The sequence below is a fragment of the Amycolatopsis sp. NPDC057786 genome (assembly GCF_042797905.1).
Classification (GTDB): Bacteria; Actinomycetota; Actinomycetes; order Mycobacteriales; family Pseudonocardiaceae; genus Amycolatopsis.
This window is the reverse complement of record NZ_JBHVKW010000064.1, coordinates 1-51,048: the sequence shown is the minus strand read 5'-3', so window position 1 is coordinate 51,048 and position 51,048 is coordinate 1. Positions and strand designations below refer to the sequence as shown.

Genomic DNA, 51,048 nt, shown 5'->3' with positions numbered 1-51,048 from the left:
GCGAAAGCCACTTTCGCAACCTTCAACGTTGCGAAAGTGGCTTTCGCAACGTGCCGAACCGCGGCTCAGGCGTCCTGCGCGGCCAACGCCGGCCCGAGCACGAACTCCGGATCCACCTGCGCGGTGAGGTCTTCCCCGGTCCGCCCGCTGCCCCACGCCCGCGCGTTGCGGAGGTGGAACTCGACGCCCTGCCGCTGGTAGCGCGCCCAGTCCCGCTGCTCGCCGTCGACGGTCGCGAGCATCGAGCCCAGCGTCGCGAGGTTGTGCGCCTCGAGTTCGCCGATCGGGCGCGCGCGGCCGCGTTCGGCGGCGCGCACGTGCCGCGAGTTCTCCATCCAGCCCAGCAGGGCGTCGCCGACCTCTTCGCGCAGGAACTCGATGTCCTCGTCTTCGGTGACCTTGTTGCCCACGACGACCAGCCGCACGCCGAAGTCCCGCGCGTAGTCGGCGTACTGCCGGTACACGCCGACACTGCGTACGGTCGGCTCGCACACCAGGAACGTCACGTCGAACCGCGTGAACAGCCCGGACGCGAACGCGTCGGCGCCGGCGGTCATGTCCATGACCACGTATTCGCCCGCGTCGTCGATCATGTGGTTCAGCAGCAGCTCCGCCGCGCCGACCTTCGAGTGGTAGCAGGCGACCCCGAGGTCGTCCTCGTCGAACTGCCCGGTGACGCCGAGCCGCACACCGCCGAACTCGCGGAAGCAGGCCTCGAAGATCGGGTTGTCCTCGAACGGCCGGACCAGCCGCGACCCGCGCCCCGGCGGGGTCGTCTTGATCATCGAGGCCGGGTCGGCGATCCGCGGGTTGTCGCCGCGCAGGTACTCCTTGATCAGGCCCATGTTGTCGCCCAGCGTCGGCCACGCGATGGCCTCTTCCTCGCTCGCGCCGAGCGCGACGGCGAGGTGCTGGTTGATGTCCGCGTCGATCGCCAGAACCGGTTTCCCGCCGCCGGCCAGGTACGCGGTGAACAGCGACGCCAGCGTGGTCTTCCCGCTGCCGCCCTTCCCGACGAACGCGATCTTCACGCCACGGCCCTTCCTGTCGTTTTGAAAAGGGTATCGGTTTTCATTTCGGTCCGTAACGTACACCCGACCGGCCCGCACCCGAACGGGCGATCAACGGCGCCGGATCGGGATAGGGTTGGGTGGTGCCTCCACTCGTGATCAGGACACACGCGGCAGGAGGGGACTTCGGTCACCTCCGGGCCGAGTTCTCGCTGCCGGAGTCGTTCGGGCCCGACGTGCTCGCCGAGGCGGAGGCGGCGGTCGTCGACCCGCTCGATTCGGCGGGGGAACGCGAGGACGCCACCGGCCTGCCCTTCGTCACCATCGACCCGCCCGGCGCCAAGGACCTCGACCAGGCGGTACTGGTCGAACGCGTCGACGGCGGCGGGTTCCGGGTCCACTACGCGATCGCCGACCTGGCCGCGTTCATCCCGCCGGGTGGCGCGCTCGACAAGGAGGCGCGCCGCCGCGGGCAGACGCTCTACCTGCCCGACGGGAACGTCCCGCTTCATCCGCCGGTGTTGTCCGAGGGCGCGGCGAGCCTGCTGCCGGGGGAGACCCGGCCCGCCGTGCTGTGGACCATCGACGTCGACGCGAGCGGCGAGCCGACGGCGACCAACGTCCGCCGGGCGCTCGTCCGGTCCACCGAACAGTTCGACTACGAGACCGTCCAGGCGGCGATCGACGCGGGCGACCCGCATCCTTCGGTCGCCGCCCTGCCGGAACTGGGCCGTCTGCGCCGCGAACTCGCGATCCGGCGCGGCGCGGTCGAACTGCAGTTGCCGGAGCAGGAGATCAGCGGCGATCCCGACGGCGGCTGGGCGCTGATCCAGCGGCCGCGCAACGACGTCGACGCGTGGAACGCCGAGATCTCGCTGCTCACCGGCATGGCCGCGGCGAAGATCATGATCGGCGCCGGGATCGGGGTCCTGCGCACGCTGCCCCAGCCCGACGCCGAAGCGATCGAATGGCTGCGCCGGTCCGCGCAGGCGCTGAACATCGACTGGCCCGAGGGCAAGAGCGTGTCGGAGTTCCTGGCCGCGCTCGATCCCGGTCAGCCCGCGTCCATGGCGCTTTTCGCCGACACCACCAGGCTTCTGCGCGGCGCCGGGTACACCGCCTTCGACGGCGAACTGCCCGCCTTGACCACGCACGCCGGGATCGGCGGCGCGTACGCCCACGTCACCGCGCCGATCCGGCGGCTGGTCGACCGGTTCGCCACCGAGATCTGTCTCGCCGTGAGCGCCGGCCGCGAGGTGCCCGAGTGGGTCCGCGCGGCGCTTTCCGAGGTGCCGGAGCAGATGACCGCGTCCGACACGCTGGCGGCGAAGGTCGAGCGTGCCTGCATCGACCAGGTCGAGGCCTGGGTCATGGCCGAGCACATCGGCGAGGAGTTCGACGCGATCGTGCTGCGGGCCGACGACTCCAAGTCGGAGATCCTGATCGAGAATCCGCCGGTGATGGGCAAATGCGCGGGCGAGAAGCCGCCCGAAGGCGAGCGGATCCGGGTCCGGCTCACCGCGGTGGACGTCGACAAGCGGAAACTGTCCTTCGAGCGGGCATGATCGACGATCTCGGCGAAGTGGTCCCGCTGCGCGAACCGGCGTCGCGAGTGGTGTCGCTCGTGCCGTCGCTGACCGAGGCCGTCGAGGTGAGCGCGCCGGGAAGGCTCGCGGGCGCCACGGACTACTGCACCCATCCGGTCGATCTGGACGTCCCGAGGGTGGGCGGCTCGAAGTACCCGAACGTGGACAAGGTGCTCGAACTCGAGCCGGATCTGGTGCTGGCCAACTCCGAGGAGAACCGGCCGGAGGACGTGGAACGCTTACGTGCCAACGGGATCCCGGTCTGGGTGATGGAGGCGTCGGCGACCGTGCCCGGCGCGCTCGCCTCGATCCGGCGGATCTTGACGCAGGCCTACGACCTCACCGAGCCGGAGTGGCTGGTCGAGGCCGAAGAGATCTGGCGGGAGACGCTGCCGGAGCGGTTCCGCGCGGTCGTGCCGGTCTGGCGGAAGCCGTGGATCGTGCTCGGCAGGGACACCTTCGGCGGCGACGTCCTGCATCGCGTCGGGATCGGCAACGTCTACGCGGACCACGAAGAGCGCTACCCGCGCCCGAAGCTCGACGAGCTCCAAGCGCGCTTCGCGGCCGGAGAGGCGAACCTGCTCGTGCTGCCTGACGAGCCGTACGAGTTCACCGCGGACGACGGTCCCGAAGCGTTCCCCGGCGCGAAGCCCGTCCTGGTCTCCGGGCGCTACCTGACCTGGTACGGCCCTTCGCTCGTCGAAGCCCACTCCCACCTCACGCATTTAGTCCTCTGAATGCGGTAGAGCGCATCCAGAGGACTAAATGCGGGCAGGTCAGAGGGTGAGGCCGGTGAGGACGGTGACGCGTTCTTCGGTGAAGTCGGCCATCGCCGACGCTGGGCCCTCGCGGCCGACGCCGGAGTCCTTCACACCGCCGTAGGGCATCTGATCGGCGCGGAAGCTCGGCACGTCGCCGACGAGCACACCGCCGACACGCAGCTTCGCGGACACGTCGAACGCCGTCGGCAGGTCGCGGGTGAACACGCCCGCCTGAAGGCCGAAGCGCGAGTCGTTGATCCGGCGCATCCCGTCCTCCACCGAGTCCACACGCGTGATCGACACGACCGGCCCGAAGACCTCGTCGGCCATCACCGACGCGTCCTCCGGCACGTTCGCGAGCACGGTCGGCTCGACGGTCGCGCCGTCGCGCTTCCCGCCGGTCAGCAGTTCCCCGCCGGCGTCGACGGCCGCGGCGATCCACGACTCCACCCGGGAAGCGGCGTCGGTGTTGATCAGCGGCCCGACGTCCACGCCGTCCGTCCGCGGGTTGCCGGTCCCGAGCGCGCGCACCTGCTCCAGCACCTTCGCCTGGAGTTCGTCGTAAACGTCGGCGTGCGCGTAGACGCGCTGCACCGAGATGCACGACTGGCCCGCCTGGTACATCGCGAACGTCGCGATCCGCTGCGCCGCGAAGTCCAGGTCCGTCCAATCAGGACAGACGAGCACCGCCGCGTTGCCGCCGAGTTCGAGCGCGACGTGCTTGCGCGGCACGCTGTCCCGGATACCCCAGCCCACCGGCACGGAACCGGTGAACGACACGACCGGCAGGCGCGGATCGGTCACCAGCCGAGCCGATTCCTCGTTGCTGACCGGGAGGATCGACCAGCTTCCGGCGGGTAGATCGGTCTCGGCGAGGATCTCGCCGAGCAGCAACGCGGTCAGCGGAGTCGCGGGCGCGGGCTTGAGCACGATCGGCGCGCCGACCGCGATCGCCGGTGCCACCTTGTGCGCCACCAGGTTCAGCGGGAAGTTGAACGGCGTGATGCCCAGCACCGGGCCCTTCGGCACCCGGCGCACCAGCGCGAGCCGTCCGGTGCCGCCCGGGTCGGTGTCGAGACGCTGCAGGTCACCGGAGAACCGGCGGGCCTCCTCGGCGGCCCAGCGGAACGTCGACGCCGCGCGCCCGACCTCGCCGCGCGCCCACTTCAGCGGCTTGCCCGACTCGGCGGTGATCAGCTGTGCGAGCTCTTCGGACCGCTCACCCAAAACTCGGGACACGTGGTCCAACGCGCCCGCCCGGACATGCGCGGGCAGTGTCGCGAACTCGTCCTGGACGTCGTGCGCGGCCTGGACCGCGGTCTCGATGTCCGAAGTGGACGGAACGTGGTGCGAGCCGGCCTCGCTTCCGTCGAAGGAGTGACGGACGACGACGGTCTCGCCGCTGGTGACCGGCTTTCCGGCTACCCAGAAAGGAAAGGTGCTCACTTGACGGCCTCCGTGCGGACAGCGTGCTCCAGGACCGACAGGCCCTCTTCGAGCAGTTCGGTGGACAGGGACAGCGGCGGCAGCAGGCGGACGACGTTGCCGTAGGTTCCGCAGGTGAGGACGACGACGCCCGCCTGGTGGCAGGCCTGCGCGACCCGCTTGGTCAGGTCGGCGTCGGGTTCGGTGGTGCCGGGCTTGACGAACTCGGCGGCCAGCATCGCGCCGCGGCCACGGACGTCACCGATCACGCCGGTCTCCTCGGCCAGCGCCCGCAGGCGCGGCAGCACCGCGTTCTCGATGCGCTTCGCCGACGCCGCGAGGTTCTCCTGGCGCATGACCTCGATCGAGCCGAGGGCCGCGGCGCACGCGATCGGGTTGCCGCCGTAGGTGCCGCCGAGCCCGCCCGGCGGGACGGCGTCGAGCAGTTCCGCGCGGCCGGTGACGGCGGCGAGCGGCAGGCCACCCGCGATGCCCTTGGCGGTGGCGATCAGGTCGGGCACGACGTCTTCGTGCGTGGACGCGAACCACTCGCCGGTGCGGCAGAAGCCGGTCTGCACCTCGTCGGCGACGAACACGACACCGTTCTCGGTGCACCAGCGGGAAAGCGCGGGCAGGAACCCGGGAGCGGGCTCGATGAAGCCGCCCTCACCCTGCACCGGCTCCAGTACGACGGCCGCGACCTGGTCGCCGCCGATCTGCTTCTCGATGCGGTCGATGGCGATCCGCGCCGCCTCGGGGCCGGACAGGCCGTCGCGGTACGGGTACGAGCCGGGCACGCGGTAGACCTCAGGAGCGAACGGGCCGAAACCGTGCTTGTAGGGGATGGATTTGGCGGTCAACGCCATCGTCAGGTTGGTGCGGCCGTGGTAGGCGTGGTCGAAGACGACGACGGCCTGACGTCCGGTCGCGGCGCGGGCGATCTTCACCGCGTTCTCGACGGCCTCGGCGCCTGAATTGAACAGCACCGAACGCTTCTCGTGGGTGCCCGGCGTCAGCTTGTCGAGTGCTTCGCACACCTCGACGTACCCCTCGTACGGCGTGACCATGAAACACGTGTGCGTGAACCGGCCCACCTGCTCCCGGACGCGGTCCACGACGGCGGGGGCGGCGTGGCCGACGTTGGTCACCGCGATGCCGGAACCGAAGTCGATCAGGACGTTGCCGTCGGCGTCGGTGAGCAGGCCGCCCTCGGCGGAGGTGACGTAGACCGGCAGCACCGAACTCACGCCCGCGGCGACGACGGCGGCGCGTCGCTCCTGCAGGGCGCGCGAGGCGGGGCCGGGGATCTCGGTGCGCAGCCTGCGCTGGGTTTCGGTGGTGACGGTCACGGCCAGACTCCTGCGGACGCGAGGGACGGGGTCGCTCTCCAGAATGGGAGCCCGCCTGGTTCGCGTCAGCTCGACATCTTGTCGATATCGAGGCGTAGAGTTGGACAACATGGCACTGACCCTCGCCGCCCTCGTGGCCGAACGTCCGCTCGGCCTGCGGGTGCGCGCGGCCGAGGCGGGGCTCGACCGGGCGATCGGCTGGGTCCACCCCACCGAACTGACCGATCCGCAGGCCTTCCTCGAAGGCGGCGAACTGCTGCTGACCACCGGCCTCGCCCTTGATGAAACCACGTCGCCCGGGTACATCAGGCGGCTCGTCGACGCCGGCGTGGCGGGGCTCGGTTTCGGAGTCGGCCTCAGCCACGAGAGCATTCCGCGGTCCCTTGTGGACACCGCGGAAGAGGTCGGGCTGCCGGTGCTCGAAGTGCCGAGGAAGACACCGTTCATCGCCATCACTCGGGCGGTCTCCCGTGCGGTCGCCGCCGACGAGTACGCCTCGCTCGTGCGCACCGGCAAGGGGCAGCAGGAACTGACCAGGACGGCCGTCGGCAAGGGCGGGCCCGGCGGTGTGGTGCGCAAGCTGGCGAAACTGGTCGACGGCTGGGTGCTTCTGCTCGACTCTTCAGGCGCGGTCACCGAAGCTTCGCCTTCCGCGCGGCCCTTCGCCGACGAACTCCAGGACGACTTCGCGCGGCTGCGCGCGGGCACACTGGTGACGGTGGCGGGGGAGTACGAGGTCGTCCTGCAGACGCTCGACACCCGTGCCCGGGGTGTGCTCGCCGTCGGCACCCGGGAGCCGCTCGATGCCGCGGGGCAGCACATCGTCAACACCGCGGTGTCGTTGCTTTCCCTTGCCCTGGAACAGAATCGTGAACACGTAGGCGCCTTGCGGCGGCTGAGGTCAGGGCTGTGCGACCTGCTGGCCGCGGGGCACGCGGAACTCGCCACGCGGACGATGCTGTCGCTCTGGGGAGGTGTTCCGGAAGCGCCGTGGTCCGTGCTGGCGGTCGCCGGTTCCGCGGGTGCGCGCCGCTCGCTCGTCGACGCGCTCGACGCGGAAGTGGCCGGAGACAAGGTGTTCTTCGGCGAGTCGGGGGCGTTCGTGGTCGCGCTCGGCGACGTGGAGACCGTCGCCGAGCAGGCTTCCCGGATCGGCGGATTGCATGCCGGGCTGTCCGATCCGGTGTCCACAGTGGAGTACCCGGCCGGGCTCAGGCAGGCGAAACAGGCGGCGGAAGCGGCGAAGGCCGAGCGTTCCCCGCTGGTCCGGTTCACCGAACACGCCGGGCGCGGCTTCCTGGAGATGGTCGATTCCCAAGCGGCGCAAGCGTTTTCGGACAGTCTGCTGGCGCCGCTGCGGCACCATGACGAAACCGGCCGCGGCGCACTGGTCGCGTCGCTGACCTGCTGGCTCGAACACCACGGTCACTGGGATCTGGCGTCCGCGCGGCTCGGCGTCCACCGGCACACCTTGCGCAACCGCATGCGCAAGGTCGCCGAGCTGACCGGCCGTGATCTCGATTCCCCCGGTGTGCGCGCCGAATTCTGGCTGGCGCTGCAGGTCGCCGGGGGCTGAAGGACGCTTTCCCCGCATGCGACGCGGTGAAGGGCGCTTGCCTCGCATCAGACGCGGGTATGGCGTCCTTCAGCCGTCAGCGCTCGGACTTGACCAGGGCGATCGGCGAGTCGCCGCAGCGTCGCAGGTGGGTGCCGGTTTCCGTCATGGTCGGCTCCGCGCCGGCGGACCACCACGCCGGGACGTCGACGTCGCGCACCAAAGAACCGGTCGCCTGGCGCGCGTTGTTCGACACGATCACCCGGCCCTGCGCGTTGACCAGCGCCGCGCGGCCGCCGAGCGCGCGCAGTTTCAGCTGCAGCAGGCGCTCGACCTCGCGCACGTAGATGTCCGCGCCGACGACCCCCGCGAACGCCCCATCACGCTGGACGGGAACCGTGAACGTCAGCGTGTACTCGTCGGTGCAGAGGTAGTCGACGTACGGGCCGTTGATATGGCGGCGGCCGGTGTCACGCGGGACGGTGAACCACGATTGCCGGGTGTAGTCCAGGAAGTTCTCGCTGTCCGGATCGAGGCTGATCACCAGTTGCACCGGTTCGGCGTCACCGGTTTCGGTCCACCATTCGAAGGCGAATTCCTGATCGGTCAGCGCGTTCGGCGCACTGATGAACCCGGCGCCGACGACCAGGCCGCCGAGGACGTCGAAGACCTGCGGCCGGAGGCGGGGCAGGTCTTCGGCGGTGGCATCGGTGGAGGCGGCCAGGAGCCCCTCGGCGCCTGCCAGTAGTGGCTTCAGCCTGCCGAAGACGTCCTCGACCAGGGCGGATACCTGTTCGACGACCTCGGAACCGGCGGACGGTGTGTCGTTCACGATGCTCACCTCGGATGCGCGGATGCCGCAGCTTAAGGGGCCAGAAGGTCTAAATGCACGTCCGCCAGCCGGTCTATCGCTTCGAGGATGTGCTCCTCGGTGAGCTTCCTGGCCAGCTCGCCGTCTCCCTGCGCGATGGCGGCGGCGATCGCGCGGTGTTCGGCGTAGGCGTTCTCGCGAGTGCCGTGCGGCTCGAGCGGCAACCACAGCAAACCGCCTCGTTCGCTCTGCAACTGCACTTCTTCCCTGGTCAGCCGCGGCGATTGGGCGGCCGCGGCGACTTCGAGATGGAACTGGCGCTCGGCCCGCGACGCCTCCGCGCCGGTGGCCGTGCGGATGTCCTCGGTCGCCAGTTCGAGCCGCTCGATGTCTTCGGGCGAACTCCGCTCGGCGGCGAGTTTGGCCGCGGCGCCCGCGATGGCGAGGTAGTGATCGCCGACGTCGCGAAGCTCGGACAGCGAAACCGTGCGAAGGCGCTCTCGCCACGAAGCGGCCGAAGGGTTGGCAGGCGTCTTCACAAAGCTTCCGCCGCCTCGGCCGCGTCGCGTCTCGACAAGGCCCTGCTGTCGCAAGGCGACGAGCGCTTCGCGGACCGTCACGGTGGAGACGCCGAACTGGGCGGCCAGCTCGGCTTCGCTCGGCAGCTGCTCCGAGTCGGCCAGCAGCCCGAGAGTGATGGCGTCGACCAGCCGCGCGGTGACCGCTTCCGCCCGGCCGATCTGGTCGAGCGGAGCGAACATCGCTGATCGCGCGCTGTGCGACATCCCCTTACGCATGGTGGCCCTTCGCCCGTACCGCTACCCGATGGAGGCAATCTTGCCCCATCGTCTTGTCATTTAACATCTGGACTTATATGTTTTAGCTCCCTCGCCGCCCCAAAAAGGAGCAAGGGACCTTTGCTATCGCCTCACGCCCCCAGGCCCAGTAGCCAGGAGCTCTCGTGCAGCAGTTGAAGCACTTCATCGGCGGTGAGTACACCGGATCCGCGTCTGGCCAGGTCGCCGACGTCGTCGATCCCGTCACCGGCCGCCCGTATCGCACCGCCGCCGTCGCCGGCCCCGAAGACGTCGACCGCGCGCTCAAGGCCGCGGCCGCCGCCTTCGAAACCTGGCGAGAGACCACGCCCGCGCAGCGCCAGCTCGCGCTGCTGAAGATCGCGGACGCCGTCGAAGCCCGCGCGGAAGAGATCGTGCTCGTCGAATCGGCGGACACCGGCAAGCCGGTCGCGCTCACCGCGGCCGAAGAACTGCCGATGATCGTCGACCAGTTGCGGTTCTTCGCGGGGGCCGCGCGTGTCCTCGAAGGACGGTCGGCGGGCGAGTACATGGAAGGGCATACCTCTTTCGTCCGCCGAGAGCCGATCGGCGTGTGCGCGCAGGTTACGCCGTGGAACTATCCGCTTCTCATGGCGGTCTGGAAGATCGCGCCCGCCCTCGCCGCAGGGAACACCGTGGTGCTCAAACCGGCCGACACGACGCCGGCGTCGACCCTGCTCTTCGCCGAGATCTGCGCCGAATTCCTGCCGCCCGGCGTGCTCAACGTGATCTGCGGCGACCGCGACACCGGGCGCGCGCTCGTCGAGCACGACATCCCCGCGATGGTGTCCATCACCGGCTCCGTGCGGGCTGGGATCGAGGTCGCCGCTTCGGCCGCGAAGGACGTGAAGCGCGTACACCTGGAGCTCGGCGGTAAAGCGCCTGTAGTGGTCTTCGCGGACGCCGACATCGACGCGGCCGCTGAGGGCATCGCCGCCGCCGGGTACTTCAACGCGGGCCAGGACTGTACGGCGGCTACGCGGGTACTGGTCGCCGACGAGGTCCACGACACCTTCGTCGCCGCACTCACCCGGCAGGCGCGCGCGACCACCACCGGCAAGCCCGACGACACGTCGGTCAGCTACGGACCGCTCAACAACGCCGCGCAACTCGACCGGGTCGCCGGGTTCGTCGACCGGCTGCCCGAACACGCGGTAGTCCACTGTGGAGGTAAGCGGCAGGGGGACGAGGGTTACTTCTACGAACCGACGGTGATCTCCGGCGTCCGGCAGGACGACGAGATCAGCCAGACGGAGATCTTCGGCCCGATCATCACCGTCCAGCGCTTCGAGACCGAAGCCGAAGCGCTCGCCGCGGCCAACGGCGTCGAGTACGCGCTCGCGTCGTCGGTGTGGACCACCGACCACCAGCGGGCGATGCGGTTGGCCCGAAAGCTCGACTTCGGCTGCGTGTGGATCAACACGCATATCCCGCTGGTCGCCGAAATGCCGCACGGCGGCTTCAAGAAGTCGGGCTATGGCAAGGACCTCTCGCTCTACGGCCTCGAGGACTACACCCGCGTCAAGCACGTGATGAGCGCGCTGTGACGACCACCGAAAGGCACGCCATGCCGCATCAAGCGCCCGCGACCGCCGCGGGGGAGCAAGGGACCTTTGCTATCACTTCCGCAGGTGGAGGCGACATTCCGGCCATCCGGCTGCGCGGCCTGCGCAAGGAGTTCGGCCAGGTTCACGCGGTCGACGGCGTCGACCTCGACATCCCGCCCGGCGAGTTCTTCTCGATGCTCGGCCCGTCCGGCTCCGGCAAGACGACCGTGCTCCGCATGATCGCCGGCTTCGAACTCCCGACGGCGGGCACGATCGAACTGCACGGCCGCGACGTCAGCCGCCTCGCCCCGTTCGACCGCGACGTCAACACCGTCTTCCAGGACTACGCGCTCTTCCCGCACATGACCGTGCAGCAGAACGTCGAGTACGGCCTCCGGGTGAAGCGGGTCCCCCGCGCGGAGCGACGTCAGCGCGCGAAGGACGCTCTCGACACCGTCCGGCTCGGCGAGTTCGGCGAGCGCAAACCCGACCAGCTCTCCGGCGGCCAGCGTCAGCGCGTCGCGCTCGCCAGGGCACTGGTCAACCGGCCGAAGGTGCTCCTGCTCGACGAACCACTCGGCGCCCTCGACCTGAAACTGCGCCACACCATGCAGGCCGAGCTGAAACAGATCCAGCGCGACGTCGGCATCACCTTCATCTTCGTCACCCACGACCAGGACGAGGCGTTGACGATGAGCGACCGCATCGCGGTGTTCAACGCCGGCCGGATCGAACAGGTCGGCTCACCGGTCGAGGTCTACGAACGGCCCGCGTCGGCGTTCGTCGCCGGCTTCGTCGGCACCTCGAACCTGCTCAGCGGCGGCGGCGCCGAGAACATCATCGGCAAACCCGGTGTGTTCAGCATCCGCCCCGAAAAGATCCGCATCGACGCCGATCTCTCGAAATCCGCCGAGGTCGGTGAAACCAGCGCCACCGGCACCGTCACCAACACCGTCTACGCCGGCGCGACCGTGCGCTACGAGGTGACCCTCGACGCCGGCGGCCAGCTCTCCGTGGTCCGGCAGAACACCGCCGAACCCGCGGACTTCGAGGGCGGCCGTGTCCGCCTGAGCTGGCGGCACGAACACAGCTTCCGCGTCCCCGAAGCCGGTTAGCCCTCCCCAGCACCGAAAGGTTTGTTCAATGAAGAACAGGAAACTCGCGCTCGCCGGCCTGCTCGGCGCCGGCCTGCTCGTGGCCGCCTGCGGAACCTCCGGATCCGGTTCGACCGCGGCCGCGCCCGGCGGGCAGGGCTTCACCCCGCCGAAGCTCGACGCGCTCGCGCAGCTCGGCCAGCCGGAAGGCCAGGTCAACGTGCTGGCCTGGCCCGGCTACGCGGAGAACGGCTCCAACGATCCGGCCGTCGACTGGGTCACCGGTTTCGAGAAGGAGACCGGCTGCAAGGTCAACGTCAAGGCGTTCGGCACCTCCGACGAGGCCGTGAGCCTGATGAAGACCGGACAGTACGACGTCATCTCCGCCTCCGGTGACGCTTCGCTGCGGCTCATCGCGTCCGGAGACGTCGAACCGGTGAACACCGCGCTCGTGCCCAACTACGCCGACGTCTTCGACTTCCTCAAGAACCGCCCGTGGAACAGCGTGAACAACGTGTCCTACGGCGTGCCGCACGGCTGGGGCGCGAACCTGCTCACCTGGCGCACCGACAAGGTGACCCCGGCGCCGACGTCCTGGTCGGTCATGTTCGACGCGAACAGCCCGTACAAGGGCAAGATCACCGCCTACGACTCGCCGATCTACATCGCCGACGCGGCGCTGTACCTGCAGACGCACAAACCCGAACTCGGCATCAAGAACCCGTACGCCTTGGACGACAAGCAGTTCCAGGCCGCCGTCGACCTGCTCAAGCAGCAGCGCCCGATGGTGGCGGAGTACTGGTCGGACTACCTGAAGGAGAGCCAGGCGCTCAAGAGCGGCGACGCCGTCGTCGGCACCGCCTGGCAGGTGACGGTGAACCTGACCAAGAGCGAGGGCGCGCCGGTCGAGTCCGTGCTGCCGTCCGAGGGCGCGACCGGCTGGTCGGACACCTGGATGGTGGGAGCGAAGTCGCCGCACAAGACGTGCTCCTACAAGTGGCTGAACCACATCGTCAGCCCGAAGGCCAACGCGCAGGTCGCCGAGTACTTCGGCGAATCGCCGTCGAACCCCAAGGCGTGCGCCGAAACCAAGAACAAGGCGCACTGCGAGACCTTCCACGCCGGCGACGCCGCGTACGCCTCGAAGATCCAGTACTGGACGACGCCGATCGCGCAGTGCCTCGACGGCCGCACCGACGTGAAGTGCAAGGACTACGGCGAGTGGACCCGCGCCTGGACCGAGATCAAGGGCTGACCTCACGAACTCCGGGAGCGGACGGTGGTGCCCCCCAACGCCGTCCGCTCCCGGTCCCATTCCTAGGTGGAAAAATGACGACCACCCTCGATTCACCGAGGCGGAAGACCTCCGCCTTCCTGTACCGCAAACCCCGGCTGCGACTGGGAATCCTGCTGTCCGCGCCGATGCTGTGGCTCGGCCTCGCCTACCTCGGCGCACTGGCCGCGTTGTTCGTGACCGCGTTCTGGAGCACCGACGTCTTCACCGGCCAGGTCGTGACCGAGTGGTCGCTGAACAACTTCGTCACCCTCTTCAGCGACGCGGTGTACCGCACGATCACCTTCCGGACGGTCGGGATCGCCGCGCTCGTCACGGTGGTCACCGCGATCATCGCCTTCCCGATGGCGTTCTACATGGCCAAATTCGCCTCGCCGAGGGCGCGGCGGCTCCTGGTGATCGCGGTCATGACGCCGCTGTGGGCGAGCTACCTGGTGAAGGCCTACGCGTGGCGGACCATGTTGTCCGGCAACGGGGTCCTGCACTGGCTGCTGAACCCGTTCGGCCTCGACAGCCCCGGCTACGGCGTGCTCGCGACCGTGATCACCCTGGCGTATCTCTGGCTGCCGTACATGATCCTGCCGATCTACGCGGGCCTGGAACGGCTGCCGAACTCCCTGGTGGACGCTTCGGGCGACCTCGGCGCCCGGCCGTTCCGGACGTTCCGCTCGGTGGTGCTGCCGGTGACGTTCCCGGCCGTCGTCGCCGGCTCGATCTTCACGTTCTCGTTGTCGCTGGGCGACTACATCGCGGTGAAGATCGTCGGCGGCACGTCGCAGATGCTCGGCAACGTCGTCTACGACAACATCGGCGCGGCCAACAACCTGCCGTTCGCGGCGACCGTCGCGACCGTACCCGTGGTGATCATGCTCGCCTACCTCGCCGCCGTGCGCCGCACGGGCGCGCTGGACAACCTGTAGGAGCGCGCGATGCGGCTTTCCCGGACGACCAAATATCTTCTGCTCGCGGCGCTGGTGCTCGGCCTCGCGGTGATCTACTTCCCGTTGCTCGTGGTGCTGCTCAATTCCTTCAACGCGGACACCACTTTCAGCTGGCCGCCGTCCAGCTTCACCCTCGAATGGTGGGGCCGGGCCGCGGAGAACGAAGGCGCGCTGAACGCACTGTGGACGAGTGTCCGAGCAGGACTCGCCGCGACCGCGATCGCCTTGGTACTCGGCACGATGGCGGCCTTCGCACTGCAGAAGTACCGCTTCTTCGGCCGCGACCAGGTGTCGCTGCTGATCATCCTGCCGATCGCGCTGCCCGGTATCGTCACCGGTATCGCGCTGAACAACGCCTTCCGCACCATCCTCGGCATCGATCTGGGCCTGTTCACCGCGATCGTCGCGCACGCGACGTTCTGCATCGTGGTGGTGTTCAACAACGTCGTCGCGCGCCTGCGGCGCATGGGCGGCAACCTCGAAGAGGCGTCGATGGACCTCGGGGCCGACGGGCTCACCACGTTCCGGCTGGTGACCTTCCCGATGCTGCGATCGGCCCTGCTGGCAGGCGGCCTGCTGGCGTTCGCCCTGTCCTTCGACGAAATCATCGTCACGACGTTCACCCTCGGGACCGGGCTGGAGACCCTGCCGATCTGGATCCTGAACAACCTGTTCCGGCCGAACCAGGCGCCGATCGTCAACGTCGTGGCGGCGGTGCTGATCCTGGCCTCGACCGTGCCGGTGTATCTGGCGCAACGGCTTTCCGGCGACACGACGTCGGGCGGACGGCTGTAGAAACGAAACGCCGGTGCGGCCTTTCGCGGGCCGCACCGGCGTTTCACTCAGTACCGGCGGTCTTCGAGTGCACCCGTCGTACTGTTGTAAGTGATGTAGCCGTACTGGAAGTCGCTGCGGTAACCGGTCGGCGTGGTGTATTCACCGCCGACCGGGAAGCCGAGATACGACGTCTCCCAGCCGAGATCCCGCCAGCGCAGCCGAATGAACCCCCGGACCTCCCACGCGTTGTTCGTGCCCGCACGCCAGTAGATCGAGTGATCGAATCCGCCTTGGCGGAAGTGGTTGTACTTACCGGTGTTTCCGGGTGTCCATGTCTCGTCGGTGATGGGGTAGCCGGTCCCCACTTCCCATCCGAGCGCCTTGTATCGCTCCCGGATCGATCCGTGGATCTCGAAGGCGTTCGTCGACGGTGACCAGTAGATCGAGCCGTTCCCGCTGAAGTGGTTGTACCGGCCGACGCCGTCAGACGTGGTCATCTCGTCGGTGGTCGGGTAGCCGAAGAACCGCTCCCAACCCAGTGATCGCCACTTCTGCCAGATACTGCCCTTCACGTAGCGCGCGCCGGTCGCCGCGGTCCAATAGATCGAGGCATTGTTGTTCAAGAAGTGGTTGTACCGTCCGATACCGTCCGGTGTGCCCGCCTCGTCGGTGGTCGGGAAGCCGAGCGGTCCGGCCTCGCCGTCGGTCGCCAGCCACTTCGCCCGGATTTCGCCGTAGATCGCCATGGCTCCGATGCTGGAGGTCCAGTAGATCGACGCGTCACTGGTGAGCGGGCCTCCTACGAAGTCGTTGTAGCGGCCATTGTTCGCTCTGGCCACGAGCTCGTCGGTCTTCGGCGACCCCAGGAACGCGTGCGCGCCTAGTGTGACGTACTTGGTCAGGATCTCCCCGGCGACGGTTTTGACGCCGTACTGCTCCGTCCAATACAGACGTCCCGAGGTGTACAGCTGCCAGTGCCCGTCACCTTCTATGAGCTCCAGCCCCACCGGAGTGCCCACGAGCGTCCGGAGAGGGGCTTCGTCCGCGTAGCGCTTCTGGATCGGTGTCTGGTACTCCGCACGGAGGGTGAGGCCCGCGACGGGCATCTGGACCTGACGCACCGGCTCGGTGCTCTGGTTGTCCGGCCATTTGACGAAGTTCGCCGCGTCCAGGGATTTGAGAGGTGCGGAGATCTGAACGGAGGAGTTCACGGTCACCAGCCGGTTGGCGCTCTCGTTCACCCCTACCCTGACCCGCGCGGGACGGCTGCCGACCACAGCCAACCGAGCCGTCCGCGGGTTGACGGTGTACCGCTGATTCGTGATGACGCCGCGGCTGTTCTCCGCCGTCGCGGTGACCACGACACGGGTGTCGGTTTCGTTCGGGAAGGCGAACGAGAGAGTGGGGCCCGTGCCGGTACGAAGCGTGGAGTATTCGCAGGCATTGCTCTGAGGGCAGCGCATCCGCTCCGCCCGCCACTTCACGGTCAGCGGTCCATCGATGGGGTCCTCGGCCGAAGCTCCCACGGAGACTGTTTCGCCGCTGGAAAAGACGGTGTTCGGGTCAGGAGCCGCGAGCGAGAGCGCGGGGGTGGCTTCACCGGGAACGAAGGTCTGGCTGGTGTTCGTCACCGCACCGTGCGCGTCGCTCACCGTGAGACTGACCGTCACCGCGTCGCCGGTCGAGTACGTGTGTTCTACGACCGGCCCGCTGCCGGTGGTGCCGTCCCCGAAGGTCCATTGGTAGTCGAGGGTCTCCAGGTCCGGGTCGCTCGACGCTCCGGCGTCGAAGGAGATCTTCTTCGTGTCTGGCGTCACGGTTCCGGTGAACGCCGCGATGGGAGCCTTGTTCGCCGGCTTGTAACTCAACCTTCGCAGTTTGGAAGACGCGGAGTCGGCCAGGACGATATCACCGTTCGGTGCCGTCAGAACGGCGACCGGATCGCCGATGTCGGACGCGATCGCGTTGATCGCCTGGGTGGTCTTGCCCCCTGCGTCGAAGGCGAAAGTCGAGAGCGTGTGACCGCTCTTGTTGGCTACGAAATGAAGACCTCGATAAGCCTCAGGATACGAAGTCCCAACGTAGGGAACTCCGCCGACGAGGGTGTCCGTGGCTCCCTGTGTCGCCTCACTGAGTGGTACGGAGTTCGCGACGTTGGCGCATTCCGGGAGATCGCGGTAGCCAGGCGCACGCGCGGTTCCTTCCCAGCAAGGCCATTTCAGGTTCTGGCCCGGGAAGGCCAGATTCGCTTCGCTGCGGGCAGCCCAGCCGATGTCGGTGACGACGACGCCGCCCCGAGGATCCACCGCGATCCGCGGATCGCGCAGTCCGCTTGTGTAGTTGCGGCTACGCCAGGACGTCGGAGCCCCCGGGTCGTAGAAGGGGTTGTCCACCCGCCCTTTGCCGTCAGTACCGACGCGAAGCACCTTGCCCGTCGGTTGAGCCGGGTCGAGCGCTCTCAAGGCGAACTTGTCCACGTTGTCCTTGGTCGCACCGGCCGGAGCCTGAACGGTCGCGTTGTCCCCGACCGCGACCCAGAGGACATCGCCACCGGGGTCCACGACGACGTCCTGGATGCCCTTGCTGTCGGCGTTGACCGGGAACTCCAGGACGGATGTTTCGTCCGTGAGTCCCGTCGGTGCGCCCACGCCGTCCGCCCGCCATTTGCTGAGGCGGAACACCTGAGTGGACGTACTGGTCGCGAGGGCTCGAGTGGTATAGACCGTTCGACTGGTGGTGAAGTCCGGTGCCACCGCGATGCCCGTGAGGCCGAGCGAACCGGTGGTGTGTACCGGAAGCGAGGCGATCTGTACCGGCTGGCCGCCTCGTGGTACCAGCTGGACCGACCCCAGCCGGCCGGTCGTCAGCGCGCTTCCGTCCGGGAGATAGGCGGCGTCGGTGAGATCTCCGGCCTGCTGGCCGGTGGGTGTGTCGATCAGGGCGAACCCCGTGGGGAGTGCCGGTGCGGCCTGTGCCGGGGGTGCCGTGCTGACCACGGTGCCGAGCAGCACCGTGGCGGCCGCGGAGACGACCAGGGATCTTCGAGTCCGCATTGGACCTTCCTTCTCCGAATACGGAGAGTGCCATGCGCGGAAAGTGCTCACGAACGCACAAAAAATCGCGTCGGCGCGACAGAGTTGCCCATTCTGTAACGCGACGCGACCTTCCGCCCCCAGCGCCCTCGTTTCTGGCTATGAGCACGCCGGACGCTAGCGGCTGGTCAGGGTGCCGTCATTCGGCCGAAAGTGTGATTCGCGCGCCGCTCGCGAAGATTTGTGATCTGGCTCATCTTCGGCTAACGCGTCATTCTTCTTATCGAACGTCTGATCGATGGTCGTTCGACCATTCGCGCGTGCCCGTTCGGCCACGGCCATTCGGCCCAAAATCGGTGAAAAGCCTTGCCGGACGCCTCGTCGCCCAGCAATATCAACTCGCCGACCTGCTCTGAAGGAGCCGAGGGCTGTCCTGGGTGGGCGTCCCAAGGGGGGAAGTCATGAAGCGGATCCGTCGTGGACCTGTCCTGCGCGCAAGACTCCGGGTGACGCTCGCGTTGCTGCTGATCGTCGCGCTCGTGGCGACGCTGGGACCGGCGGCTTCGCAGCGGTTTCCGTCGTCGGACGAGGCGGGTGCGTCGGCTGTGGCGGACGCGCCGAAGCAGGAGTCGGGATCCGCCGAAGGTGTCCCGGACCGGCCGACCCCCGACAACGGCGCGACGCCCGCGATCAATCGGGCGACGGCCACTTCGCTTCAGTCGAAATACCCGCCGATCACCTTTCCCGAACCGGCCTCCGACAAGCGCGGTAGCGCCAACGTCGTACCGCCGCCTGCCGCCCAAGTGCGCGGTTTCGACGCGCAGGCCAGTAAGGAACTACCACAGCGGCGCACCACGCACAGCAGCGTTTACGACAACCCCGACGGTACGCAGACCACCGTCTACGGCCAGGATCCGCTGAACTTCCCCCTGCCCGAGGGTGGGTTCGGTCCCGTCGACACCCGCGCCGTGCCAGACCAGGCAGGTGGATGGCGCAAGGCGGGCGACGAGCTTCAGGTCCACATGGGACAGACGAGTGGCTCGATGCGGGTGAGCGACGGTGCCGGACACGAGGCCGCCTTCACCCTCCTGGGTGCGCGTGCGTCGGCCGGACGGGCGGAAGGCAACGCGGTCGGTTACGCCGACGTACTGCCGAACGCCGACATGCGGGTCGAGTTCACCGCGGGCGCGGCCAAGGAGTGGTTCGTCCTCAAGAACGCCGGCGCTCCCCACGCCTGGGAGTTCGCGCTGGACCTGAAAGGACTCGAAGCGAGGATCGCCGAGGGCCAGGTGGTCTTCGTCGACGGGGCGGGTGCGGTCGTCCTGCGCGTCCCGGCGGGTTACATGCTCGACTCCAGCCGGCAGGAAAGCGGCGAACCCGCGACCTCCTATGGCGTCACCTATCGGCTCGGGAGCCGTGATGGCAAACAGATCCTCCGGGTGGAACTCGACTCCGCGTGGCTGCGAGACCCGGCCAGGGTCTACCCCGTGCGGGTCGATCCCACCGTGGTCAAGGAATCGGTCAGCACCGGCAACCTCGTGGTGGAGAACGGCACTCGGTTCACCAACCTCAGTGAGTTGCGCATCGGCCGCAGCGGCGGCAAGACCGCTTCGAGCTACCTGCGGTTCGGCGGCATCGGCGGAGATCTGAAGGACAACCGGATCTTCGGTACCCAGCTACAGCTGACCAACTTCTGGTCCGGCTCTTGTACTCCTCGTCCGATGAGCGTGCACCCGGTCACCGCGGACTGGGGTGCCTCCGGGACGCCCCCGATCGGCGGTGCGCTGGGTGGCGGGGTCTTCTCCCACGGCTACATGGCTCCCTTGGCGACCAGGTCGAACTGCCCGACCGCCCACGAGCTGATCGACCTGGGTATCGGCGGCCGGGACCTCGTTCAGCAGTGGGCAGGCGGTGCTCCGAACCATGGTCTCGCCCTTCAAGCGCCGACGGATCCGGCGGCGTGGAAGCGCTTCACCGGCTTCGGAACCGCCAACCCGCCGCGTCTGTACGTGACGCACTCGCCTTACAACGCCGACTACCGCATCGACCGCGCCACACCGGAACCGCCGGTCACCCGGGCGACCCCTGGCAAGGTCAAGATCACGGTGACGAACCGTGGGGCGCAGGCCTGGTCGGGCAACGATTTCGCGCTGGGTTATCGCGTTTACGACCGGAGTGGCAACCCGCTCGGATCCCAGATCGCGGCCGAGCTTCCCGGTGACGTGGCGCGCGGTGCTTCCGTCACACTGGACGCGGAGATCAAGCCGATCGGGGTTGGCAGCTATCTCCTCGACTTCAGCATGCTCCGCAAGCCCGGCGACTACTTCACCGATCACCAGGTCGCGCCCGCTCGGATCGGCCTCGACGTGTACGACGTGCCGCCGTTCGTCAAGCAGCAGTACCCGCTCAACGGCGCCTCCGTCCAGACGCTGACCCCGCAGTTGTGGGCGAGCGGTATCGACGTCGACCCGCCCGCGGGCAGCACTTTGAAATACCGGTTCGAGGTCTGCGAAAAGGGTGCGGACGACAACCCGGTCAACTGCTTCAGTTCGGCGCACCAGACGAGTCCGACCTGGACGATTCCGGACAAGAAGTTGTTCTGGAACAAGTTCTACCTCTGGCGCTCGTTCGCGTTCGACGGCAACAGCGAGAGCGAAGCGCTGCCGTTCAGCGCCATCTTGAGCGCCGTACCGCAGCCGGCGATCACCTCGCATATGGCCATGACCCCGCACAGCGGGACCGACCGTGACTTCGACCCGATGGTCGGCAACTACCACTCCAGCGCGGTCGACGTCCAGATGCCGACGGCCGGTCCGGGCCTGAGTGTCATCCGGACCTACAACACCTTGGACCCCCGTCGCGATCACTGGTTCGGCACGGGATGGGCGACGAAGTACGACATGCGCGTGGTCCGGGACTACGCGGGGAACGCCCTGGTCACCTATCCCGATGGCCAGCAGCTGCGGTTCGGGCTCAACCCGGACGGCACCTACGCGCCGCCGCAGGGCCGGTTCGCCGGTTTCAAATCCGAGCCGGACGGCGGCTGGTCGCTGACCGACAAGTCGGCGACCACGTATCGCTTCGACTCAGCGGGCAAGCTGACCGGTTACGCCGACGGCGTCGGGCGCGGCGTCAGGATCTACTGGGAGGGCGACGCTCTCACCCGTGCCCTCGACCTGGCCAGCGGGCGGCAACTGGTCTTCCGGATCCAGGACCGCAAGGTCGCCGAGGTGTTCGCGACCGAGGTCGACGGTCAGATCCGGAATTGGAAGTACTCGTACGAGGGCAATCGGTTGCGAGAGGTCGAAGACCCCCTGGCGAACGTCACCCGGTACGACTACGCCGATCAGTCCAGATTCCGCACGGTCGTCAATGACACCGCACCTGACGGCTACTGGCGATTGGGCGATCAGAGCGGAGAGACCGCCGTCAGCCAGGTGGCGTTCAACCGGGGCAAGGACAACGGCAAGTACAAGAACGTCGTGCTCGGGACGGCGGGAGCGGTGCCGGGCTCCGCCGACACCGCCGCGACGTTCAACGGGTCGACCTCGGTGCTGCAACTCCCGGACGGGGCGATCAAGAAGAGCAGGGATCTCTCGGTCGGTCTGTGGTTCAAGACCAGTGGTGCGGGTGTCCTGCTGGGTTACCAGCAGAACGAGATCTCGGGTTCGCTGCAGAACGCCTACACACCGGCGTTGTACGTCGGGACGAACGGAAAGCTCTACGGACAGTTTTCGGACGGCACGACCGCGCCGATGAGCACTTCCGGTGTGGTCAACGACGGCAAGTGGCACCATGTGGTGCTTTCCGGGTCGCTGGCGACACAATGGCTCTATCTCGACGGTGTCCAGGTCGCGACCAAGCAGGGCGTGATAGATCACCGCAACCAGACCAAGACGTACGTGGGCGCCGGCTTCGTGTCCGGTAACTGGCCTGCCAAGCCCGGCAACGACCACGGGTACTTCGCCGGCGCGATCGACGAGGTTGCCGTCTATACCAAACCGTTGGGGGACAACGCGGTCCGCGAGCAGTTCCAGGCCGCTCAGCCGTCCGAAGGGCTCAGCAAAATCACCCTGCCCAGCGGCAAGATCGCCGCCGAAGTCGAATATGACACGGTCAGCGAACGGGTGAAGAGTTACACCGACCGCAACGGTGGGAACTGGCGCCTCGGCGTGCCGGTGATCACCGGTGAAGAGAACAATCTCATCCGCACCGTTCAGTTCACCGATCCGGGGAACCGCAACCACATCTTCGACTACGACCCGGTCCGCGGCCGGATTCTGCGGACGGTCACTCCCCTGGGACTCGGCGTCCGTCCGGAAGACCAGGCTGGACAGCCCGCAGGCGAAGTCGGTTACGGGATTCGAACTTACGACTACGACGACGAAGGCAACCAGAACACCATCGTCTCCGAGAACCTCAATGAGGTGACACTCGGATTCGACCAGCGGGGCAACGTCGTCAGCAAGCGGACCTGCCTGATGCCCGGCCGATGCCAGACCGAGTACTTCGGCTACCACTTCAGCCCGGACAACCCGCTCGATCCGCGCAACGACAAGGTCGTCTGGAGCCGGGACGGAAGGTCCACGAACGCCGAGGACAACCGGTACCTGACCACGTACCTCTACAACGCCAAGGGCGACCTCATCAACCAGAGGATGCCCGATGGCGGGGAGGTCGTGCACAGCTACACCACGGGCACCGAGCAGCCGCTCGACAACGTGGGCGTCCCGGTGCCCGCCGACCTGTTGCTGTCGACGGTGAGCGCTACGGGAGAGAGCACGAACTTCCGGTACTACAGCACCGGCGATCTCGGCGAGATCCAGCAGGCGTCCGGAATGCGGACGCGATTCGTCTACGACGCCGCCGGACGGCGGACCTCTTCCACGATCTACGTGGACGCGTACCCCGACGGCATCACGACCACGTATGAGTACGACGCGCTCTCGCGAGTGAAGGCCGCGACAGGGCCCGAGACCACGAACGGCGTGACCGGTGTCAAACATCGTGCCCGGACGGTCACGTCCTACGACAAGGACGGGAACATCGAGCGCGAGGAGGTTTCGGACCTCGTCGGTGGCGACCCGCCCCGCGTCACCACTCGCGAATACGACGGTCATGGCCGCCTCGTGCATCTCGTCAACCCGGAGGGCAAGGGGACGAGGTACGGCTTCGACGTCTTCGGCAACCGAATGTTCGAAATCGACGCGAGCGGTGTGAAGAAGTCCTACGCCTATACGGCTCGCAACGAAGTCGCGGAGGTACGCCTGCACGGCTGGCACGGCGGCGTGGTCGATCCGGCCGACGGTGACGGCAGGCCCGGCGACGGGGAAGGGGACACCGATCCGGAGAACTCGAAGCCGACGGTGCTCGAGTCCTTCCGGTACGACGAGTCCGGGCGGCAGATCCTGCACGTCGACGCGATGGGCCGGACGACGAGGAACAACTACTACGCCAACGATCTGGTCGCACAGGTCGTGGCGGAGGGCTACCGGGACCCGGTCACCGGCAACGTCCGTGACCTCGTGCTGGAGAACAACAGCTACGACGGCGCGGGGAATCTGACCAAACAGACCACGGCCGGAAACCGGACCACGACCTACGACTACGACACGGTCAACAGGCTCACGCAGTCGATCGAGGACCCCGGTGGACTCGACCGCAGCACGAGGTTCACCTACGACCGCAGCGGCAATGTGATCCGCACCGAGAAGTCCGGCAATCCCTCGAACACCGGCGGCGGGCAGGTGAACACCGCTGAGATCACCGAGTTCGAATACAACGCCTCCGGCCAGCGAATCAAGCAGACCGTCCACAATGGCCTGGAACGGCTGATCACCAACTGGGACTACGACGAACGCGGCATGCCGGTGTCCGTCACCGATCCTCGGGGGAACCAGTCGTCGTCCCAGTACACGACGACGATGGCCTACGACCAGCTGGCCAGGCCCATCCGGGCCACTGGTCCGCGAGTCCGCACGGAGTCGAACGGTGGCGCGCCGGTGGACGCGCAAGCGACCATGATCACCGGCTACGACACCTTCGGTTCGGTCACGCACACGAAGGACCCGCTCGGCCGCGTCACCACGGCCGCGTACGACAAACTCGGGCAGCTGGTGAAGGCGAGCCTGCCGTCGTACACGCCGCCCGGTGCCACGGCGCCGATCACGCCGACCAAGGAGATCCGGTACGACGCGGTGGGGCGCGTGATCAAGCAGATCGACGCCCGGCAGCACGCGACGGAACTGCGATACGACCAGCTGGGAAGGTTGCTGGAGCGGCACGATCCGCAGGACGGTGGGACGGCCGCCGGTGTCTGGAAGTACTCGTACACGATGACCGGCCTGCCCCTGTCGGCGACTTCGCCGACGGGTGCCCGGGTCGAAGCGACCTACGACGAACTGGGCCGGAAGGCCACGTCGACCGCGGTGGAGCGGTTCCCGGCGCCCGCCGCCTACACCACGAAATACCGGTACGACGACGCCGGAAACGTGGTGGCGGTCGAGAATCCGGTCGGCGAGAAGAGCCTGAACACCTACGACAAGCTGAACCAGCTGATCACCGCGGTCGACCCGGCCGGGGTCACCACCAAACGGGGTTATGACCGGCAGGGCAGGCTGGTCCGGGCGAGCGACGGCGCGGGCGTCACGAAACGACTCAACTACGACCTGGCCGGCCGCGTGGTCGCCGAGTTCGACGTCGACGGCCAGTGGACGGGCTCGCAGCCGGTGTTGCGGGAGCGGAAGTTCACCTACGACCTGGCCGGCAACATGCGGACGTCGGAGGACTGGGAGAAGCGGGTCACCACGTTCAGCTACGACGCGGCGAACCGGCTGTCCAGTCAGATCGAACCTGTCGCGGACGGGAAGACGATCACGACGTCGTTCGGCTACGACGCGGCCGGAAACCGCACCAGGTTCACCGACGGCCGATCGAACAAGACCGTCTTCACCTACAACAGCTTGAATCTGCCGGAGTCGGTGGTCGAGCCGTCCACCGCCGCACATCCCGCGGCGGCTGATCGGACCTGGACGCAGTCCTACGACGCCACGGGCAACGCGACCCGGCTGGCCGCGCCCGGAAACGTGAACCGCGACCGGACGTTCGACGCGCTGAACCGGATGCTCACGGAGACCGGCTCGGGCGCCGAGACGCAGACCGCCGACAAGTCGCGGACTTACGACGCCGACGGTCGTGTGCGGGTGGCGGGGAGCAACGCGTACACGTACAACGACCGCGGCGGTCTGCTGACCGCGACCGGTACTTCCGGCGCGTCCTCCTTCGAGTACGACAACGCCGGGCGCGTCATCACCCGAAAGGATGCTGCCGGCACCACCGGTTACGGCTATCTCAAGGGCCGTCTGGACTCCGTGACCGACGGCGCGACCGGCGGCAAGCTGACCTACGGCTACAACGAAGCCGGCAAAGTCAAGACGGTCGACTACGGTGCCGGCCGCGTCCGGACTTACGACTACGACAACCTCGCACGGCCGAAGTCCGACGTCCTGAAGGAAGCGAACGGCACGGTCCTCTCGTCGATCGCCTACACCTATGACCCGAACGACCGGGTCAAGACGAAGACGACCGCGGGATTGGCGGGCTCCGGTCAGAACAGCTACTCGTACGACTTCCAGGGCCGCATGCTCTCCTGGACGGACCCGTCGGGTAAGTCGACCGAGTACGGCTGGGACGACTCGGGCAACCGGGTCAAGGCGGGTGACAAGAACGCGACCTACGACGAGCGGAACCGTGTCCTCGCCGACGGCGACTACACGTACGCCTACTCGCCGCGCGGTTCGCTGACCTCACGCACGTCGTCCGGCATGGAGGAGAAGTACTCCTTCGACGCCTTCGACAGGCTGGTCAAGTTCGGTACGACCGAGTACACCTACGACGACTTCGACAGGCTCGCGACCCGAGGCGGTCAGAAGTTCTCGTACGCGGGCATGGAACGAGACACGGTCAGCGACGGTGTCTCACGCTTCGGCCGCGGTCCGGATGGCTCTTTGGTGTCACTCTCGCAGGGGACCGATTCCCGGCTCACGCTTTCCGACCGGCACGGTGACGTCGTCGGCGCGCTGGCGCCCGCGTCGGGTGGTGTCGTCGACTCGACGGCGTACGACCCGTACGGCAAGCGGATCGCGTCGACCGGCACTTCGCGGACGGTCGGTTTCCAGGGCGACTGGACGGACCCCGACAACGGGAACGTCAACATGGGGGCGCGGTGGTACCAGCCGGGTTCCGGCACGTTCGCTTCGCGGGACAGCATCGAGCTTCCGTTCTCGCCGTCGATCAGTGCGAACCGGTACTCGTATGTCCTGGGTTCGCCGCTGAACTACTTCGACCCGGATGGCCACGGTTGGTTCAGTGACCTGTGGGACAAGGCGGGCACCATCGTGCACACCGCCCTGGACGTGGCGGGCATGATCCCCGGTATCGGCGAGATCGCCGACCTCGCGAATGCCGCAATCTACGCGGCCGAGGGTGACTGGGAGAACGCCGCCTGGTCGGTGGCGGGCGCGATCCCGTTCGGTGGCAACGCCGCGACCGCCGCGAAGTGGGCGCGGAAGGCGGGCGACTTCATCGGCAATGGCCGGCGAGCGGGCCGCCACGCCGACGACGCGATCGGTGTCGGCCGTCGCTATGCAGATGATGTCGCCGGTGCCGCTCGCCGAGGTGTCGACGATGCCGCGTCCGCCGCCGCACGGAAGGCGTCCGCGGTAGCGGCTGCGCGTAAGGCGGCTGCCGCGGCCGCCGCTGCGGCGGCTCGGCGGGCCGCGGCGATCCTGGCGAAGAAGAAGGCGGCTGCCGCTGCTGCGCGGGGTGCCGCGGAACGGACGGCGAAGCGGAATCCGATTCCGACGTTGAAGGCGGCACTGAAGCCGGTGTTCAAGGGGACGGATTTGGTGTCGTCGTCTCCGTTGACGCCGGCGCGGGTGGTGCAGGCGTTCAAGGCAGACGTGCAGGACGCGGGCCGGGTCTTCGACTTCTTCAAGAAGCAGGTGGTGGGGGACGGCAACGTCGTCCAGAACGTCGCGGAGACCGTGACGGCGGTGTCGGAGGTCGCTCAGTCTGGTGCTTCTCCTGACGATGCCTTGTCCGCTCTGGGTGGTTTGTCCGGGCGGAACAAGGGGCGGGGTAAGCATCACGACGAGTCGTCGGGCGGTCCGGCCGGGAGTTGTGCTACTGGCAACAGTTTTGACCCGAACACGCTGGTGGTGATGGGTGACGGGTCTCGTAAGCCGATCAAGGATGTGAAGGTCGGGGACAAGGTCCTGGCGAAGGATCCGACGACGGGGCGTTCCGCGGTTCGGGTGGTGACGGATGCCCGTTCGCATGCGAGTAAGCGGACTCTGGTGGAGGTCGGTGTCGCGGGTGAGGCCGGTCGTGGGTCTGTGGTGGCGACGGATGAGCATCCGTTCTGGGTGGAGTCGGAGAAGCGGTGGTCGAACGCTGTTGATTTGAAGGCTGGTCATCGGCTGGAGACCGGGGATCATCGGGACGCCACTGTTACGGGGACGCGGTCGTGGTCTGAGGTGCGACGGGTTTACAACCTGACGGTCGACACCGACCACACGTACTATGTCGTCGCAGGCCATACACCGGTCCTCACCCACAACTGCGACACGAAGCTTGACTTCGTGCACGGGACGTCCTCAACGCACGCGGACAACATCGACGCCAATGGACTGAACGGACATGCAGCGCGGGCGAACGCCCATGGAGGCTCCTTGAACCAGCCGGGAAGCTTGTTTACTTACCAGGTGAACTCGACTGATAGTGAAACACTAAGCGCCGCAGCGTCATTCGGCGCGACGCGCACCGGGGCTGGGGAACGACCGTCAATTCTTATCTTCCAGATGTGCCAGTGCGACTATGATCGGTTGAAGGACGCTGGGCGCATCCGGACCCGCGTAACGGACGAAGTCAGCAACAGGGTTGAACACATCTTCAGTCCGGCGGCGATGCCGTACCTGGAGAGGATTTATCGGAGGGACTTCTGATGGATCGTCCGTTCGGATTGATAGGAGTGTGGTGATGTCGGGTACAGGTGGATACGACGACAAGATGCCGAAGGTTGGAGAGTATCTTCACGAGTATCGAAAAGTTCTGGAGAAGGTACGGTCGTCCCGTCAAGGTTCTCCTATCGATGAGGTGCGCCAGGCGTTGAGAGAGGGTTTCGAATCGGAGGGGATCAAAGTATGGGATGAAGTGCTTGAAGACGCCGCTGAATCGATTTCCGCAGGAGATCCTAATTCCCCTACGTGACTATTTTCTGCCAACAGTGACACGATGAATCGTAGGGTGGAAAACGCTGGTGGTGATGGGGTCTAGTAAGTCGATCAAAGGATGTGAAGGTCGGGGGGCAAATGGGCATTTCGAGTATGATGATGCCTTGGAGGGCGTGCTGTCCCGCGCGGCGGGCACTCTGACCTGGGACTTCACGCGGGCGGTAATGCTAGGAGCGAATTTACTTCGTGGACTCATGACTACGAGGACGTCGCTCTTGACGCTGCCGAGGAGCTTGGTCCTGGAGGTATCGTAATGCGAATCCCGCACGCCAGCGTCCCGGTCGGCAGGGATGTTCGAATCCATGGAACCATGTATGAATCGTACGAAGAGTCGGAGCACGCACTACGTGGCGTGATCGATGGTGCAGAGATCAGTATCGACAGAGGCCCTGGCGCAGGCCGGGTGGCCGATAGATCCTGCTAGTGCTGTCTGAGGTCAAGCGTTCACAGATCTATGGGAGAGTTTTATGGAAAGAAGTCACCTTGCGCGACTCCTCGTGGGGTCTGATGGGGTACGGCTTCTTTCCCGAACTGCCCTCGGCGATGGTGCCGATTACAAGGTCTGGCCTGAAGGTATCGCAACTCAACATCTCGTCTCCATCTATGAGAGGCGGGAACGCGGAACCCGTCGCTCTGGCCAGGCTTCGCTGGGATTCCTTGAAGCACTCGATTCCCTTCGTGCATATGAGGGCGCCGAGCTGTCAATAGGATTCATCGATGATAGACGTCGGGGCGGTCACTACTTCCAATTGTTCCTGAACCTGGAACTTAGTTCGGTCGTTGCTTGCTTTGGGGTGAAATCGACTCGGGATTTTCAGGATTCTTGAGGTGGTCCCCTCCAGGTAGGTCACCTAACCCGATCTCCAGGCTTGGGGACCACGTGCTGCCGGGTCCGAGAAACAAGGTAGTCAGGTCTCTCGGGTTCAGGAATTTCCGGCTGCTCCGCGCGGATTTTAACCGACCGGAAGGAGTCCGTCGCCTCCCGGAGCGCCGCCAGCATCCCCGGATCCGTCACCGCGTGCCCGGCCGCCTCGACCAACTCCAGCTTCGAGTCCGGCCAAGCCCGGTGCAGCTCGTAAGCGGTCGCCGGCGGGCACACCGTGTCGTATCGACCCTGCACGATCACACCGGGAATCCCAGCGAGCTTCCCGGCTTCCCGGATCAGCTGCCCCTCCTCAAGCCACGCTCCATGGCAGAAGTAGTGCAGCGCCAGTCGGGCGAACGTGACCGCGAATTCAGGTGACGCGTACTGGTTACGGAAGGCGGGATCCGGGCGGAGGCAGACGATCGCGCCTTCCCAGGCGCTCCACGCGATGGCGGCTCGCTCCCGGATCGCCCGATCGGGGTGATAGACGAGTTCGCGGTAGGCCGACAGAGGGTCGTCGCGACGGTCTTCGGGGATCGGGGCGAGGAAGGCTTCCCACTCCCGAGGGAAGAGGTTCGCGGCGCCGCCGTTGTAGATCCAGTCGAGCTCGCTGCGGCGGACGGTGAAGACGCCGCGCAGGATGATCTCGCTGACACGGCTCGGGTGAGTTTCGGCGTAGGCGAGGGCGAGGGTCACGCCCCACGAACCGCCAAAGAGCTGCCACTGGTCGAGATTCAGCCGTTCGCGCAGCTTTTCCATGTCCGAGACGAGGTGCCAAAGGGTGTTGACCGACAAGTCGACACCCGGTGTGCCGATGTGCGGAGTGCTGCGGCCGGCGCCGCGCTGGTCGAACAGGATGATCCGGTAGGCCTCGGGGTCGAAATGCCGCCGGGCCATCGAGGAGATGCCGCTACCAGGGCCTCCGTGCAGGACGACCACGGGTTTGCCGTCCGGGTTCCCGGCTTCCTGGCAGTAGATCCGGTGCCCGTCGCCGACGTCGAGCATGCCCTCGGCGCGTACGTGGATCGGCGGGTACAGGTCGTCCATAGGGACACTCTGCCCGAATCGGCGAGTGTCCGAAGGGTGGGGGCCCGCCCCCGCCGCCGGGCTGAGCGGGCCCCCGGTCTTCGGTCGCGTCAGCAGCCCGCCGTGGCGGCCACGTTCGCGAATCCCTTCCCGGCGCCGGTCACCTTGTTGCTCGCGCAGACCTTGTTCCCCGTCGCGGCCTTCACGAGATAGAAGCCGTACGCGTAGGAGGACTGCACGTCCGCGGTGTTGCCGGAGAAGGTGTTGCCGCGGCCCCAACCGTCGAGCTGGACATGGACCTCGAAGCCGCCGTAGGTCGCGTCGTGCACGAAGACCTTGCTGCCCCGGTTGTCCGCGACCACGTAGTTGTTGCCCTTCAGGTCCACCCAGCTGTCGGCGAAGTGCTCGCCGCTCTGCCCGGTCCCGTCGAAGACGTTGCCGCGCAATTCGCCGCCGGTGGTGCCTTCCTTGATGTCGATCGACTCGGCTCGCACGTTCGGGCCGATCTTGTTGTTCAGCGCCTTGTTCCGGTCGCTCCTGTCGGGCGTGCCGCCGGGCCAGTTGCCCTTCGCGGAGCCGAAGTAGATGCCTTCGCCGTAGCCCGCGTACTCGCGGCCGGTGTCGGTCACCTCTGAGTTCTTCACGACGTTGTCGGTGCTCGTGTACTGGAAATGGATGCCCTCATGGCCGACGCCAGTGACCTTGATGCCGTCGACGACGGTGTTCTTGACGCCCGTCGCCATCAGGCCCTTCTGGCCACCGGTGAGGGTGAAGCCGGTCAGGTTCCAGTAGCTGCCGGTCAGTTCGAGAGTGCGTCCGGCCGAGGCCTTGATGACCGCGCTTCGTGGACCCTTCAGGGTGATACGGCTACTGGACGTGCCGCTCCTCGCCGCCTTGAAGTTGCCCGCGAAGGTCGTGTCGGCCGCGAGTTCGATGACAGTGCCTGGAGTGACCGAAGCGAGCGCCGCCGTTAGCTGCTCCGAAGTCCCTACGCGGACCGTCGCGGCCTGTGCCGGGTACGCCGCCAGCGTCGACAGCAAGGCCGCACCGGCCGCAACGGCCAGAACCCGCTCACGAACACGCATCCGTGGTCCTCCTCGTCGAGGGATCGAAATCGGTCGTGGCGGCGACGGCTAGACGTTAAGCCTCTTTACGAACGTGCGTCAAGGACATGATTGAAGTTCATATACGTGAACAACTAAAGGAGGGTCGCCCTGCGCGAACCACCTGAAACGAGAGCAAGGGACCTTTGCTACCGCCTGCCGGCGGGCGGGGTGTGTGGAAATAGGGACGTTGAGTGTCCCTATTTCCACACACCCCGTACGGCGCGCTGACCGTGTGGATTCTGGTGCGTTGGATGACCCGAAATCCACACGGTGACCGCAGGGGAGCAAGGGACCTTTGCTACCGCGCTCGCCCGGCGGCGGAGTGGTAGCAAAGGTCCCTTGCTCTCTTTCTGCAGGTCAGATGCGGTTCAGTCGTGGAACGAGTGCTCCGGAGCCGGGAACTCGCCTCGCCGGACGTCCTCCGCGAACGCCGTCGCGGCCCCCGCCAGCACGCCGGCGAGGTCGGCGTACTTCTTCACGAAGCGTGGGGTCCTGCCGCGTCGAAGCCCGGCCATGTCCTGCCAGACGAGCACCTGCGCGTCGCAGTCCGGCCCGGCGCCGATGCCGACGGTCGGGATCTTCAGTTCGTGAGTGATCCGCTTCGCCGCTTCAGCGGGCACCATCTCCATGACGACCGCGAAGGCGCCGGCTTCCTCCAGGGCGAGAGCGTCGGCGAGCAGCGCTTCGGCCGCTTCGCCGCGTCCCTGGACTCGGTAGCCGCCCAGATTGTGTTCACTCTGCGGTGTGAATCCGATATGTCCCATCACTGGGACGCCGGCCGACGTCAGTGCCTCGACGTGCGGAGCGAATTTCCGTCCGCCTTCGAGTTTCACCGCGTGCGCGCGACCTTCCTTCATGAACCGCACCGACGTCTCCAACGCCTGCTGCGGCGAAAGCTGGTACGAGCCGAACGGCAGATCGGCGACGACCAGCGCCCGCTTCACCGACCGGGTCACCGCGCGGACCAGTGGAAGCAGTTCCTCCACGGTCACCGGAAGCGAAGTGTCATAACCGAAGACGTTGTTCGACGCGGAATCCCCGACGAGCAGCACGGGAATGCCCACTTCGTCGAACAGCGCGGCGGTGTACATGTCGTAGGCGGTGAGCATCGGCCAGGTTTCGCCGCGCTCTTTCATGTCACGAAGGTGATGTACGCGGACCTTCTTCCCAGATGTGGCCTGGGGCGCCGCGCCGGTCCCGTACGGAGCCGCGAGCTCGCCGGAATCCTTTTCGGTGGCAGACATCCTTGTCGACCGTCCTTCCCTCGAGGCCTCGAAGAGGTCCCCGGGTCGTGGAGCTGAACAGGCCAAGCGTGACATGCCGATTTGACCGTCCCAAGGCCCTGCGACCAGCTTCACACAGCGCCGTCACGCCTACGGATGAGGAAATTCAGACCAGAGGATGATGATCGTTGACAACCACACGGGGTTGTGTGACGTCAAGTAAGTACAGCTGTCGATCTCCTGTGTGTACCGCGAAGGACCAGAATGGCAAACCCAGTGGGCCGAGTCGCGCCGTGGAAGGCGAGGGCGGGCGGGATCGTCGCCACCCTCGTGCAGCTCGCGGCCGTGTTCTCGGTGATCCTCCTGCTCGCCGGCGGTGTGAAAGGGCCGGTGCTCAGGACGGGGGACATCGCCTTCTCGGCATTGAGCATCCCGACGAACGCGAGCCTCGTGATCGTGCTGCTGCTCGTCGTCCTCGGCGCCGCGCTCCGGCGGCGCAAACGCGCGGCCCTCTACACCCTGCTGCTGTTCCAGGCCGGTGGGCTGGCGGTGACGGTGGCCTTCCAGGCCGCGCTGCTGTGGTGGCCCGAGCTGCTGAAACTCGGCCCGTGGCAGGTCCGGCACATCCCGCATCAGGTGTGGGTGCTGGCCATCGCCGACCTGATCTCCCTCGGCATGATCGCGTTCCTCTGGATTCTGCGTCCGGCGTTCCCCGCCCGGCTCGCGCCCGGCGCGTGGCGTGACGGGCTCACCGTCCTGTTCGGTGGCCTAGCCGCGGTCATTCTCGTCGGCTGGGGCCTGAGCGAAGCCTTTCCCGGCCACCTCGCCGACACCTGGGCGCGCTTCGCCTGGGTCGTCAACCACACGACCGGTGAAAACATCCAGCTTCGCCGGGTCGGTATCGGCGAAGGACCTGCCTGGCTCGACCTCGTGCTCGATCTCAGCGCGACAGCCGTCGCGACGGCGGCGTTGTACACGCTCTTCCGCGGGGTGCGTAGCCGTCGCTTAAGGACAGACGAGGAAGAACTGCGCGTACGTCGCCTTCTTGCCGAACACGGCGAAGAAGACTCTCTGGGTTATTTCGCCACCAGGCGCGAGAAGAGCGTCGTCTTCTCACCCAACGGCCGCGCCGCTGTGGCCTACCGTGTGCTCGCGGGTACCAGCGTCGCGAGCGCGGACCCCATCGGCGATCCCGATGCCTGGCCCGATGCGGTCCGCGCCTGGCTGAACGAAGCGCGCACCTACGGCTGGACTCCCGGTGTGCTCGGTGCGAGTGAACGTGGCGCGAAGGTCTACGCGGACGCGGGCCTGCGCGCGCTGGAAATCGGTGACGAAGCCGTCCTCGACGTCCGTGACTTCAGCCTCGCCGGACCGGAACGGCGCTCGGTCCGCCAAGCGGTCAAACGGATCGAACGGGCCGGATACACCACGAAAGTCCGCCGGCACAGCGAAATCCCGGCCGAGGAAATGGCCAAGCTCCTGCTGCACGCGCAGCAGTGGCGCGGAGCGGAAACCGAGCGCGGGTTTTCGATGGCGCTAGGCAGGCTCGGTGATCCGAGCGATGGCCGCAGCGTGATGGTGGAAGCGTATGACGCCAAGGGCGAGCTTCGCGGCATGCTGTCGTTCGTGCCGTGGGGCCGTCGCGGCCTGTCCCTCGACCTGATGCGGCGCGACCGCGACGCCGAAAACGGACTCAACGAATACATGGTCGCGGAGGTCGTCGCGGCGAGCTCGCACCTTGGCGCACAACGGATTTCGCTGAACTTCGCGATGTTCCGCGCGGTCTTCTCAGAGGGCGAGCGGATCGGCGCGGGCCCGGTGCTGCGCGCTTGGCGGGGCGTTCTCAGCATGGCGTCGCGGTTCTTCCAGCTCGAATCGCTCTACCGGTCCAACGCCAAGTACGGCCCCGACTGGGAGCCGCGATTCCTGTGCTATTCCTCGGCTCGACGGCTGCCGCGGGTCGGTATCGTCGCCGGCGCGCTCGAAGGATTCGTCCCGACAGGACGGTCGGGACGAGCGCTGAAACTGGAGACCGTCACCGACGACTTCGTCGCCGAGGTCCACCGCATCGAAGCGAACGCGGCGACTCCCGCGCCGAAACAGGTGCGGCGCCCCGATCAGGTCCGGGTGCGGATGGCGAAGCTGGATCGCTTGCGGGAAGCCGGGATCGATCCCTATCCGGTCGGCTTCGCCCGGGAGGATCTGCTCGGCGACATCGCCTCGAAGTTCGGTGATCTGAGCCCGGACACCCATACCGGGCATCGGGTCCGGGTCGCGGGCCGGGTGCTCGCGATGCGTAATCTCGGCGGACTGTGTTTCGCCAGGGTCAAGGATTTCAGCGGTGAGATCCAGCTGATGCTCGATGCTTCCGTGCTCGAGCCCGGCGGCTGGCGGCGAGGTGTCGACCTCGGCGACCACGTCGGCGTGAGCGGGCAGGTCGTGACGTCGCGGCGTGGTGAGCTTTCCGTGCTCGTCGATGAGTGGACCGTCACGGCGAAGAGTCTGCATCCGTTGCCGGATAAGCGAAAGGGCCTCACCGACCCCGAGACGCGGGTGCGGCAGCGCTATCTGGACCTCGCGGTGAACCCGGATTCGACGGCGATGCTGCGGATGCGCTCGACCGTGGTGCGCGCCGTGCGGGAACGGCTGCACCAGGGTGACTACCTCGAAGTCGAGACGCCGATGCTGCAGACCGTGCACGGCGGCGCCAACGCCCGCCCGTTCATCACGCATATCAACGCCTACGACATGCGGATGTACCTGCGGATCGCTCCGGAGCTCTATCTGAAGCGGTTGTGTGTGGCCGGTGTCGAGCGCGTTTTCGAGCTGAACCGGAACTTCCGTAACGAAGGCGTCGACGCGACGCACAACCCCGAGTTCACCATGCTGGAGGCGTACCAGGCGTACGCCGACTACAACACGATGCGGACGCTGACGCGGGAACTCGTGCAGTGCGCCGCGGAAGCCGCGTACGGCGCGCAGGTCGTTCGCCGTCCTGGGCCGGACGGGACGGTCGTCGAGTACGACATCTCCGGTGACTGGCCGGTGATCCCGGTGCACGAAGCCGTCTCTGCGGCGCTCGGGGAGGTGGTCGACGCGAGTACGCCGGTCGCCGAACTCCAGCGGTTCTGCCGCGCGGCGGGGGTGCCGGTGAACGAGGACGCCGGGCACGGCGACCTCGTGCTGAAGGCGCACGAGCATCTGGTCGAAGGCGCGACCGTACTGCCGACGTTCTACACCGACTACCCGACCGATGTCTCGCCCCTGACCCGGCAACATCGCGTCGATCCGCGGCTGGCCGAGCGCTGGGACCTGATCGCGTTCGGCTCCGAGGTCGGCACTGCCTACACCGAACTGACCGACCCGCTCGAACAGCGGCGACGGCTGGAGGCCCAGTCGCTGCGCGCGGCGAGCGGGGACGTCGAGGCGATGGAACTGGACGAGGATTTCTTGCTCGCGCTCGAGCACGGCATGCCGCCGACCGGCGGGCTCGGCATCGGCGTCGATCGGCTGCTGATGATGCTGACCGGAGCGTCGATCAGGCAAACGGTGCTGTTCCCGTTCGTCCGGCCGCAGGGTTAGCGGGGGAGCAAGGGACCTTTGCTCTCGCTTCTCTCGACGTTGAGACAAACGAGAGCAAGGGTCCCTTGCTCCCTTCCGGGCCGAATCGCCGCAAGAAGCCGGTGCCGGATGCCATGATCCCCCTTCCGACGGAAGGAGCCACCATGGCTGGAAACGTTCCCCCGGTCGCCGACGAGCGCGAAGGTCTCCTCGCCTACCTCGAGCAGCAGCGCCACGTCCTGCGGATCGCGGCGCACGGCCTCACCGAAGAACAGGCCAGAGCTGTCCCGACCAGAAGCTCACTGAGCGTCGGCGGCCTGATCAAGCACACCGCGACTACGGAAGACGGGTGGATCGACATCCTTCTCCAGAAGCCCTCGAAGCCGATGGACGAAGCGATGAAGGAGTACGAAGCCGGCTACGTGATGGCAGACGGTGAGACGCTCGAAGACGTTTTCGCGCGTTACGACGAGGTCGCCCGCCGAACCGCGGACGTCATCACAGGCATCACCGACCTCGGCCAGCCGGTCCCGGTGCCGAAGGGTGTGCCCTGGTATCCGCAGGACGTCGACGCGTGGTCGGTCCGCTGGGTGCTGCTCCACCTCATCGAGGAGACCGCGCGCCACGCCGGGCACGCCGATATCATCCGCGAGCACATCGACGGCGCGACGGCGATCCCGCTGATGGCCGCCGCGGAAGGCTGGCCGGAGACGCCGTGGCTCAAGCCCTGGTCACCGGCCCGAAGCGACTAGAACCCAACGCGACTAGAACAACGTCGGTTCGTCCGCCAAAGCGCCTTCGATGACCAGCATCCGGCGCTTGGTGGCGACCCCTCCGCGCGCGGAGAAGCCGCCGTCCTTGCCGCCCGCGGCGAGTACGCGGTGGCACGGCACGATGATCGGGAACGGGTTCCGGCCCATCGCCTGCCCCACGGCCTGCGCGCCGCCGGGCATGCCGAGGATGTTCGCGATGTCGCCGTAGGTCAGCGTCTTGCCCGCGGGGATGGTGCGGATGAACTCGTAGACCCGGTGATGGAAGTCCGGTACTCCTTCGTAGTCGAGGCCGACGCCGGTGAGATCCGTGCGCTTGCCGTCCATCAACGAGACGATCCCGTCGATCGCGCGTTGGATCTCGCCCGGCGGTGTGGATTCGGTCGCTTCGGGAAGGCGCGCGGTCAGTCGCGCCCTCGTCTTTTCTTCACTGCCCTCGGGGAGTTGGACCGCGACGACCCCGCGTTCGCTCCACGCGATGCCGCAGTCGCCGATCGCGGTGCCGAATACGGAATAGCCCGGTGCCGTCATGTGCCCAGGGTACGAGAACGGTCCGACAGTTTCGGGTTCACGGCCATGCCGCGGTGCCGCTGGAGCCGTGGCTGCGGTAGGAGTATGGGCATGAACGACCTCGTGCTTGATCACCTCGTCTACGCCGGGCCGGACCTCGACGAGGCCGTGGCGCGCGTCGCCGAGCTGACCGGCGTCACGCCGGTCCGCGGCGGAAGGCATGTCGGGTTCGGTACGGCCAACTATCTGGCCGATTTGGGCGCCGGCGCCTATCTCGAGGTGGTCGGCCCCGACCCGGACCAGCCCGAGCACATCGGACCGCGCCCGTTCGGGATCGACGAGCTGACCGCGCCCGCCCTGGTCACCTGGGCCGCACGGGTGGAAGGCATCGACGAGGCCATCGCCGAAGCACGTGAACGTGGCTACGACCCTGGCGAAGCGTCCGAAATGTCGCGGACCACCGACGACGGCGAACTGCTGACCTGGCGGCTCACCGGTGCGGGCGGTCTCGATGGACTCGCGCCCTTTCTCATCGACTGGGGGAGCACCCCGCATCCGACGACGCGGGGGCTCCCGTCGATCCCGCTGCTCATGGTGACTGGTGTCCACCCCGAGCCCGCCGCGGTCGAAGCCGCGGTCCGTGCGCTCGGGATGGACATGCTCGTCCGGCGTGACACGAAGCCCGGCCTGGTGGCCGTGCTGACGAACTCAGCGGGGAAGCAGGTCGCGCTGAGCTGAGCGGGTCACGACGGTGCCCTCGCGCCAGCCGTTGGTCATCGGCAGCCGCCGGTCCCGCCCGAACGCCTTGAAGGTGATCTTGGTGCCCGGCGGGTACTGGCGGCGTTTGTATTCGGCCTTGTCGACCATCCGCACCACGCGGTCGATGGTCTCGGGTTCGAAGCCCGCGTCGACCAGGTCGACGTAACCGCGGTCGCCCTCGATGTAGTCGTCGAGGATGTCGTCGAGCATCAGGTAGTCGGGCAGCGAATCGCTGTCCAGCTGACCCGGCCGCAGCTCCGCCGACGGCGGTTTGGTGATCGAGTTCTCCGGGATCGGCGGGGTTTCGCCGTTCTTCTCGGCTTCCGCGTTGCGCCACTTGGCCAGGTGCCAGACGTGCGTCTTGAACAGGTCCTTGATCGGCGCGAAGGCCCCGACGGCGTCGCCGTAGATCGTCGAGTAGCCGACGGCGAGTTCGGTCTTGTTCCCGGTGGCAAGCACGAGGTGACCGTCCTGGTTGGACAGTGCCATCAGCAGCATGCCGCGGACGCGGGCCTGGATGTTCTCCTCGGCGAGGCCGGTCAGCTGAAGCTGCTCGACGTAGACCTTGACCATGTCCGCGATCGGCTCGACGCGATAGTGCGCGCCGATCCGGCGGGCGAGGTCTTCGGCGTCGCCCTTCGAGTGCTCCGAGGAGTACTCCGAAGGCATCGAAACGCCGTAGACGTTGTCGCCGCCCAGCGCGTCGGCGGCCAGCGCCGCCACGACCGCGGAGTCGATGCCGCCCGAGAAGCCGAACGTCACCGACGAGAAGCCGTTCTTGTGCACGTAGTCGCGCAGGCCGACGACGAGCGCGTGCCACACCTCGGCTTCGTCCGACAGCGGCTCGCTGATCGCGGACTCGGTGCGCGGGGTGTACGCCGGAACCGGTTCCTCGCCGAGTACGCGGCGCTTCACCCGCAGGCCCTCGAACTCGCCTTCGGCGGTGTGCCCGCCGGCGACGAGGTCCGTGTCGACGACGAGCAGGTGCTCGACGAACTGCGGCGCGCGCGCCAGCAGCCGTCCGTCCGCGCCGACCACGATCGAGTCGCCGTCGAAGACGAGGTCGTCCTGGCCGCCGACCTGGTTCGTGTACACCAGCGGCGCCCCGGCCTCGGCCGCGCGGCGCGCGATCAGCGGCAGGCGGATGTCGTCCTTCGCGCGCTCGTAGGGCGAAGCGTTCGGCGCGACCACCAGGTCCACCCCGGCCTTGCCCAGCGCGGAGATCGGGCCGCCGTCCTGCCAGACGTCCTCGCAGATCACCATGCCGATGTCGACACCGTGGAAGCGGACGACCTCCAGGTCGTGTCCCGGCTTGAACCAGCGGTGCTCGTCGAAGACGCCGTAGTTGGGCAGGTGGTGCTTGAACTGGCGGGCGACCACTTCGCCGCGGTACAGCGCGGCCGCCGCGTCGCGCGGGCCGGTCTCGTCCAGATCGAGGTACCCGATGTAGGTGAGGACCTCGCCGCATCCGGCGTCTTCGAGCCGCTTAGCGAGCGCTTCGACCATCTGCTTCGAGGCGGACGCGAAGGTCGGGCGGAGGGAGAGGTCCTCGACGGGATAACCGGTGAGGGACATCTCGGGGAAGACGACGACGTGGGCGCCTGCTTCGGCGGCCTTGCGAGTCCACTCGACGGTGAGGTCGGCGTTGCCTTCGAGGTCCCCGACGGTGGTGTTGACCTGGGCCAGTGCGATGCGCAGTTGCGGCATGCCGACATTCTCACCCACCGGCGTCCGCGGGGACGACCGGATGTGCCGAATCGCCCACCTGGGTCCGGTCGGGGCGAAAAGAGAGCGGGGGACCTTTGCTATCGCTCTCCAAAAGAGAGTGAGAGCAAAGGTCCCCCGCTCCCCGCGCGCTACTTGCGCTTGATCATGCTCCGCACCTTCTTGATGGTCTGCTCGAAGTCGGAGTCGAACGGGTTGTCGTGCACCAGGTAGGTCCACGTCGTGTTCGCCCGCCGCACGCCCGCGTCACCGAGGTCGATCCCGTTCTCGGTGATCTCGGCCTCCTCGAGCGTCTTCGCCGCCCGCTCGGCCGCCTCCGGGATGATCTTGTGGAACTCGGGGATCGCCGCGCGGTGGAACTCGTCGATCGGCGTCTCCCGCGCCAGCGCCCGCAGGTGGATGCTCTCCCGCACGTCGGTCAGGAACGCCAGGTGGTCCGACCACAGCTGGTCGATGTGGAACAGCAGCACCTCCCGGCACAGCTGCTCGACGCGGGCCTCGTCGTCGACGGCCTCCGAAAGCTCCTTGAACTTCTCCGGGTGCGCCTTCTCCAGCACCTCCGCCGCGTGCGCCGTCCGCAGCACCTTGTCGCGGTGCTCGAGCAGCTCGCCGCGCTGCCGCTCGATCAGCCGCGTGTAGCGCCAGGTGTTCCGGTGGATCTCCAGGTCGACGCCCTCGGCGACGCGCTGCGCGTGGTTGATCTGCCGCAGCGCCGCCGGGTCGACGATCTCGCCGCTGCCCACGTCGGAACTGATGCCCTCGGGGATGTCCGGCGCGTTCGACAGCACGAGTTCGTCGTTCAAGCTGGCGAAGAACACCGCGCTGCCCGGGTCGCCCTGACGTCCGGACCGGCCGCGCAGCTGGCCGTCCAGCCTGCTCGACGGGTAGCGGGCGGTGCCGATCACGTGCAGGCCGCCCAGCTCGACGACCTCGTCGCGGCCCTCGCCGTTCTTGCCACCCAGCCGGATGTCGGTACCCCGGCCCGCCATCTGGGTCGAGACGGTGACCGCGCCCTTCTTACCGGCGTCGGCGATGATCGCGGCTTCCTCGGCGTCGTTGCGCGCGTTGAGCACGACGCATTCGAGGTCGACCTTCGCCAGTTTCTCGGCCAGCTCTTCGGACTCGGCGACGTCCTGGGTGCCGACGAGGATAGGTCGCCCGGTTTCGTGCACCCGCCGGATCTCCTCCTCGATCGCGCGCAACTTCTGCGACGGCGATCCGAAGATCCGGTCCTCCTGGTCTTCACGGATGTTCGGCGTGTTCGGCGGAATGACCGCGACCTCGAGTTTGTAGAACTCGCGCAGCTGCTCGGCGACCGCGACCGCGGTACCTGTCATCCCCGCGACCTCCGGGTACCGCGCGAGCAGCGCCTGCACGGTGATCGAGTCGAGGATCTCGCCGCGGTCGGTCGCCTTGACCTGCTCCTTCGCCTCGACGGCGGCCTGGAGGCCGTCCGGCCAGCGCTGCAGTTCGGCGACGCGGCCGCGGGCGGCGTTGATGAGCTGCACCTTCCCGTCGCGCACGAGGTAGTCGACGTCGCGGGTGAGCAGCGCGTGCGCGTGCAGTGCCACGTTCACCGCGGGCAACCGGTCCGAACCCGTCTCGTCGTAAAGGTTGATGTCGTCGCCAAGAGCCTTCTCGACCACCGAAGCGCCCGCCTTGGTCAGCCAGGCGTTCCGGCCGTCGGCGTCGGTCTCGTAGTGCAGTCCGAGCCGCAGCCGCCGGACGATGTTCGCGACCTCTTCGTCGGCGTCGGTGTGGTCGATCGACCCCGCCATCACCAGTGGTACGCGGGCCTCGTCGACCAGCACGGAGTCCGCCTCGTCGACGATCGCGACCTCGGGCTCGCGCTGGACCAGGTCCTCTTCGCGGGTCACCAGGCGGTCGCGAAGCACGTCGAAGCCGATCTCGCTGACGGCGCCGTACGTAACCTCCTTCGCGTACGCCTCGCGGCGCTCGTCGCGGGAGTGCGCGGGCTCGACCCAGCCGACGGAGACGCCGAGCAGGTCGTAGATCGGGCCCATCCACTCCGCGTCACGGCGGGCGAGGTAGTCGTTCACCGTGACGACGTGGACGTGCTTCCCGCGCAGGGCGTACCCGGCGCCGGCCAGCGCGCCCGCCAGCGTCTTGCCCTCACCGGTCTCCATCTGCACGATATGCCCGCTGAGCAGGCCCATCGTGCCCAGCAGCTGGACGTCGAAGGCACGCTCGCCGAGCGCCCGCCGCGCGGCCTCGCGACCGAGCGCGCAGACCTCGATCAGCTGGTCGTTGCCGAAGGAAGCCGCGTCCCGAAGCTTGCCGGCCCGCTCTGTCAGCTCCTCGTCGGAAAGCTTCTCCAACTCGGGCTCGAGCTTCTCGATGGCCGGCAGCAGCGCTTCGTAGCGGGTCAGCTCGACGCTGCCCGGCCGCTGGATGATCCGGCGCAGCTTCTTGCCCACCCGGCTGATCAGTGCTGCCACCCCTGTGCTCCCGTCTGTTTCTTCTGCCGTCCGCACCCGTACCACCAACGCAGTGGTGGTGCGGCCGAGTTCCACGGCCGATGGCACGATCCAACCGTGTCCACTCATGTCAGCGCCAGGTCCCGTGCCCGTCGATTCGCCGCGATCACGCTGTCCGGCCTCCTCGCCGTCACCGTCGCCGCGTGCTCGTCGGGAGAGGGTAGAACCCAGCCGCCGCCTCCGGCCACCGAGTCGCACGCTCCGAGCGGACCGGTGCCCGCCGGACTCGAGAAGTTCTACGGACAGAGCCTGACCTGGGCCGACTGTGCACCCTACGCGACATCCGATGACGCGAAAGCGGCGTTTCGAGTGAAGGACGCACAGTGCGCCCGGCTGACCGTCCCGCTCGACTACGCGAAACCCGACGGCGACTCGATCACGCTCGGCCTGCTGCGCCGGAAGGCGCTGGATACCGACGAAAGGATTGGCGCGCTCGTGGTCAACCCCGGCGGTCCCGGCGCCTCCGGGATGCAGGCCGCGGCCGGTCTCGCGTCCAGGACGGCGACGAACGAGCTGGGCAAACGCTTCGACATGGTCGGTTTCGACCCGCGCGGTATTGGCGCGAGCCAGCCGCAGGTCCGCTGCCTGACCGACGCCGAACGCGACGCGGACCGCGCGGACGACAGCGAGACCGACGGCTCACCCGAGGGAGTGAAAAAGCAGGAGGCCGAGTCCCAGGACTTCGCGGCGAAGTGCGCCGAGCGGACCGAACACGGTGCCGCGATGCTCGCGAACCTGGGCACGCGTGACGTCGTCAAGGACTTGGACATCCTGCGCTCGGTCCTCGGCGAGCCGAAGCTGAGCTACCTCGGCTACTCCTACGGGACGCGGATCGGCTCCGCCTACGCCGAGGCGTTCCCGGCGAATGTCCGTGCCCTGGTGCTCGACGGGGCGGTCGACCCGGAGCAGGACGCGGTGGAGTCGCTGGTCGGGCAGGGACAGGGCTTCGGCAAGGCGTTCGGGGAGTTCTCGAACTGGTGCGCCGCGCGTGAAGACTGCGCCCTCGGGCGCGACGCCGCCGGCGTGACGAAGGCGTTCCAAGATCTGGTGCGCCCGCTGATCGACTTCCCGGTGCCGGTCAGCGACGGCCGGAAACTGTCGTACGAGGACGCGACGACAGGCGTGATTCAGGCCCTCTACCAGGAAGATCTCTGGGAACCGCTGAATACCGCGCTCAACGACCTGAAGCGTCAGCGCGGCGACGGCCTCGAGAAACTGGCCGATCTCTACAACGAACGCGGTGCCGACGGCCGTTACGGGACGACGCAGGACGCGTTCGTCGCGATCCGCTGCGTCGACGACCCGCGGGTCACCGATCCGGCGAAGATCCTCGACGCGCAGAAGCGGTACGCGGAGGCGGCGCCGTTCCTCGACGACGGGAGGCCGGACGGTTCCGCGCGCGACGCCTGTGCCTTCTGGCCGGTGCCGAACACGTCCGAGCCGCACCAGCCGAACGTCGAAGGACTGCCGAAGACGCTGGTCATCTCGACGACGAACGACCCCGCGACGCCCTATCAAGCGGGCGTCAACCTCGCGAAAGCGATCAAGGGAGCTTTGCTCACGTTCGAGGGCAACCAGCACACCGTGTTCCTCCAGGGCGTGTCGTGCGTCGACCAGATCGGCATCGATTACCTGGTGAACGGGGTCCTTCCGGACGAGGGCACGCGCTGCACCGCCAAGTAACGAGTTCGGCGCGAAGGCCCCTGAGCGGCCGGGACGCTGCGAAGATCGCGAGATGAGTCTTCGCCGCGTCCCGGCAGCGCTCGTCGTCGCCGTGCTGGTCGCCTCGTGCACGACGCAGCAGCCTCAGCCGGCACCGCCGGCGTCGCCGACCACCTCGGCGTCACCTACTCCGGACCCGAAGGCGCTCGAGAAATTCACCGGGCAGAAGCTGGCGTGGGAAGCGTGCGCGTCCCACACTGACAAGGCGTTCGACTGCGCGAAGCTCACCGTGCCGCTCGACTACCTGAAGCCGGACGGCGAGACGATCTCGATCGGCGTCCTCCGGCACAAGACGAAGGACACCGGCCGGCGGATCGGCTCGCTCGTGGTCAACCCGGGCGGCCCCGGTGGCTCAGGCGTCTCGGCCGCGGCGCGGATCGCGAAGTCCCGGCCCGCGGCGGAGCTGGCCGAACGCTTCGACATCGTCGGCTTCGATCCACGCGGGGTGGGGACCAGCGAACCGAAACTCGTCTGCCTCACCGACGCCGAACGCGACGCGGACCGCGCGGAGGATTCGGAAAGCGATTCGACACCCGGCGGGATCGCGAAGCAACTCGCCGACGCCAAGACGTACGCCGCGAAGTGCGCCGAGCGCACGAAGCACGGCAAAGAGCTGCTAGCCAACATCGGGACCAGGGACGTCGTCCGCGATCTCGACGTCCTGCGTTCGGCCCTCGGCGACGAGAAGCTCAGCTACCTGGGCTTTTCCTACGGCACGCAGATCGGGACCGCCTACGCCGAGGCCTATCCGGACAAGGTGCGGGCGTTGCTTCTCGACGGCGCGGTCGACCCCGAACTCGACACCGCCGAGTCGCTGGTCACGCAGATGGCCGGTTTCCAGAACACGTTCGCCGAATTCGGCAAGTGGTGCGCAGCTCGCGAAGACTGCGCGCTCGGCAGGGACGCGGGCGCGGTGACGAAGGCGTTCCAAGACCTGGTGCGGCCGCTGATCACCGAACCGGTGCCCGCGGGGACCCGCAAGCTCTCGTTCGAGGACGCCATCACCGGGACCAGCGCCGCGCTGTACTCGCAGGACGCGTGGAAGTTCCTCAACGACGGGCTCGCCGAGCTGAAACGAGGGAGCGGCAAGACCCTGGTCGCGCTCGCCGACAACTACTACGGCCGCGAGACCGACGGCCGGTACACCGGCATCCTCGACGTGTACTTCGCGGTCCGCTGCGTCGACAGCACGCGGATCGCCGACAGGCGTGTCATCGAAGGCGCCCACCAGCGGATGCTCCAGGGCGCGCCGTTCCTCGCCGGCGGCACTCCGGACATGAGCGAGCTCGACATTTGCTCGGTGTGGCCGGTGCCCGCCACCTCGGAGGTGCACAAGCCGGACGTCGACGGCCTGCCGAAGCCCCTGGTCATCTCGACCACCGACGATCCCGCGACCCCGTACGCGTCCGGGGTGAACCTGGCGGAGGACCTCAAGGGAGCTTTGCTCACGTTCGAGGGAGCGCAGCACACCGTGTTCCTCGACGGGAACGAGTGCGTCGACCGAGCCGGCATCGCCTACCTGATCGATGGCGCACTACCCGCCCCCGACGCCCGCTGCTCCTAGCGGGAGAGCAAGGGACCTTTGCTATCGCCCGGCCCCGACGACAACCTCATTATGCCTGGTCAACGCCAGTTCCAGCATCACCGCGAACTCCTCCGGCCTCGTCGGCGGCACCTGCAGCCACACCCGCACCAGCCGCCGCGGCTCGTCCCGCGAAATCCACAGCTTCACGAACACGTCCGACCTGATCTCCGGCACGATCCCGCCGATCACCGCGGCCGGCACCTTCGCGGCGATCCGGAACGACTCGGTGTCCTGCACCCGCTCCCACCGCTCGCCCCGCAGCTCGGTCGCCCCGGTCAGCAGCCGCCGAAGCCCGCCTTCAGGCCCGAGCATCGCTTCAGGCGTGTACGGCGCCGAAGCCGGAATCACCCGCTCTCCGCGAGGCCCGCTGAGGGTGATCTCCGAGCCCGACAGTCGGTACTTGACCTTCACCCGTTCGAAGTTGTCCTGCAGATCGGCATTACCGACCGCGCCACCCTCCAGGCTGACGTCGCCGTCGAGCCCGCGCACCGGCAGGCCGGTGACGACGCCGTTCACCCCGAGCGTGAACCGCACGCTGCGCAACGAGACGAGGGACTCGGCCGCCGCGCTCACGTAGTCCTGGGCAGGCGGCAGCGGGGGAGACCCCGCGCAGCCGCCGATGAGCCCGATCGTGAGCAGCAGCGCCGGCACGAGGTGACGGCAGCGCATGACCGAAGCCTATGGCTTGGCCCGAATCTTTCGCACGGTGTCCTTCCGGCCGCTTTCGCCGGGCGCCGGCGCCCACGACGCTGTACCCGTGCAATCCGAGACCCGGCTCCACCGCGCGTGGTTCGTCGCCGCCGCCGCATTCATCGCTCTGCTCGCCGCCGCCGGTTTCCGCGCGGCCCCCGGCGTGCTCATCGACCCGCTTCACAACGAGTTCGGCTGGTCGCGCGCGACGATCGCGTCGGCCGTCTCCGTGAACCTCGTCCTCTACGGCCTCTTCTCGCCCTTCGCCGCGGCTCTCATGGAGCGCTTCGGCATGCGGCGCGTCGCCTCGACGGCGTTGTTCGTCGTCGCGATCGGCGCGGGCGGCACGGTGTTCATGACCGCGAGCTGGCAGCTCATCCTCTGCTGGGGTGTCCTGGTCGGCGTCGGCACCGGCTCGATGGCGATGAGTTTCGCCGCGACGGTCGCCGCCCGCTGGTTCGTCCGCAGCCGCGGTGTCGTCACCGGGGTCCTCACCGCGGCGGGCGCCACCGGCCAGCTGATCTTCCTCCCCATCGTGGCGAACCTCGCCGTCGACGAGGGCTGGCGGACGGCGTCGCTCGTCATCGCCATCGCCGCACTGGCCGTCGTGCCCGTCGTTCTCCTGGTGGTTCGCGATCACCCGTCCGATCTCGGAATGACCGCTTACGGCGCGGAGCCCGGCGAAGACGCCCCCGTCACCCGCACAGGTGGTTCCGTCCGCCGCGCGCTCTCGGTGCTCGGCTCCGCAGCGCGCACGAGGACGTTCTGGCTGCTCGCCGTCGGCTTCGCGATCTGCGGCGCCACGACGAACGGCCTGGTCAGCACCCACTTCGTGCCCGCGGCGCACGACCACGGCATGCCGCAGACGACGGCCGCCGGTCTGCTCGCCCTCGTCGGGATCTTCGACGTCGTCGGCACGATCGCCTCCGGCTGGCTCACCGACCGCGTCGATCCGCGGATCCTCCTCGGCGTCTACTACGCCCTTCGCGGCGTTTCGCTCGCCCTGCTCCCACAACTGCTGAGCGGAACGGTGGAACCGAGCATGTGGGCGTTCATCATCTTCTATGGCCTCGACTGGGTGGCGACGGTTCCGCCCACGGTCGCGCTCTGTGTCCGGCAATACGGCGCCGCCGGTCCGATCGTCTTCGGCTGGGTCTTCGCCAGCCACCAGCTCGGGGCCGGTCTCGCGGCCTTCGGAGCAGGCGCGATCCGCGATTCGTCGGGCAGCTACGCGCTCGCTTGGTACATCGCGGCGAGCCTCGCCGTGATCGCTTCGGTCGCTTCGCTGGCGATCACCAAGGCGGCCAAACCCGAACCGGCCCTCGTCGGGTGATCCACCACTTCCGGCCGATCGGCGCGTCGCGAAACATGTCGTTAACACGTTCTCGTTAGGGTGCGGCCATGGATCGCCAGCAGGAGTTCGTGCTCCGTACCTTGGAAGAGCGCGACATCCGTTTCGTCAGGCTCTGGTTCACGGATGTGCTGGGGTTTCTCAAGTCTGTCGCGGTGGCGCCCGCCGAACTCGAGGGCGCCTTCAGCGAGGGGATCGGCTTCGACGGATCGGCCATCGAAGGATTCGCCCGGGTCTACGAGTCCGACATGGTCGCGAAGCCCGACCCGGCCACGTTCCAGGTCCTCCCGTGGGAGACCCCGGACGGCGGCCCGTACTCGGCGCGCATGTTCTGCGACATCGCGATGCCGGACGGCTCCCCGTCCTGGGCGGACCCCCGGCACGTCCTCCGCAGGCAGCTCTCGAAGGCGGGCGAAGCGGGTTTCACCTGCTACGTCCACCCCGAGATCGAGTTCTTCCTGCTCGCCAGCCTGCCGGATGACGGAAGCGAGCCCGAGCCCGCGGACAACGGCGGCTACTTCGACCAGGCCAGCCACGCCACGGCGACGCACTTCCGCCGGCACGCCATCGAGACGCTCGAGGCGATGGGGATCTCGGTCGAGTTCAGCCACCACGAGGGCGCGCCCGGCCAGCAGGAGATCGACCTCCGGTACGCCGACGCGCTGACCATGGCCGACAACGTGATGACCTTCCGCTACGTCGTCAAGGAGGTCGCGCTCACGCAAGGCGTCCGCGCGACCTTCATGCCGAAGCCGTTCACCAACCAGCCGGGCTCGGGAATGCACACCCACGTGAGCCTGTTCGAGGGTGATCGCAACGCCTTCTACGACGCGGAAGACCCGTACGAGTTGTCGGCGACGGGTAAAGCCTTCGTGGCGGGACTGTTGCACCACGCGAAGGAGATCTCGGCGGTCACGAACCAATGGGTGAACTCCTACAAACGCCTGATCAGCGGCAGTGAGGCCCCGACGACCGTTTCGTGGGGCCGCGCCAACCGCTCCGCGCTGGTCAGGGTGCCGATGTACTCGCCGGGCAAGGCGTCGTCACGCCGCGTGGAGATCCGCACCCTCGACTCCGCGTGCAACCCCTATCTGGCGTACTCGGTCATCCTGGCCGCCGGCCTCAAGGGCATCGAGAAGGGCTACGAGCTCCCGCCTCCCGCCGAGGACAACATCTGGCAGCTCTCGGACGCCGAGCGCCGCGCGGCCGGATACGCCCAGCTCCCGCAGAACCTCGGGGAGGCGCTGGCGGAGATGGAGAAATCGGAACTTCTGCCCGAAGCGCTCGGAGAGCACGTTTACGACTTCTTCCTTCGCAACAAACGTGTTGAATGGGATAACTACCGCAGCGCGGTGACCCCGTACGAGCTGCGGACCCTGCTTCCGGTTCTCTAGACGAAGGAGACCTGATGGTGCGGCGACCGGTGTTCCGAGTTCTGACGACATTGGTCGCCGCGACCATCGCGGCGAGTGCCGCGCCGGCGGCGTCCGCCACCGGGAAGCCACTCGATCTCGACTCCGCCGACATCCCCGCGCTCCAGGCCCGGATGTCGTCCGGACGGCTGACTGCGGTCAGTCTGACCTCGGCTTATCTCGATCGCATCCACAAGGTCGACCGCAAGGTGAACGCGGTCATCGCGGTCAATCCGGCCGCGATCGCGCAAGCCGCGGAGAGTGACGTCCGGCGTCGCGCCGGCAAGACCCTCGGACCGCTGGACGGCATCCCCGTCCTGGTGAAGGACAACGTCGACACCCGCTCCATGCAGACGACGGCGGGGTCGCGCGCGCTGCGCAGCAAGCCCGCGAAGGACGCGACCCTGATCCGCCGTCTGCGTGACGCGGGCGCGGTCGTCCTCGGCAAGGCGAACCTGTCCGAATGGGCGAACTTCCGCGCCGCCAAACCCACTTCCGGGTGGTCGGGCGTCGGTGGGCAGACGAACAACCCGTACGTGCTCGACCGCAACCCGTGTGGGTCGTCCGCCGGATCCGCCGCCGGTATCGCCGCGTCACTCGCCCAGGTGGCGATCGGCAGTGAGACCGACGGTTCGATCGTCTGCCCGGCCGGGATGACCGCGACGGTGGGGCACAAACCGAGCCTCGGCCTGGTCAGCCGCACCGGTGTGGTGCCGATCTCGGCCGAACAGGACACCGCCGGCCCGATGGCCAGGCACGTCGTCGACGTCGCGCTCACCTTGTCCGCGCTGCAGGGCCGTGACCCGAGCGACCCGGCCACCGGCGCGTACCCGCCGAATCAACCGACCGACTACGCCGCGCACCTCCGGCCCGGCGTGCTGAAGGGCTCCCGGATCGGTCTCTGGCGCCTGCCCGTCCTCGGCCCGGACGTCGACGCCGTCATGACGAAGACCAGGAACTCGCTGGTCAAGGCCGGTGCCGAGGTCGTCGAGGTGACGCCGCCGTACCAGGCCAGGCTCGGTGAACTGGAGTTCCCCGCGCTGCTCACCGAGTTCCACCGGGACATCGATCGCTACCTGGCCACGCGCCCCGAAGGCCCGCGCGACCTCGCCGCGCTCATCGAGTACAACCGGTCGGACCCGCTGGAGCAGACCTGCTTCGCCGGGCAGGAACTCTTCGAACAGGCGCTCGCCGCGCCCGGCCCGTCCGATCCCGGCTACCAGGCCATGCGCCGCGAACTCACCGATCTGGCGAAACGCTCGATCGACGAGACTCTCGCGAAATACCGCCTCGACGCGATCGCCGCGCCCACGAACCCGCCTGCCTGGAAGACCGACTGCAAGACCGGTGACAACGACGTGATCCCGTCGTCGACGCCGGCCGCGGTCTCGGGCTACCCCGCGGTGACCGTGCCCGCGGGATTCGTCGGCGAGCTGCCGGTCGGTGTCTCGTTCATGGCGGGGCAGTGGACGGACGCCCGAGTGCTCGCCTACGCGGCCGACTTCGAGCGCGTCGCGCCCGCCCGCAAACCGCCCCGCTACCTGAAGACCGTCGGATGAGGGGGGTTCATACCGGCTGACCTGCGGCGATGTCGTTAAGTGACCCCCCTGTTTTCAGGGGGTTCCGGGGCATGTAATCTTCTCTTCGTCGCCAGGAACACCGGGCCGCCGGGGCCGAAAGCCCCGAGGCCAGGCGCCAGGGCCGAGCGGGTTGACACTGCGAACCGGACCAGGTAATGTTCAGCGTCGGCCCACGAGCGGCCGCCGACCCCCTACGACTAACAGCGTAGGATTCGGCATGCTCGACCAAAAAGCTTGTGAATATCGCTTTGAAACAAAGCGTGTTGCTTGAGAACTCAACAGTGTGCTAGTGAACTAAGCCAGTAGAGCTTATGTATTAAGAACCTCGTTTTGGGGTTCCTTTGAGAGCATTAAA

At 67.5% G+C, this 51,048-nt stretch carries 30 protein-coding genes; 17 read left to right on the top strand and 13 right to left on the bottom strand.

What is annotated here, in order from left to right; genetic code table 11:
- Positions 1 to 65: 65 nt before the first annotated feature.
- Positions 66 to 1,031: an AAA family ATPase gene (locus ACFVM3_RS27590; protein ID WP_378442883.1), complete on the bottom strand. Its 966-nt coding sequence runs from the start codon at positions 1,029 to 1,031 to the stop codon at positions 66 to 68.
- A 134-nt stretch (positions 1,032 to 1,165) separates the two neighbouring features.
- Here ACFVM3_RS27590 and ACFVM3_RS27585 point away from each other — a divergent pair, with 134 nt between their 5' ends.
- Both ACFVM3_RS27585 and ACFVM3_RS27580 read left to right on the top strand, forming a co-directional pair.
- Positions 1,166 to 2,575 carry an RNB domain-containing ribonuclease gene (locus tag ACFVM3_RS27585; RefSeq protein WP_378442886.1) on the top strand — a complete coding sequence of 470 codons (1,410 nt, stop codon included), beginning with the start codon at positions 1,166 to 1,168 and terminating at the stop codon, positions 2,573 to 2,575.
- Positions 2,572 to 3,333, top strand: a complete 762-nt coding sequence (locus tag ACFVM3_RS27580; protein ID WP_378442882.1) for a helical backbone metal receptor — start codon at positions 2,572 to 2,574, stop codon at positions 3,331 to 3,333. The genes ACFVM3_RS27585 and ACFVM3_RS27580 overlap by 4 nt, the downstream gene beginning before the upstream one ends.
- Positions 3,334 to 3,372: 39 nt before the next feature.
- Here ACFVM3_RS27580 and ACFVM3_RS27575 read toward each other — a convergent pair whose 3' ends face one another.
- Both ACFVM3_RS27575 and gabT read right to left on the bottom strand, forming a co-directional pair.
- The gene (locus ACFVM3_RS27575; RefSeq protein ID WP_378442881.1) at positions 3,373 to 4,803 is read right to left on the bottom strand and encodes an aldehyde dehydrogenase family protein; all 1,431 of its coding nucleotides are present in this window, start codon (positions 4,801 to 4,803) and stop codon (positions 3,373 to 3,375) included.
- Positions 4,800 to 6,131 carry a 4-aminobutyrate--2-oxoglutarate transaminase gene (gene gabT, locus ACFVM3_RS27570; RefSeq protein ID WP_378442880.1) on the bottom strand — a complete coding sequence of 444 codons (1,332 nt, stop codon included), beginning with the start codon at positions 6,129 to 6,131 and terminating at the stop codon, positions 4,800 to 4,802. The genes ACFVM3_RS27575 and gabT overlap by 4 nt, the downstream gene beginning before the upstream one ends.
- A gap of 109 nt (positions 6,132 to 6,240) precedes the next feature.
- Here gabT and ACFVM3_RS27565 point away from each other — a divergent pair, with 109 nt between their 5' ends.
- Positions 6,241 to 7,707 carry a PucR family transcriptional regulator gene (locus ACFVM3_RS27565; protein WP_378442879.1) on the top strand — a complete coding sequence of 489 codons (1,467 nt, stop codon included), beginning with the start codon at positions 6,241 to 6,243 and terminating at the stop codon, positions 7,705 to 7,707.
- A 76-nt stretch (positions 7,708 to 7,783) separates the two neighbouring features.
- On the opposite strand, the gene ACFVM3_RS27560 is transcribed toward ACFVM3_RS27565, so the two are convergent.
- On the bottom strand, positions 7,784 to 8,518 hold the full coding sequence (locus ACFVM3_RS27560; RefSeq protein WP_378442878.1) for a cache domain-containing protein: 735 nt from the start codon (positions 8,516 to 8,518) through the stop codon (positions 7,784 to 7,786).
- Between the two features lie 32 nt (positions 8,519 to 8,550).
- Positions 8,551 to 9,294 carry a FadR/GntR family transcriptional regulator gene (locus ACFVM3_RS27555; RefSeq protein ID WP_034313079.1) on the bottom strand — a complete coding sequence of 248 codons (744 nt, stop codon included), beginning with the start codon at positions 9,292 to 9,294 and terminating at the stop codon, positions 8,551 to 8,553.
- Positions 9,295 to 9,458: 164 nt separating this feature from the next.
- On the opposite strand from ACFVM3_RS27555, the gene ACFVM3_RS27550 reads away from it, so the two are divergent.
- The 5 genes from ACFVM3_RS27550 (at position 9,459) to ACFVM3_RS27530 (ending at position 15,004) form a co-directional block, all read left to right on the top strand.
- Positions 9,459 to 10,880, top strand: coding sequence for a gamma-aminobutyraldehyde dehydrogenase (locus ACFVM3_RS27550; RefSeq protein ID WP_378442877.1), 1,422 nt, complete (start codon positions 9,459 to 9,461; stop codon positions 10,878 to 10,880).
- 20 nt (positions 10,881 to 10,900) lie between these two features.
- Positions 10,901 to 11,995: an ABC transporter ATP-binding protein gene (locus tag ACFVM3_RS27545; protein WP_378442885.1), complete on the top strand. Its 1,095-nt coding sequence runs from the start codon at positions 10,901 to 10,903 to the stop codon at positions 11,993 to 11,995.
- Positions 11,996 to 12,023: 28 nt separating this feature from the next.
- Positions 12,024 to 13,229 carry an ABC transporter substrate-binding protein gene (locus ACFVM3_RS27540; RefSeq protein ID WP_378442876.1) on the top strand — a complete coding sequence of 402 codons (1,206 nt, stop codon included), beginning with the start codon at positions 12,024 to 12,026 and terminating at the stop codon, positions 13,227 to 13,229.
- Positions 13,230 to 13,303: 74 nt separating this feature from the next.
- A complete protein-coding gene (locus ACFVM3_RS27535) occupies positions 13,304 to 14,188 on the top strand; it encodes an ABC transporter permease (RefSeq protein ID WP_378442875.1) in 885 nt (294 codons plus the stop codon).
- Between the two features lie 9 nt (positions 14,189 to 14,197).
- Positions 14,198 to 15,004, top strand: a complete 807-nt coding sequence (locus ACFVM3_RS27530) for an ABC transporter permease (RefSeq protein ID WP_378442874.1) — start codon at positions 14,198 to 14,200, stop codon at positions 15,002 to 15,004.
- Positions 15,005 to 15,051: 47 nt separating this feature from the next.
- Here the strand turns inward: ACFVM3_RS27530 and ACFVM3_RS27525 are convergent, their stop codons facing one another.
- Entirely contained in the window at positions 15,052 to 18,039 is a 2,988-nt protein-coding gene (locus ACFVM3_RS27525; RefSeq protein WP_378442873.1) for a PQQ-dependent sugar dehydrogenase, read from the bottom strand.
- 440 nt (positions 18,040 to 18,479) lie between these two features.
- Between ACFVM3_RS27525 and ACFVM3_RS27520 the strand changes: the two genes are divergently transcribed.
- Positions 18,480 to 28,022, top strand: a complete 9,543-nt coding sequence (locus tag ACFVM3_RS27520; protein WP_378442872.1) for an RHS repeat-associated core domain-containing protein — start codon at positions 18,480 to 18,482, stop codon at positions 28,020 to 28,022.
- Between the two features lie 1,135 nt (positions 28,023 to 29,157).
- Here ACFVM3_RS27520 and pip read toward each other — a convergent pair.
- The 3 genes from pip to panB all read right to left on the bottom strand — a co-directional run bounded on the left by pip (position 29,158) and on the right by panB (position 32,551).
- A complete protein-coding gene (pip, locus tag ACFVM3_RS27515; RefSeq protein WP_378442871.1) occupies positions 29,158 to 30,222 on the bottom strand; it encodes a prolyl aminopeptidase in 1,065 nt (354 codons plus the stop codon).
- A gap of 89 nt (positions 30,223 to 30,311) precedes the next feature.
- Positions 30,312 to 31,286 (bottom strand): hypothetical protein, encoded by a 975-nt coding sequence (locus tag ACFVM3_RS27510; protein WP_378442870.1) that lies wholly within the window; start codon positions 31,284 to 31,286, stop codon positions 30,312 to 30,314.
- 389 nt (positions 31,287 to 31,675) lie between these two features.
- Positions 31,676 to 32,551, bottom strand: a complete 876-nt coding sequence (gene panB / locus ACFVM3_RS27505) for a 3-methyl-2-oxobutanoate hydroxymethyltransferase (protein WP_378442869.1) — start codon at positions 32,549 to 32,551, stop codon at positions 31,676 to 31,678.
- Positions 32,552 to 32,794: 243 nt separating this feature from the next.
- Between panB and lysX the strand changes: the two genes are divergently transcribed.
- Entirely contained in the window at positions 32,795 to 36,112 is a 3,318-nt protein-coding gene (gene lysX, locus ACFVM3_RS27500) for a bifunctional lysylphosphatidylglycerol synthetase/lysine--tRNA ligase LysX (RefSeq protein WP_378442868.1), read from the top strand.
- A gap of 143 nt (positions 36,113 to 36,255) precedes the next feature.
- The gene (locus tag ACFVM3_RS27495) at positions 36,256 to 36,843 is read left to right on the top strand and encodes a DinB family protein (RefSeq protein ID WP_378442867.1); all 588 of its coding nucleotides are present in this window, start codon (positions 36,256 to 36,258) and stop codon (positions 36,841 to 36,843) included.
- A 12-nt stretch (positions 36,844 to 36,855) separates the two neighbouring features.
- On the opposite strand, the gene ACFVM3_RS27490 is transcribed toward ACFVM3_RS27495, so the two are convergent.
- On the bottom strand, positions 36,856 to 37,392 hold the full coding sequence (locus ACFVM3_RS27490) for a methylated-DNA--[protein]-cysteine S-methyltransferase (RefSeq protein ID WP_192746467.1): 537 nt from the start codon (positions 37,390 to 37,392) through the stop codon (positions 36,856 to 36,858).
- A gap of 90 nt (positions 37,393 to 37,482) precedes the next feature.
- Here ACFVM3_RS27490 and ACFVM3_RS27485 point away from each other — a divergent pair, with 90 nt between their 5' ends.
- The gene (locus ACFVM3_RS27485) at positions 37,483 to 38,109 is read left to right on the top strand and encodes a VOC family protein (RefSeq protein ID WP_378442866.1); all 627 of its coding nucleotides are present in this window, start codon (positions 37,483 to 37,485) and stop codon (positions 38,107 to 38,109) included.
- Here ACFVM3_RS27485 and ACFVM3_RS27480 read toward each other — a convergent pair.
- Both ACFVM3_RS27480 and secA2 read right to left on the bottom strand, forming a co-directional pair.
- Positions 38,080 to 39,837, bottom strand: a complete 1,758-nt coding sequence (locus ACFVM3_RS27480) for an NAD+ synthase (RefSeq protein WP_378442865.1) — start codon at positions 39,835 to 39,837, stop codon at positions 38,080 to 38,082. The two genes, ACFVM3_RS27485 and ACFVM3_RS27480, sit on opposite strands and share 30 nt — an antisense overlap.
- Before the next feature lie 149 nt (positions 39,838 to 39,986).
- Positions 39,987 to 42,314, bottom strand: coding sequence for an accessory Sec system translocase SecA2 (gene secA2 / locus ACFVM3_RS27475; RefSeq protein WP_378442864.1), 2,328 nt, complete (start codon positions 42,312 to 42,314; stop codon positions 39,987 to 39,989).
- A gap of 150 nt (positions 42,315 to 42,464) precedes the next feature.
- Between secA2 and ACFVM3_RS27470 the strand changes: the two genes are divergently transcribed.
- Complete coding sequence (locus ACFVM3_RS27470) at positions 42,465 to 44,036, top strand: alpha/beta hydrolase (RefSeq protein ID WP_378442884.1); 1,572 nt, start codon at positions 42,465 to 42,467, stop codon at positions 44,034 to 44,036.
- Positions 44,037 to 44,088: 52 nt separating this feature from the next.
- Positions 44,089 to 45,639, top strand: coding sequence for an alpha/beta hydrolase (locus tag ACFVM3_RS27465; RefSeq protein ID WP_378442863.1), 1,551 nt, complete (start codon positions 44,089 to 44,091; stop codon positions 45,637 to 45,639).
- Positions 45,640 to 45,660: 21 nt separating this feature from the next.
- On the opposite strand, the gene ACFVM3_RS27460 is transcribed toward ACFVM3_RS27465, so the two are convergent.
- On the bottom strand, positions 45,661 to 46,329 hold the full coding sequence (locus tag ACFVM3_RS27460; RefSeq protein ID WP_378442862.1) for an LppX_LprAFG lipoprotein: 669 nt from the start codon (positions 46,327 to 46,329) through the stop codon (positions 45,661 to 45,663).
- An 88-nt stretch (positions 46,330 to 46,417) separates the two neighbouring features.
- Here ACFVM3_RS27460 and ACFVM3_RS27455 point away from each other — a divergent pair, with 88 nt between their 5' ends.
- The 3 genes from ACFVM3_RS27455 to ACFVM3_RS27445 all read left to right on the top strand — a co-directional run bounded on the left by ACFVM3_RS27455 (position 46,418) and on the right by ACFVM3_RS27445 (position 50,672).
- Positions 46,418 to 47,683: an MFS transporter gene (locus tag ACFVM3_RS27455; RefSeq protein WP_378442861.1), complete on the top strand. Its 1,266-nt coding sequence runs from the start codon at positions 46,418 to 46,420 to the stop codon at positions 47,681 to 47,683.
- Between the two features lie 68 nt (positions 47,684 to 47,751).
- Positions 47,752 to 49,095 carry a type I glutamate--ammonia ligase gene (gene glnA, locus ACFVM3_RS27450; protein WP_007035311.1) on the top strand — a complete coding sequence of 448 codons (1,344 nt, stop codon included), beginning with the start codon at positions 47,752 to 47,754 and terminating at the stop codon, positions 49,093 to 49,095.
- Positions 49,096 to 49,109: 14 nt separating this feature from the next.
- The gene (locus ACFVM3_RS27445) at positions 49,110 to 50,672 is read left to right on the top strand and encodes an amidase (RefSeq protein WP_378442860.1); all 1,563 of its coding nucleotides are present in this window, start codon (positions 49,110 to 49,112) and stop codon (positions 50,670 to 50,672) included.
- Positions 50,673 to 51,048 lie beyond the last annotated feature (376 nt).

Bases quoted from the DNA above. Each gene is read 5' to 3' on its own strand.
- ACFVM3_RS27580 (WP_378442882.1), top strand. From the start codon at position 2,572: ATGATCGACGATCTCGGCGAAGTGGTCCCGCTGCGCGAACCGGCGTCG.
- ACFVM3_RS27565 (WP_378442879.1), top strand. From the start codon at position 6,241: ATGGCACTGACCCTCGCCGCCCTCGTGGCCGAACGTCCGCTCGGCCTG.
- ACFVM3_RS27555 (WP_034313079.1), bottom strand. From the start codon at position 9,294: ATGCGTAAGGGGATGTCGCACAGCGCGCGATCAGCGATGTTCGCTCCG.
- ACFVM3_RS27545 (WP_378442885.1), top strand. From the start codon at position 10,901: ATGCCGCATCAAGCGCCCGCGACCGCCGCGGGGGAGCAAGGGACCTTT.
- ACFVM3_RS27540 (WP_378442876.1), top strand. From the start codon at position 12,024: ATGAAGAACAGGAAACTCGCGCTCGCCGGCCTGCTCGGCGCCGGCCTG.
- ACFVM3_RS27535 (WP_378442875.1), top strand. From the start codon at position 13,304: ATGACGACCACCCTCGATTCACCGAGGCGGAAGACCTCCGCCTTCCTG.
- ACFVM3_RS27530 (WP_378442874.1), top strand. From the start codon at position 14,198: ATGCGGCTTTCCCGGACGACCAAATATCTTCTGCTCGCGGCGCTGGTG.
- ACFVM3_RS27525 (WP_378442873.1), bottom strand. From the start codon at position 18,039: ATGCGGACTCGAAGATCCCTGGTCGTCTCCGCGGCCGCCACGGTGCTG.
- ACFVM3_RS27520 (WP_378442872.1), top strand. From the start codon at position 18,480: ATGAAGCGGATCCGTCGTGGACCTGTCCTGCGCGCAAGACTCCGGGTG.
- pip (WP_378442871.1), bottom strand. From the start codon at position 30,222: ATGGACGACCTGTACCCGCCGATCCACGTACGCGCCGAGGGCATGCTC.
- ACFVM3_RS27510 (WP_378442870.1), bottom strand. From the start codon at position 31,286: ATGCGTGTTCGTGAGCGGGTTCTGGCCGTTGCGGCCGGTGCGGCCTTG.
- panB (WP_378442869.1), bottom strand. From the start codon at position 32,551: ATGTCTGCCACCGAAAAGGATTCCGGCGAGCTCGCGGCTCCGTACGGG.
- lysX (WP_378442868.1), top strand. From the start codon at position 32,795: ATGGCAAACCCAGTGGGCCGAGTCGCGCCGTGGAAGGCGAGGGCGGGC.
- ACFVM3_RS27495 (WP_378442867.1), top strand. From the start codon at position 36,256: ATGGCTGGAAACGTTCCCCCGGTCGCCGACGAGCGCGAAGGTCTCCTC.
- ACFVM3_RS27490 (WP_192746467.1), bottom strand. From the start codon at position 37,392: ATGACGGCACCGGGCTATTCCGTATTCGGCACCGCGATCGGCGACTGC.
- ACFVM3_RS27485 (WP_378442866.1), top strand. From the start codon at position 37,483: ATGAACGACCTCGTGCTTGATCACCTCGTCTACGCCGGGCCGGACCTC.
- ACFVM3_RS27480 (WP_378442865.1), bottom strand. From the start codon at position 39,837: ATGCCGCAACTGCGCATCGCACTGGCCCAGGTCAACACCACCGTCGGG.
- ACFVM3_RS27465 (WP_378442863.1), top strand. From the start codon at position 44,089: ATGAGTCTTCGCCGCGTCCCGGCAGCGCTCGTCGTCGCCGTGCTGGTC.
- ACFVM3_RS27460 (WP_378442862.1), bottom strand. From the start codon at position 46,329: ATGCGCTGCCGTCACCTCGTGCCGGCGCTGCTGCTCACGATCGGGCTC.
- glnA (WP_007035311.1), top strand. From the start codon at position 47,752: ATGGATCGCCAGCAGGAGTTCGTGCTCCGTACCTTGGAAGAGCGCGAC.
- ACFVM3_RS27445 (WP_378442860.1), top strand. From the start codon at position 49,110: ATGGTGCGGCGACCGGTGTTCCGAGTTCTGACGACATTGGTCGCCGCG.